Here is a 57,671-nt window from a genome sequence, read left to right as displayed (position 1 = left end):
CTCCCGACCTAGAAAAAGAACTCCTTCAGGCCATACTTGAAACAGCCACTAAGTCCGCCCCTCTGGGCATCAATGGTCGTCACGGACTAGCCCAATACCAAGAATTAGGTTATCTCTCTACCAATCACCACGAAAGCGTCAGTCACACCCTTGATTATGCCTATAGTGACTTTTGTATCGCTAGCTGTGCCGAAAAGCTTGATCAGAATGACATCGCGGAAACTTATAGAATTTCGTCACAAAATTACCGCCATCTATTTGACAATGCGACGGGCTACATGCGTGCGCGAGATAGCCAAGGCAACTTCCGCCCCGACTTCTCTCCTTATAGTTGGGGACGCGACTACGCCGAATGCTCTGCCATTCAAGCGACTTTAGGCATTCTACACGACATCCCTGGCTTAATCCAACTGATGGGTGGAAAAGAAGCCTTCAGCAATTATCTATTGAAAGCCTGTCAGGATGCTCCACTCTTTGAGACGACTGGCTATGGTTACGAGATTCATGAGATGAGCGAGATGGCTACTGCTCCTTTTGGACAAGTCGCCATTTCCAACCAGCCTAGCTTCCACATCCCTTATCTCTTTCGCTACAGCAACTACCCAGACTACACTGCTCTTCTCATAAAGTCGATACGTCAGAAAGCCTTTCACCCAAGTTGGCAAGCCTATCCTGGCGATGAGGACAACGGTAGTCTCTCTGCTTGGTACATCTGGTCGGCTCTTGGATTCTACCCGACCTGTCCAGGCAAACCCAGCTACGACCTCGGAATCCCTCTCTTTGACCATCTGCGTGTCTACCTAGCTAAGGAAAATAAATGGTTAGATATCCATGCCGAGCAAAACTACAGCCATTTTAACTTTGTCAAAGAGTGTCGATTGGACAAGACCTCTGTATCTAGCATCCAACACCAAGACCTCTTAAAAGCTGAACAACTGACCTTCACCCTCAGCTGGCTACCAAATCACTCATAACCAAAAGAACCTTTGCATCGCGCAAAGGTTCTTCTTTTATGAAACTTGGACTTGAAGTTGATCCACAAGCTGACCATCCACCATTAGGTTCAGATAGAAATCCAAGGTTTTATCTCCTGCGAAATACAAGGTTGGAAGCGTCAACCTTTTTTCAGTCTCGCCAGCTTGAAACTCAATAACTTGAATCTCATCCTGATAAGCGACACCATGCACACCCGTCCCTGGTTGAATTGAAATCTTAGCTTCTAAAGGGCCACTACATTCTCTGCGCTTGACTGTAAAATAAGCATTTTCTCCCTTGGTCACAGCGAGACTTTTTTCTGAAAACTCCAGTTGCTGAACAGCTTCTTTTTTTGACAAGCTAGGTGTTTTATAAAGTGAAATCTTAGTTAATACTGGAAAATCCTGTGCCTCTGTGATGATTACACGCACCTTCTGAGCCTCTACCATGGATCCGCGCAAAAGGCGTTTATAGCCTACTGTAAATCCTGTTCCAAACTCCTGCCAGACACCCTCCAACTCTACCTGAACATGGAAAGCAGCGATGCATTGTCCTAGCTCCAAATCTTCCCTCAGCTCGATCACATCAAAAGTTTTAGGTGACTCTAAATCGAGCTCTAACTGAATTGGCAGTTCTGCATCACTTGCCCATGAACTGGTCTTCCGTCCATCTGTCAGGTGAGAACAGGCAAAGTCTGGTGATAGAGCCGGACCAGATATCTTGGCTCCCAGAGCCAAATCTTCTTTATAGAGCTCGTCACGATAGGCAGCAAATTCATAGAGACGCTGGATATCCTTTTCGTCAAAGAGGCCATCTTTATTAGGCGGAATATTGAGCAAGAGAGGGGTTCCCCGCCCCACTGAGTGAAAGTAGATTTCGACCAATTCCTCAAGAGACTTGGAATCCTGATCCTCATGGTAAAACCAACCCGGCCGAAGGGAAACATCTGCCTCACCGATTGAAAACAACGTACCCGAGGGATCACCGTGCTGTAGATAATCTAATTCCGCCTCGGTCCCCAACTGATCGGGCTTGACTTTTTGCCACAAGGGATCCCCTGCATAGCCCCGTTCATTGCCAATCCAGCGAATACTAGTTCCCTCAGTTGAGAAAATCAAACAATCGCCCTGCAAGTCACGAATGGTTTCAAACCAGGTCTCAAACTCATAGTTGACCTTCTGGGCCCCTTCCCCTCGAGCACCATCCATCCACACCTCAGAGAACTTACCGGCATTGCCATAGGCAGAATTTGACAAGATTTCCTTCAACTGAGCCAGATAGTAGCCATTGTAGTCCGCTTCTCGGTCCACATGATAGAGGGGACTGTGAGCATCCCAAGGAGACAAATACACTCCCATGTCCATGTCAAACTCAGTCGCAGCTTTGGAAACCTCAAGGAGCAAGTCCCCCTTTCCACCCCTCCAAGGGCTAGCCTTGACCGAATAGTCTGTATAAGCTGTCGGGTAGAGGACAAAACCATCATGGTGCTTGATCACAAAAATCAGTTTTTTAAAACCTGTTTCTTTGAGTACCAGAACCCATTCACGCGCATCTAACTTGGTCGGGTTAAAACGCATAGGATCCTCTTGCCCACTTCCCCATTCTTGGTCATAAAAGGTATTGGGGCCAAAATGGATAAAGGCAGCTAGTTCATCCTCTAAATAATCCAGCTGGGCCTGACTTGGTAATGGCCTATGTGGTTTTATGTTCGTCATCATCTCATATCTCTTTCTCTTGTTCACAAAGTTATCCACAACTTGTGGATAAGAAAACATACCTAAAAACTAGTCTTTTCAGACTCCAGCTCTTAGACTTGGAAGCTTTCACCCTAAACAGACCTTTATCAAATAGTTTTGTACCAGGGTTTCTGCCAGCTCTCTAGCAAGTCACTAATATACGGAACTATTATCAGGATACTTCAACACCCAGAGTTGTATGTTATTTTCCCCTGGACTTATCCACAGGCTGTGAATAAACTATTGTTCCAGACCGCTCTCTCCTTGACTATAACAAAAAGCGATAGTAGCGTCAATATGACTAAGATTTCTTCCTAAATCCCCTGAAAAGATTCTATAATTTGTACAATCGTAGCTTTTGTATTTGCCAGCTAGTTAGAATCAGCCAAAGTCTACTAAGCAAAAAATGACTGCTTTATCACATTGTGAACAGCACAGCTATGTACTATAATACCTAACAACCTAATCATTTCCAGCAAAAAATCCCGCAGATTTGCGGGATCTTCTCTTGCATCAATGCGCCAACATTTCTTGGGCGATTTCTTGTCCAGATAAGTTATCTGGGTAGTAGGTTGGCCAGTTATCCATCTCTTCAAAGAGGGCTTCTTGGCTGGTACCTCCAAAGAAGATATGGAAATGTTCTGCCTTAACTGGGGCAATATTGTGATCACTAAACTGAACGTACTTGAACTGTCCAGCGTCCGCATCTGTCGCTTCAAAGAGGAAGCGCACACCACGATTGCCTTTCTTATAAGTCAAAATTTTCTTACCGACATACTTGTAGGTGAATTTCTTGCTTTGGCCACCTTGAACAAATTCCATAGTATTATCCGTAATGTTGATCTTAGTCACATCTGTCTGATAACCTTTTTGATAGTAGGCCTTGTACTCATCCTTTGTCATCTTGCCAGTCAACTTAGCCTTGTAGTCAAAAACTTGATCGAAGGTTCCATCCTCAAGGAAAGGATAAACTGACTGCCAGTTGCCAGTATAGTCACTTAAGGTGCGGTCTTTGACATCTGCATCCTCAAAGTAACCATTGTGAACTGTCTTGGTATTTTCTTCCTTCTCTGGCTCGATTTCTGGTCCTTCTTGGTCCGTTGTCTGCTTCAAAGCCTTGAGGTTTTTCTCCATCACGGAGATGTAGTCCTCACCGGCCTTGGTTGCTTCTTCTGTCAGACTTTCTAGCGGATTGAGCACGTCTAATTTGACACCTGTTTCTTTTGAGAGTGTATTGGCGAGGGCTTGTGAGGCATTTTCTTCAAAGTAGATATAAGAAATCTTGTTTTTCTTGATATACTCTGTCAATTCTGCCAAACGTGCTGCCGATGGCTCTGCATCTGGTGAGAGACCTGAGATGGATACTTGCTTAAGGCCGTAGTCCAAGGCAAGGTAGTTAAAGGCAGCGTGCTGGGTCACAAAGCTCTTTTGTTTGGCTTGAGAGAGACCAGCTGTGTAGGCCTTATCCAAGGCTTGCAATTTTTCAATATAGGCAGCCGCATTCTTCTCAAAAGTCTCTTTTTTATCAGGATAATCTGCTGACAAGCTGTCACGGATATGCTCTACCAGTTTGATGGCGCGTGCTGGTGAAAGCCAAACGTGGGGATCGTAGTCGTGATGGTGACCCTCACCGCCATGATCATGCCCTTCCTCTTCTTCCTCACCACCTGGCAAGAGGAGCATATCACCTGTCGCCTTGATGGTTTTCACCTTTTTCTTATCCAAGGATTCTAGCAATTTAGGAACCCAAGTTTCCATGTTTTCATTTTCATAGACAAAGGTATCTGCATCTTGGATTTTAGCAACTGCCTTGGCAGACGGTTCATATTCGTGAGGTTCTGTACCAGCACCGATTAGAAGTTCTACATTAGCAGTATCTCCTGCGACTTGCTTGGTAAATTCGTAGACAGGGTAAAAGGTTGTCACGATATTGAGTTTCCCATCTGCCTGTTTTTGATTGGAACAAGCCACTAAAAACAGAGCACATAGACTAGCCAGTAGTAAGCTAATTTTTTTCATTTCATTCTCCTATTTGATAAAGCGTTTCAGTAGACTGACTAACAAAAAGACAGCTACAAAGATAATGGTGATACTAGCGCTGGCAGGTGTTTCTGCGTAGTAGGAAATGTAGAGTCCTGCCACCATTCCCAAAAAACCAATAGCGCTGGCTAGTAACATAACGGATTTAAAGTTTTTCCCCAAACGAAGGGCAATACTAGCTGGCAAGACCATAATAGTCGACACCAAAAGGGCTCCTGCTGCTGGAATCATAAGGGCAATGGCCACCCCTGTCACCATGTTAAAAAGAATGGACATGGTACGAACTGGAAGTCCATCTACAAAGGCCGTGTCCTCATCAAAAGTAAGGATGTACATTGGTCGCAAAAATAAGAAAGTCAAGAGTAAAACGACTGTAGCAATGGCAAAGAGGAAAATCACCTGCTCCTGGCTAATGGTCACAATCGAACCAAAGAGATATTGGTCCAAACTCATGGAACTCGAACTTTTCCCCTTACTCATCACAATAAGGGAGACTGCAAGCCCTGTTGACATGAGGATGGCAGTTCCTATTTCCATAAAGTTCTTATAGACTGTCCGGAGATACTCCAGAAAGACCGCAGCTATCAAGACAATGACAATAGTCGAAATAGTTGGAGAAATCCCCAAAACCAGACCAAAGGCTACCCCTGATAGAGAAACGTGACTGAGGGTATCGCTCATGAGACTCTGACGACGTAAGATAAGGAAGGTTCCAAGAACTGGAGAAAAGAGACTCATGGCAATGACCGCTAAGAAGGCACGCTGCATGAAGTCATAAGATAACAAACTAAGCATGTTCCACCTCCTGGTCGCTTTCGTGAACGTTGAAACAACGCCATGGCGAGTCTTGGTTACGGACTAGATGAATATTGCGATCCGCATAGTCCTTAACCTCCTCAGGATCATGGGTAATCATCAAAACGGCCTTGCCATGATGATGAGCGCTGTGGTGCATGAGTTCGTAAAATTCATTTTTGCTTCCAGCATCCATCCCTGTCGTCGGCTCATCCAAGACAAAGATATCTGGGTCAGAAGCAAACATCCGTGCAATCACCGCTCGTTGCTTTTGCCCACCAGAGAGGGAGCCAATTCGTTTATCACGGTGTTCCCACATACCAACTGAGTCTAGACTGGCCTTGATATGCTCCTCATCGTGGGCATTCAAACGACGGAACCAGCCCTTTCGCGGATAGCGACCCGACTTGACAAATTCATAAACTGTACTTGGAAAACCAGCATTAAAACTGGCAATCTGCTGAGGAAGATAAGCTATCCTAAGCTTTTTACCATGAGTGTTTGTCTTTGAGATGGTTACCTTGCCAAGTCTCGGCTGCAAGATGCCCAGACTCGCCTTGATAAGCGTCGTCTTGGCAGCCCCATTTTCACCAGTCAGGGTGACAAACTCCCCACTATCAACACTATAGTTGATATGCTCGAGGACAGGTTCCTTGTCATAATAGAAAGACAAGTCCTCTACTGTAATATACCGCATTATTTGATTTCTCCTACTAAAGCAGTTAAAAACCGCTGGATAACTTCTTGTTCATTTGGAGTAAACTGACTTGCCACTTGTTCATAGGCTAAGAGCGTGTGTTCATGATGATGGTGGTGTTCCTCTGCCACTGGTCGAGCCAGCTCTGTCAGTTGATAAAAAATCACACGCGCATCCTTTGGATCTCTCGATGTCTCTAACATGCCTTCTTTGACTAAAGACTTGATAGCCTTGGTCACTGCCGCCTGACTGACATTGAGGCGACGGGCCAACTCCGAGTTGGTTAGGGATTCTTCGGACAAGAGCATGAGGATGTGTTCCTGAGTATTGGTCAAGGCTACGTCACTCGTGCAATGCCCGATCAGAATTTCATGCTGGTTCTCAGATCTCAAGATCACCTCGTTTAAAAAGTTATCGATTTCCTGTGCAAGCTGTCTCATGTGTTACTCCTCCCCTAGCTATCTTTTTCGTAAAAAATAGAGATAGCCACCGATTCTTTACTGGTTAATTATATCATAAACCAAAAAAGAGTCAAGGGAAAAAGGCGTAAAAACGTTTCCCTAGACTCTTCTAGATGTGAAATTTAACCTATTTTAGCTTTGGTTTTCGACTCGATAAGATCCCTGCCAAACCAGCTACCATTCCCATCAAGAGCAAGAAGATGGACTGTTCGCTTCCTGTATTTGGAAGGGCTTTTTCTGAGACAACTGCCTTCTTGCTAAATTGACTTGCCACCTCATAAGTCAATGGCACATTTGTAGTCGCATCGTTAGCAGCCGCATTCGTTTGAGGCGTTTCTACTGGTAGACTAAAGTTTTTAGAATCCACAGAAATCGTCCGTGAGTTCGGATTAATCTTTTCGTACTGGGTCAAATCAGCGGTTTTCAGATACTCTTCAAAGGCAGCATCCATAGAAGGACCTTCTTCTCGCGCGCCACCTAACATAGTGTAACCATCACCACCCGCAGCTAGGAAATCATTGGTTGCAAGATAGTAGGTTTTTGCGAGGTCTAGGAGATCATAACGACCAGTCGTGCGGTTTTTGACCTGGATGGCCAAGACACGTTTTCCTGATGGTAGGTTGGTATCATAGTAGACCTTCACACCTGAAACTTGCAAGAAACCACCACTTGGCTCTAACAATGGTTGCCCGTTCTCATCCAAGACCTTCTTGCCATCCTTATCTACCTGCAAGATAGAGCCGAGTGACTTTTCAAACATATCCAAAACTTGTTGCCCAGTCACTTGGATTTGTGAGATGGTATTTCCAAATGGAAGAACAGCAATGACATTTCCTTTAGTGATTGGTTTGCCTTTTGCAATGGTTTCACGCAAGCCACCACCATTTGTCACAGCGATGTCTGTCGGATGGCTAAATCCTGTTTGACCATACTGATAGAGCGAGTCTGCCACGACGTTTCCGAGGTTGGTTTCACGGACCCGAACATTTTCACGATCACCGTTTAGTTCTACAGGGCTGTTTGAAACAATCTCAATCGCATTTTCAGCATCGTATTTTTGTTTAATGTCTTTGACTAGTTTTTCAACTGTTGGATTGGCTGGTAATTTTTTAGCATCAGCAGCCGGAATCTGAGTTGGATTGCCCAAAAGCTGACGTGATTTATAGGTGATTTTCCCTACATTATGAAGGTAGCTTCCTGTCTGGTTATAGGTAACATTGTCTCCATAAGTCGTTGATTCTACTGTATGAGAGTGACCGTCGATTACTGTTACGCGTTTCCCTTTCAAACGAGGATTTTTAGACAAGGCTTCTGCCAAGGTTGAACCACGCCATTCGACTGGGGTTGTGGTATCCACACCCAAGTGAGCCAGCACAACATAGTGTTTGTAGTCCTTACCTTCTGCACGAGCCTTGGCTTGAACTTCTTCAATAACCTTATTGACTTCAGAGATTGGATCTGTAAAAGTTACCCCCTTGACATTTTTAGGGTGAGTTTTGGTAGCTGTTTCAGGTGTTGTCACGCCGATTACAACAAACTCATCACCTTCCACAGTCTTATCTTTATCAACGATTGTAGAAGCTTCAAAGAGACGAGCACCATTGACGTAGGTATTTGAGCTAAGTAATGGGAATTTCAAGATTTCCTTGTATTTCTTAGCTTCGTCTAAACCAAAGTCAAACTCATGATTTCCTACTGCCATGGCATCATACTGCATCTGATTAAGAATTTCAGCGCGTGCTTCACCCTTTGTAGAGTTGGAAATCGGTAAACCTTGGAAGGCGTCTCCCGCATCTACGACGAGAGTCGTTTGATTTGATTTCGCGCGTTCCTGCTCAATGACAGTCGCTAACTTAGCATCACCAATTACTCCCTTTTCCTCTACAATACGACCATGGACATCATTGGTGTGTAAGATAACAGTGTCCTTTTCTTCGCCTTTAGTAGATTCAGCAGGAGCTGACGGAGCTTCTGCAGGTGCAACGTTTGCAGGAGTCTCTACCTCATTTGTTGGAGTTGCTGGCGCTGAAGGGTTCGACACAGGAGCTGGAGTCGCCGACGGAGCTGGAGTCGCTACAACAGCTGAACTTTCTGCAGGAGTTGTTGCTTCTTCAGCATAGACTTGTCCAGCTAAGAAGGCTGGAGCTAACAGGGCTGTCGACAAGACAGGTAACAAAGAACGTTTATTCATTTTGAAATCCTTTTCTTTTCTTTTTCTCTTTTATATTATACGCTATTTCTAAAAATTTTGAAACTTTTGACCTAATTGCATCTTAAATATTCGCCATTTAAACAAAAAAGCTTGGGTTCAAATCCCAAACTTTTAGCTCATTTTATTGGAAATCTTTGATCTTCCCATCATAGGTCGCCCAGTCCTTGCTAAAGAAGCGGTCATTCATCTTGTAGTCTGGAGCTGGTTTCGGATCCGTCAAGAAAGGATTGACAACCTTATCAAAAGCCAGCCAACCCAACCATCCTAGATGAATGGTATCCTTAACAAAATATGGATCTCCTCCATTTTTTGAAAAATCGGCAATATTGGTAAAACCTTGACTTTCTAATTGGTAACGAATTTTTTCCACAGCATGCTGGTACATCTCTTCGCTGAGCCCTGTGTACTCCATCCACTTCTTGTTAACGGGCTGGATGACAAAGAGTACATTGACATTCGACTTAGCAAATTGATTGAGGACCAGCTGCAAATCATTGTACTCCGTTGACTTAAGGAAGCTATAATTTTTTTGAGACCCCTCCCATTTTTTTAGATCTTTTTTCACCCGAGTATTATAAAACTGATTTTCCATCCCCATATCGTTATTGGTCGTATTTGCTTCTGCATCCTTACGAGCGATTTTCTCCAACTCATCATACGAAAACTGATCTGGAAGATCTTTTAAATAATTCTCCACATGTTCCTTGTATTTGAGTTTTCCTCGAATAGAAAATTGTCCAAAGAGAGCGGATTGTTTTTCGTTGAATCGTGCAAAGATATCAATAGTAGCTTGATCAACCTCTGACAATTCCTCGCCCTTCGATAGCTTTTGAACAATTCCTTTTAATGCAACATTAGGATTCTGCTTTAACAAACGAATAGCTGCATGCTGAGTCGCAGTATCATCAGATTGATTTTCCAAAAAAGCTGTCAACTGATCGCTGTTAAAATAGCTCTGAAAAGCTGAAGAATCAATGTCTGACTGCGTAAACCACTGAGGTGAAATCACAAATACCGCCTGCTTATTCTCTATTTCCGGCAAGATTTGTTGTAATCCAAAATATTGGATAAGAGAGGTTGCTCCTGCCTGACCTAGAAAATAAGGACGATAGGGACGATTGTATTTTTCTGCTAAAACAGCAGGATGCATACTATCAAACCGAACCCATTCACTTGACCCTAGAAAAGGAATAAAACGCATATTGGGTTCCGTAAAGGCCCTCACTTTTTGGCTTCTCTCTTTAAAGCTCTCTGTACTAACAGAAGCCGCCGAGTACTTCTCCTCCGTCAGATTATGGCTTGTTGTACTTGGATAAAAAAAGATGAGTAGAAGAACCAAAAATCCAGCAATGAAGATAGGACCGAAGATCAGCCACAAGCGTTTAAGCATTCTTTAACTCCGTGATACCTGCTACGATTTTATTAGCCGTATTCCAGTCATCACGACCGAACTCCGTCACTGGAACACGAATGTCAAAACGGTTTTCAATCTCAACAATCAATTCAACCGTCCCCATGCTATCCAAGACACCAGCATCAAAAAGATCTTCATCCATCATGTCAGAAACATCTTCCATAAACAACTCATCAATAATTTCAATAACTTCTGATTTGATATCCATTTTTTATATCCTTTTATTTTTTAAACCATAAATCATTCAAAAATCCAGAAAAGATTAAGAATGAAACCATCACGACATGGAAGGTGACAACCATGCCAAGCAACTGAATCCAGTGATTCTCAGGTAAGGAACCCTTTCCAGCTTTTTTTCGTTCTTTATTGAGCGCTTTTTTCTTACGAACCCAAGCATCATTGATGACCAGTCCAATCCCATGAAAAAGTCCGTAGGCGATGTAGTACCAGGTCACACCATGCCAAAATCCCATAATCAGCATATTGACAATATAGGCTACACTTGAAGTGACGTTGCGATTCTTAAAGACCTTCTTTCTAGTCAGAACCATGACCATTCGCATAAAGACAAAGTCACGGAACCAGAAAGACAGACTCATGTGCCAGCGATTCCAAAACTCCTTTAAATCCCTTGACAAAAAGGGCTTGTTAAAGTTTATCGGACTATGAATGCCCATCAAGTTTGAAATGGCTAAGGCAAACATAGAGTAGCCCGCAAAGTCAAAAAACAGTTCTAAACCGAAAGTATACATAACTGCAAGAGCATAATGGTTAAAGAAACCACCTGTCTGCAAGGCCAAATTTTTCAGCGGAGGCAATAATGTCTCTCCTAAAATGTGAGCCAAGATAAACTTGTAGAGGAAGCCAAGCATGATATACTTGACAGCCTCTTCTAGCATATCCATCAGCTCATCCCGCTCAGGAATGCTCTCATAATTTTCATTGAAGCGTTTAAAACGATCAATGGGACCACTCGAGAAAGTCGGCATAAAGAGAAGAAAACGTAAGAATTGCCAGACGGTTAAATCCTTGATGACACCGTCTCTCAGTTCAACGATAACCCCAACAGCACGAAAGGTTAAGTAAGAAATCCCTAAAAATCCAAACAAAGATTGAGGTCCATGAATAGCAGGAGATACTTTCACAAAGACGATTGGCAATAGAGATAAAAAGCTAACTAGGTAAAATATCCATTTACTATCCCGTTGTTTCCTATACCTTTTGTAGAAAAATACAAGCAGTACTTGCCAGATAACATAAAGGATAAGAGCACTTATTTGATCGGTCTTTCCACCGACCAACATGGTGACGATAAAGAAGAAACTAACAAGCACCTCGTACAAGGCAAAACGTTTCTTGAAAAAAAGACCAATAAAGATAGGTAAAGTCGCAGCAATTACGTATAAAAAGTACTGAAGATCACCATAAGGTTCCAAATGAGGTAGCTGTTTATAAAGCTCCATCATCTACTGTTTACCTCGTTAATCAAGCCCTTGATATCAATTTTACCATTAGGCGTTAGCGGCAAACTATCTCGATAGAGAAACTTAGACGGCATCATATAAGACATCATGATATCTGCTAGGTCTTCTTTGATAGCCTTGGTAATATCGATATCACGTTCAAACTGTTCACGAACGCCGTCCTTTAGGATGACATAGGCCAGTAGATTTTGTACCTTGTGGTCCTTGTTATAACGTGGGACAGCAACAGCCGACTCGATATAGCGAGACTTATTGAGGTTTTGAGAGACATCTTCAAGTTCAATGCGATAACCATTAAACTTAATCTGGAAATCCATGCGTCCACCATAGAGAAGCAAGCCCTCATCTGTCATGGTTCCTACATCCCCTGTATGGTAGGCTGGAAGACCTTCGAATTCAAAGAAAGCTTCTGCCGTTTTTTCAGGATTATTCATATAGCCTTTTGAAACAGCTGGCCCAGAAACGATGATTTCTCCCTGCTCACCATTTGGAACTTTCTTACCTTCCTCATCAATGATAAAGGTTGGAGAATCAGCCTTGGTATAGCCGATTGGCAGGCGTTTGAGAGTCGCCAACATCTCATCAGTGACGGCAACTGCTGACAAAGCCACTGTCGCTTCTGTTGGACCGTAGGCATTGATAATACGAGCATTTGGGAATCGCTCGCGCAGTTTTTGAGCCGTTTTAACCGTCAATTCTTCACCATCAAAGTAGAAATGCGTGATTCCTGGCATTTTCTCACTGTTAAAGTCTTCTGACAACATGGCCATATCTGCAAAGGAAGGCGTTGAGGTCCAAATAGCAATTGGGAGTGAAAAGATGGTCGTAAAGAGCTTTTTAAAATCCTGAGTAATGACTGAAGGAAGAGCGAAAAGCGTACCACCTAGTGCCAATGTTGGTGCCCAGTACATGACAGACAGGTCAAATGAATAAGGTGGCTGAGCCAGCATTTGTGGACGACTTGGCGTCGCAAATTCCTTATCTGTAATCATCCAGTTGGTAAAGCTGAGGAGATTATCATGGGAAATCTGCACTCCCTTTGGCTTACCAGTCGTACCAGAAGTAAAGATAATGTAGTAGTTATCATCACCCTTGACTGGATGCGTGATTTCATAGCTAGTCCCTTGAGAAAAGGCTTCTTGAACCTGAGCTAGAGTCATCATTTGCGTAGAGACTTGCTCCAATGGAAAATCTGAGATGGCAATAATCAAACTTGGCTCTGCAACTTCTACGATAGCAGAAACTCGTTCCAAGGCTGAATGGCTGTCAATTGGAATGTAGGCATGACCCGACTTAGTCAGCGCTACAAAGGTAGCCAACATCTCATATTCCTGACCACCAAAAACGACGACTGGAGATTTCTCAGGCAAGTCAAGTCGATCGATAGCTGCAGCTAAACTATCTGAATCAGCCTTCAGATCGCCATAAGTATGCTCTTGACCTAAAACATTGTAGACAGGATATGTTGGCTGTGTTTGAGCAAAGTGCTCAATCGTTTCAATCATATCTTTTATCGGTTTATTAGACACAGTTCTTTTTCTCCTTTAAACTAGAACTCATTATAAATAAAGCCACCTTGTCCCTGCCCAAGGTAACTAAAAAAATAAAGCAAGCCAAGTAAGATTACAAAATATAGGGCCGTCCGGCCTAAAAATACATGTAGGTTTCGTTGTTTTTTCATAAGCTATCCATTAATATATCATTTCTATTGACTACAAATACGCACTATTAGTAACTTATCTTCCTAACATTTTACCACTTTATCAACCTTTTTTTCAACTGTTTACCATAACTTAAAAGTTCGTTTTAGGTTATTTTAAGATAAATTAAAATGTTAACAGTAGATGCAGGCAAAGATTTCCATTTCTATAAATCTCCTATACCAGTCATCAGAAATTAAACAGTTTAAAGAATAACAACAAACACACGGCTCCCTCTTTGGGCATTTTTATGCTAAAATAGTAGCTATGGATAAAATTATTAAAACTATATCAGAAAGCGGAGCCTTTCGTGCTTTTGTCCTTGACAGCACAGAAACCGTCCGCACTGCTCAAGAAAAACATCAAACTCAAGCCAGTTCGACTGTTGCACTTGGTCGTGCCCTTATCGCTAGCCAAATTCTCGCAGCCAATGAAAAAGGAAATACCAAGATTACTGTAAAAGTTCTTGGAACGAGCTCTCTCGGTGCCATCATAACGGTCGCAGATACCAAAGGAAATGTCAAAGGCTACGTTCAAAATCCAGGTGTTGACATCAAAAAGACCGCAACAGGTGAAGTCCTAGTCGGACCTTTTGTCGGCAATGGTCAATTTCTCGTTATCACAGACTATGGTACTGGAAATCCTTACAACTCTATGACTCCCCTCATATCCGGGGAAATCGGTGAAGACTTGGCCTACTACCTGACCGAAAGTCAACAAACTCCTTCAGCCGTCGGCCTCAATGTTCTTTTGGATAAAGACGACAAGGTCAAAGTCGCAGGTGGCTTCCTTCTCCAAGTATTGCCAGGGGCCAAGGAAGAAGAGACTGCTCGCTTTGAGAAACGCATCCAAGAAATGCCAGCCATTTCAACTCTTCTAGAAAGCGACGACCATATCGAAGCCCTTCTCAAGGCTATCTATGGCGACGAATCCTACAAACGCCTTTCCGAAGAAGAAATCCGTTTCCAATGTGACTGCAGCAAAGAACGCTTTATGGATGCTCTTGCCAGCCTTCCAAGCTCAGACTTAGAGGAAATGAAAGAGGAAGACCACGGGGCAGAAATCACTTGTCAATTCTGCCAAACAACTTATAATTTTGATGAAAACGACCTGGAGGAACTCATTCGTGACAAATCTTAATACACCTTTTATGATTGGCAATGTTGAGATTCCCAATCGTACTGTTTTAGCGCCCATGGCTGGTGTCACCAACTCAGCCTTTCGTACCATCGCAAAAGAGCTTGGAGCTGGACTCGTTGTGATGGAAATGGTCTCTGACAAGGGAATCCAATACAACAACGAAAAAACCTTGCATATGCTTCACATCGATGAAGGCGAAAATCCCGTTTCTATCCAACTCTTTGGTAGTGATGAAGACAGCCTCGCACGCGCAGCAGAATTCATCCAAGAAAATACCAAGACTGATATCGTCGATATCAACATGGGATGCCCAGTTAACAAAATCGTGAAAAACGAAGCTGGCGCTATGTGGCTCAAGAATCCAGACAAAATCTACTCTATTATCAACAAGGTCCAATCTGTCCTTGATATCCCCCTTACTGTCAAAATGCGTACCGGCTGGGCTGACCCATCTCTGGCAGTAGAAAATGCTCTCGCCGCTGAGGCTGCTGGTGTCTCTGCCCTTGCTATGCACGGTCGTACCCGTGAGCAAATGTATACTGGTCACGCTGACCTTGAGACCCTTCACAAGGTCGCTCAAGCTTTGACCAAGATTCCATTTATCGCCAACGGTGACATCCGTACGGTTCAAGACGCTAAACAACGCATCGAAGAAGTTGGTGCTGACGCAGTTATGATTGGCCGCGCAGCCATGGGAAATCCCTACCTCTTCAATCAAATCAATCATTACTTTGAAACAGGAGAAATCCTTCCTGATTTGACCTTTGAAGATAAGATGAAAATCTCCTACGAACACTTAAAACGCTTGATTAGCCTCAAAGGAGAAAAAATTGCAGTCCGTGAATTCCGCGGCCTCGCTCCTCACTACCTCCGGGGAACATCTGGCGCTGCTAAACTTCGTGGAGCCATTTCACAAGCTAGCACTCTTGCAGAGATTGAAGCCCTCTTGCAATTAGACAAAGCATAGTCTCACATCTACAACTAACAAAAACGGCAAAGCTCAAAAATGAGTCTTGCCGTTTTTATATATTTTCATCTTGTAAATCTAATTGCTTCACTCTAGCTATATAATAGGACATAATCAAAAACAAATTGAGGCTGACAATCCATATAGACCATTCATGAAGAAAATGCATCAATACAGCCAAGCTGATTGCGCCCACTACAAAACTTCCCACAACAATCCCATAATTTAAGGCCTGACGACGGTATTCTTGGATATTTCCTTCTCTTCTAGCAATGCGATACAAAGCGGTCAGCATCTTTCGATAATTTCCAGACGTCATAAAAATGACATAGGGATGATCTTCAATCAAACTGCCCGTAAATGTTAGCATCATCATTCCTGTTCCAAAAGCGATGAAAGGAACTTCTAATAGAGGAAATCGTGAAAAGAAAGGTAGAATAAGAGTTCCAATAAATAAAGGGAGCAGCATCTTAACCCGCCAGTAGGCCGTTTTGCGGTATTCTTTCATGTGCAATGCAAACAGAAATCCTAGAGAAAAGAAAATAATGGAGCAGAATCGTAGCATCGTATTGATAACATTTGAGTCGTGCCAATCAGATATCAATAGGAGAATATTCCCTGTCTGTGTCGCTACCAAACTATGGTATTGAATATGGCAAAACACATCCAAAGAACCACCTACAAATCCAAGAAATACTCCCATCAATCGTGTGTTTTGAGGTAAGATTAATTTATCCGCCATGTATTATCACTCGTTTTCCTTTGATTTTTTTATTATACCACTTTCTCTTGGAGAAACTAAGTGAAAAACAGTTGACTCACTCTTTTACAGAACGATTTCTAGTAAGAGTTAAAACACCAAATTTTATTATTGAAACAAGGCAACGCTTGAAACTTTACCATCCGCACCTGTTGTAATTTGGATGATTTTTCCTCCACCGATTTTAGCATTATACTTGCCATCATCAAGGGTGTAAGAGTAGCCTCTAATAGAGTAGTTTTCTTTATTTCCTTCTGCAGTTTCTACTGTAAATTGGCCCCCTGATGAAACCGTAATAGTTTCGCCATTTGCTCCCTTCCAGTTGCCTGCAGCTGCTGAGAAATCACCATCGACCATGGTTAAAACACCCTTGTAGCGTTTGTTGTGTTCTGCTTGCTTGTCTTGAAGTTTGCGGTCAGTTGTTGGATCATAGCCTGACTGGTTAGACTGGGCTTGAGAACCTTGCTGAGTTGATGGAGCCTGAGCTGGAGCTTGTTGACTAGGAGCTGCTTGTTCTTGTCTTGATTCAGGCGCTGGTTTCGCTTGTGACTGATCTGCTGTTGTAGAAGACTGACCAGAAGATGCCTGAGCCTTTTCAGATGAAGCTGAGCTTGAAGATTTTTGAGTCTTGCTTTCTTTGCTAGAAGAAGCTGCTTTGGAACTTGATGATTGACTTGTCTTGGCAGAGCTACTGGTTTGAGCGGTTTCGTTTTTATTTCCACAAGCTCCCAGTAGCAAGGTAGAAGCCAATACAGTCGCTGCCATCAATTTGATATAGGTTTTCTTTTTCATTTTTCTACTCCTTTGTAACATTTTTGAAATATTAAGAAATCTTTTTGTAATATAATTGTAACATTAGACCTTGAATCTGTCAATTATTTAGATAAACTATTTTAAAAATTGTTCCCTCCACTATTTCAATTCGTAATCGAAACGAAAAAATAGAAAATTTTTTATATTAGAGTCCTATTTTTTGCATCGCTCTTGTGTAATTCTAAGAAAGATAGCCATTCATAAAAAATGATAATAAATAAAGAGGGCGGGAACTTTGTCCCGACCTCACTTTTATTTCAATCGATAGGTTTTTCTTGGTTTCTTTTTAGGCACTCGTTTGAGCCCAACCTCTTCTACATATTCGCCGTATTTTACGAGAAAGTTATTGCTGACGATGGGCCGACCTGGGTTGATGAGATTGACCAGTTCGGTTCCTTCATAGACAGTAAACTCTTCCTCCAGCAGATAAAGGAAGGTCGGATTCCAGTCGAGACGGCCTTGAATTCGTTTGATGGATTCTTGGATAATGGCATAATGGTCAAAGGCGAAGGCTTGCTCCTCCAACTCTACTCCCTCAAGATAGCATTTGCCTGTCTGAAAATCGACATCTACAAAAACGACATCCTTGGCATCGTCTCCTGCCTGAACGAGGCCTAAGGCGCGACTAGGCAGATACACCAAGTGGGCAATGGTCACGGTCCAGCCCCGTGGATCACGACCAGGGGTCGATACGGTCATCAATTGCTCGATTTTTTCTAAAGGAAGTTCGAGATTGACTTCTTCACTTACTTCGCGCTGACAGGCATGTGCAGCATCTTCTCCCTTGTCCATAAAGCCTCCAACTAAGGCCAAACAGTTTTGATAAGGGTGGGCCTTGCGACGAATCAGCAGGAGCTTGATCTTTTCTTCGACAAAGCAGTAGGCTACCATATCCACTGTCACACTTGGTTTTTCATATTGAGGGAGTTCCTGCTTGTAGTACCAGTCTAAAAACTCCTCCTGCCTAGCATGGATTTCATAATATTCTTTTTCCGTCATCCCGGCTGGAATCATCGTATCTGCCATCTTATGCCTCCTTTCGAACTGCCTTGGTCCATTGGTACCAACCCACTAGACTATTGAGTGTGTAAACCCAGTACATCCCTTGGATGTGAATATTTTCACCCCACCAGAGGTAGATACTAAAGAGATTGGTTGCAATCCAGAAAATCCATTGCTCACGGTAAAGACGTGTCATCAAGAGCTGACCAACACCATTGGTCGCATCGGTAACACTATCACGGAAAGGGCGAGCACTATGGATACTTTGGTAAGCCAAGCCCATGCCAATCCAGATAATAGCAGTCAAAACCAAGTACTTGAGCCAGTCAAGAACAGATAATTTCTTAGCTTCAAAGTGGGATTCTTCTGGTTTTCCTTGGTCGTTGATACGATTGGACAACCAAGCATAGAGACCAATCGGCTGCATGACAAAGAAGTAAACAGTCGTCAAGACTTCGCCATAAAAAGTCGCATTCATTGCCAAAATCAAATAGATAGCTGAGTTAATGGCTCCAAAGAGATAATTGCTTGTACGACCTTCTGCTACCAAGATAACACAGACAATCCCAGTCCAAGATGCAAACAAGCTCAGCCAGTCATAACTTTCCGTATTTTGAGTGAATTCCAAGATCAAGGGGACACTCGACAAGGCGATGAGATACAACCACCGGAAAAGGCTACGGCCGACAAAGAGATCTTTCCATAGCAGGCGCATGATTCCTGCAAAACCGATCTTATGGGCTTCTGCATGGACATTTTTAAAGTTTTCGATAAATTGTGTGATTTTTTCAGTTAGTTTTTTCATAATTTTCTCTTAATCTGCTTGGTAAATGGCATCGATAGCCACTTTTGCTGCTTCATAATTGCCTAGGTAATCCTCCGCTAGATAAACTAAAGGAATATTGGTTAAATATCGCTCTCTCATCTGATCCAAATGCTGGGAAAAACTGTAGCGAATATGGTCTCCCGCCATGGTCATATCTCTAAATCCGTCATTGACATAGGAGCCAACAGGTTGCACAAAGAGAATCAAGTCCCATTTTTCCTTAGCCAAAATCGAAACAAAGAGATTGTCAAAGGTTTCTCCTGATAAGTCCCCTTGGTCTTCAGTCTCCATGTAATAATCATAGTAACCCTTGGTTACCAATGAGTTGGTATCAGCTATCACTAGACCTCGATTGGCATTGCTATCGATTAGCTTTGAGGTCTGGTCATACTGCCCCAACAGGAGATAATAATAATCCTTTGGAGTCAATTCATCGTCACGGACATTGTTTTTAATCTGGTACTCACGCGCGTATTCCAGGCTGACCGGCGCATCGTAATACCTTGCCAAATCCTTGGCCAGAGTGGTCTTCCCATTGCTGGCACTTCCCATAATCAACACTTTCTTTGTAAACTGACGACGGAAGGGCTGAGCGATGTATTTCCAATATTTGCTTGGATTTTCTCGAATCATAGTCGATGAGATACCAAACTTTCTTTCTTGCAAGACAGTGCCAAATCCACGTTTAGATAGCTCTTGCTGGTAGTCTGCTTCTCCTACAAAGAAGATCAGCTCTTGCTGGTTTTCATCGTAGGAAATCTCCGCTAACATCTGGTCCAACCACTCCTGCCAGCCCATAGGGTAACGGGGAAGGTTGGTCTCATCCAGCTTACAGACAGAGGTCAACTCATCGTCACGAAAAGCTTCTCGGATATAGCGAAATCGTTTTTGAAGAGTTAAGCCTATCTGCTCCCCTCGGTCTCCCTCATAGCCTGAAACGACTACCCAGACCTGATCACACTGGCGCTTCGCTCTCTGGATCAGGTCGATATGCCCTTGATGGAGAGGGGCAAAGGTTCCAAATATCACTGCTGTTTTCTTTTTCATAAACGTTTTACCTTTTTATAATTTTTAATATTTTTATTTTCTGTGTTTTTATTATATACTATATTTTTATTTTGTCAATATATTTTTATTATTTTTTATAAAAAAGTGGCAAAAAAGAGAAGGCCATCTTTATACTGCCCCTCAAAAGTTGAACATAAAAACTCTAACTTTTGTGGTTCACTAGCCTTCTCTTTTTATATCTTAGTTTCATCTCTATATGAAATGACTTATCATTATTAGATACCAATTATAAGTAAAATCTTTGGGATCTTCAATGGTTAACCAATCAAATGCTAAATATCGAAAGTGGATATTTTTAAAAAACTGAATCATTATTTTCTTCTTTTCATCGCGATGAATGAAGTTCCAATCAAACCAAGGAGACCAATGATCTCAAGAACTAGATTAGACGCCACTCCTGTAGATGGCAATTTCTTCTCAGTTGCTGATGTAGGATTCCCTTTTGCCACTGTTTCATTTCCAGCAGCCAGTGATTTATGATTAACTTCTTTATTCTGGAATTTTCCAGTTTGTCTCTCTCCTATCTGTTTTTGACTATCTTGGATAGACGGTTTAGTCTGCTTAGGTGTAGTGACATTTTGATTCTTAGAAAGTGTCTTAATCGCAAACAAACTGAAGTGGTTCGTTTTAAAAACAACTTGCCCATTTTCAACTTTAGAAGGAATACGCTCAAGGTCGCCATTTTCCTTTACGTGATAGACATGAACATCTGAGCCAGTCTGCCCAAGCGCGAGCCGAACAGTTCGTTCTCCATTGACATGAGTTTCCTTGCCTCCTTTAGAAAGAGATAAGTCAAACACACGAACTGTTCCTCCTCCTGTTTTACGAGCAATTTTATCAGCCAACTCTTTCGTCGTTACTTCCTTGAGATGTAACTTATCAGCATCTGTAGGTTTATCAAATATTACTGAAACTTTCGTCTTGCCATCTGCTGCTGTAAAGATTTTATGTGTCTTTGGTTGTGCCGGCGTGTGTGGTTTCTTGCCTTCTGGTTGAGGACTTGGTTGCATACCCGGTTTTGGAGCAGATGGCTTCTGATTTTCAGTACCGGGTTGTGCCGGTGTTTGCGGTTTTTTGCCTTCTGGTTGAGGACTTGGTTGCATACCTGGTTTTGGAGCAGATGGCTTCTGATTTTCAGTACCGGGTTGTGCCGGTGTTTGCGGTTTTTTGCCTTCTGGTTGAGGACTTGGTTGCATACCCGGTTTTGGAGCAGATGGCTTTTTATCCTCAGTACCGGGTTGTGCCGGTGTTTGCGGTTTTTTGCCTTCTGGTTGAGGACTTGGTTGCATATCTGGTTTTGGAGCAGATGGCTTCTGATTTTCAGCACCGGGTTGTGCCGGCGTGTGTGGTTTCTTGCCTTCTGGTTTAGGACTTGGTTGCAAATCTGGTTTTGGAATTTCTTTCTTATCTTCTTTCTTTGGCACTAAGTTGGCCTTCGCTACCTTCAATTCAGATAAGCTCTTCTGAAGCTCTCCTATCTGAGTATCTAGCTGCTTTTCTGTAATATTTACTTGTTCTAGAAGCTCTTTCCCTTGTTTAATGATTTCGCTTGCACGATTTCTGACCTTTTCATAAGCAGAACCAGCTTCTCCTGTTAACTTAGCTCCATCTGGGACTGTCTTCATTTCTTCTTCAAGCTGGCTGATAGCCTTCTGAAGTTCCACAATCTGCTGAATCTTATTAAAGGATGGAAGAAATTCATTCTTAAAGTAATCCGCTAGATATTTCCCTTCTAAGGTAGCATAATTCTTATTCCACGTTTGCTTAATGCCTGATTCAAATTCTTTTTCTAGACTAGGAATTTTCGCGTATTTTTCTCGATACAAAGCGACTTGTCTTGTCATCTTTTCGATTTGTGCATGGATTTGATAATAGATAAAGTCATCTATAAACGTTTGGAGAGTTTTGGCAGTGTATGAACCTTTTTCTAACTGTTCTCTAAATGCTTTTATTTTATCAGGAGCAATCTTTTTAGAATCATCCCAAATATCTTTTTTCTGCACCTTATAATCACTGTTATTTTCTGGTAACTCTGGATAGTTATTCACTTCAGCCAAAGCTTGCTCTAGTTTTTTTAGCTCTTCCTTAGCCTTATTCTTCAAAGATTCTATCTCTTTCGTTTCTTCAGTCGGTGTCTGAGATTTCCCATCTTTAGTTGGAGGAATATGACCTTCCATATCAGGCTTTCTTTGAGGCTCAGTTGGTTTCGTTAACCCTTTTTTGAATTCCTCCACAGTAGCATTTAGCTCTGACTTCGCTGTTTCTAGAATCCGATTTAGTTCCTCTTTTGTTTGAGCTTTAGAAAGCTCTGATCTATATTTATTTACAATTCCTAAGGCATTTTTAATTAATTCATCAAATTTAGACTCATCCTCAGATTTCAGATCTTTTTTAGTTCTATCCAACAGCTCACTCATGTGATTAGAAAGCGATAGATTAGCTTCTGAAATTTGTTTAGCCAAATCTTGCTGATCAGTCTCCTTAGCACTTCGTTTGTCTCTCGGTTTCGTTGTCTCTTTATTGCCATTAGATGACTTGAGTTTTGCAATCTCATCAAGAAGACTGTGTTTAGCCTTCAGCACCTCTTCATTTTTCGCGGCCTGATCGAGTTGCTGAAGCGCCTTTTTTTCCGACTCGCGTAACTGTTTGATTGTGGCATCCTCGTTTGCTTCTTCTTTGTTTAGTTTTTTCTCCTTTATGTTTTCGTCCACTTGTTGATTGACGTAGTTTTGAATTTCTTTTTCAACGTAGGCTTTGTAAGATTTGAATAACTTACCTAGATCAGCAATAACTTCTTGTTTAATCGTTTGGAGTGATTTATCCGACTCGTTCTTAAAATCATTTACAACTCGCTCTTTGATTTTATTGATTTCGCCTACTAAAGAACTTTTATCTTCTTCGGTGATACCTTTTGTAGTTGCCATATCGTTAATCAATTTCTTTTGATGGTCGAGTTCTTCATTGATTTTTTTGAAAGTATCTTCCAGCTCTCTATAACTATTCTCCAAAGTTTCTAGGTTATCACGGTCATCTTCTCCCTCAATCTCTTTTATCAAGGAATCTTTCCGCTCGGTTGGTAGGGTACCTTTTCTGATTTCTTCTTTTAAACGTTTTTGAATTTCAGCGACCGCACCTGTGTTCTCTTTTGTAGAAGTATCGTGAGACTGTTCCGAGCTCTCCTTAGTCGGAGGAACTACCTTGTTTTCATCTTTCGATTGATTTTCTTTTTCCTTCCTTTCTTGTTCCATATGCTGCTTTTCATGGTGTTCTAGTAAGTCTAGGTGAAAATCATTATCTATCGAAAGCAAGCTTTCTGTATCATTCGCCTGTTCGATTTTCTGCTGATATGCTGCTTTTTTATCTGTAGGAAGGTCACTTTCCGCTAGCTCCTTTATTAATTTTTCTTTTGCATCTTTCAAAGTTTCTCTAGCTGGTTCTGTTTTTTTATTATTTTCAGAAGAAGTTTCTTTGTTTTCTCCTGCCTTACTCTTAGATGAAGTTTGCTCAGTGACCTTGGCACTATTTGTAGGTGTACTAGAGCTCATCTCACCAGCATGAGCAACACTCCCCATAAAGAAGCTAGCTACTAGTACACTAGCTACTCCTACACTAAATTTACGAATGGAATAACGCATTCTTCGTTCATGATTTGATTTAAACATATCTATATCCTCCATAATTTTAATTAACTACAGTATATCCTGCTAATATGAATTGTATATGAAATTTGCTATATTATTTTCGCTATCCTTTCATTCTTCCATTAGGAATGATAACTTCTTGCAGTAATTTCTCTTCTTCTGCTATTCTTTGATAAAGAATAACCGCATAGACAGGAAAAATAAAGATAAAAGTTACGTAAGCATGACTCACCAAAGCTAAACCAACTAACTCAGGAAGAATATTCAAAAAGTAATTGGGATGTTTCACAATTCGAAAGAGAGGATGATCTACAAATTTGTGATTATTAACAAGCATTAGCTTTACTGTCCAAATATCTCCCAACAAGTGAATCACCAACATCAACATCAGCATAGAAAAAATAAGCAAGACTAAACCAACCATGCTCATGCCATCAAACCTTGTCTTATGTACCATTGCTTCAACGAAGCAAGAGAGATAAAAAACAATATGAGCCATCGTTAATCGTTTTGTATTCTCAACTCCAAATTCTTTCCCGCCATTGCTAAGGATTCGTTTTTCATTCTCCATCGAACGTTTTAAAAAAATCAATCGAACGAGGAAGGTTACTAAAATAATCGCTAATACCATACCAGTATCCTTTCTTTTTTCTATATTTAAAATAATATTCTCATGTTAAACCTATGTGAATTTTAACAAAAAAGAACGGAGAGATTTCCGTTCTTTTGCTTTATACAACTAATCTGCTTGCAAGCAAATTTTAAATTCCATTCCCTGTTCATAAGGGAGAAAACTATAAGACATTTGATAACTTTCTAGGATGTTATTCACGATATAGAGCCCTAAGCCAGACCCTTCAGACTTATCTGTAACAACTTGAGAGTGGTAAAAAATATCAAACAAATGATTCAACTCTTCTTGATTAAGGGGTTGGCAGGTATTCTTGATAGAAAGATAGCCATCTTGCTCGGATAGGATTACGCGCCCATTTTTATCTGAATATTTAATTGCATTACTAATCAGGTTTGTCAAAACCTTATCCAATGCCTTGAGACTCATGATGACCCTAGTAGCATCTGTCAATTGATTTTCAATTTCTATTCCTCTTGAGCGTGCTAATTCCTGATAGCGAGATAAAACATCCGTCAAAATAGTCTGGACTATCAAGGTCTCGCTACACTCTGTCCACTCTTGGAACTTAGAGGACTCCAAAACTTCTTCGAGCAAGTGGCTCATTTGATCAATTTGATCGATACTCTTTGCTATATACTTAGGGTGGTCTTTATAATCCCCAATATTGTACTGCATATTCTCTAGAATAATTCGAAGACTGGCTAAAGGGGTTTTCAACTCATGTGACGCTCCACGAACAAAAGAAACTTTCTGCTTTTGCAACCTGACAATCCGTTCATTTCTTCTCTCAGATTCATCAATGACTGCCAGCAAGTTTTCATACACATCATTGATTTGCTTTCCAACTTCCCCAACTTCATCCTTTCGCGTTTCATCAAAGCGAATATCATGATCCAACTCCTGCATCTTACCTGTAACTTTTGAGATATAAAAGAGAGGCTCCAGTAAACGTTTCGTATAGAAGTAGGAAAAGAGAAAGGCAAATACAAGCGTTGCTAAAAAGGTATACGGGAGATAGAGAAGCATAATCCGTGTTGCCTCTTTATAAATATCCACACCTTGAATAAATTGAATGGTTACCTTTTTACCATCAGCTGTCGTAATCTGACGGTCAATCGTTACGATATAGTTAGTGGGACTGCCTTCCTTTATTTCCAAGTCGTGCACAAGGGAAATTCTCTTATCCAGTACGTCATCTTTCAAATGGGCAGAGATGCGAAGAGATTTCGAATAGGACTCCAGCAAACTAGGCAGTTCATGAAAATTTTTGCCTTCTAAGTGCTTGCTCATAATAGTAGCACTCTCATTAAACTTCTCACCCTCTTGCTGAATGTAATAAAAAGGAAAGGTCAGATAGATGGCAATGTGGATGACCAAAGCAATTGCACCTAAAATCGAAAAACTTCTTAAAAATGATTTGGTTAATAATTTAGGGTTTTTTATCATAAACTAATTTTATATCCGGCATTTTTCACTGTTACAATACAATCCAAATCCAACTTCTTACGAAGATTTCGAATGTAAACATCAACTACTCTATCAAGAGGCAAATCTGCAAAATCATTTGAGATAGACTCGAGTATCTGCTCTCTACTCAAGACCTGGTTCTTATGTTGGATTAAACATTTTAAAACCAACAATTCTTTCGGCTTAATTGCAACCTCCTCGTTCTTGACTCGAGCTTGGTAGGATGTAAAATCCACTGTCACATCTTGATAATGCCAAATATCCTCCACAACATAGTAACGCCTAAGCAAGGCTTGAATCCGTTTGACTAGGAGCACCAGTGAAAATGGTTTCGTCACATGATCATCAGCATAAAGGTCAAATACCTGCATCTGAGTTTCCTCATCTCCGAGCGCACTTAAGACGATTACAGGAATATCATGATTTCCATTAATTTCTTTTAACACCTCAAATCCACTCCGCTTCGGTAACATCAGATCCAAGACCATCAGATGAATAGGGAACTCATGAAATTTCTCCAGAGCTTCCTGTCCATCCTTTGCTAGAATAACATGATAGCCTTCTTCTCTCAAAAAAGCAGCTACTCCCTCTCTAATCATATCCTCATCATCTACAACTAAAATGTTCATCTATTTCCCTTCTTAACCTATCTAAAATTCACTCTTTGGCTAGGTTTACGTTATTTTCATTTCATACGCAAAAAAAGAAACAGGGCTCTATTGAAATGGTGGAAATTTCAGGAAACTCTGCTCTTTTTCATTCTATACAAATCTTAATATCTATTTATTCTTATTATAACCAATATTTACATATTGTCAACTTATTTCCTTTGGTTTTTTAAAAATAAATACAAAAAGAATCAGGACAACTCCTGATTCTCTATTTTTAAGCAATATCAAATTTTAATTGACCAGCTTTGACACCAATCTTGAGGGTCTTTCCTGCCACTAATTCTCCCTTAAGAAGAAGTTCTGCCAACTTGTCCTCCACTTCTGTTTGCAGGGTTCTGCGAAGTGGGCGAGCTCCCATTTCTGGATTGTAACCTTGGCTTGCTAGTAACTTCAACGCTGAAGCTTGCAGTTTCAAGTCGATGCCTTTCTCTGCTAGGCTAGCAATCAATGGTTTCACCATGATCTTAACGATTTCCTGCATGTGGTCGCTATCCAAACTGTGGAAGACCACCTTTTCATCAATACGATTGATAAACTCTGGTCGATAAGCTTTTTTCAACTCTTCAAAGATTCGTTTTTCCATATTTTCCTGGTCAAAACGAATGTCCTTTGCCCCAAATCCGACAGTCTTATCATCACGAAGGGCTGTCGCACCAAGGTTTGACGTCATGATGATAATGGTATTTGAAAAGTCAACCTTGCGCCCCTTGCTATCTGTTAACACACCATCGTCCAAGACTTGCAAGAGGACATTAAAGATGTCTGGGTGGGCCTTCTCGACCTCGTCAAAGAGGAGAACGGAATATGGTTTGTTACGAACCTTCTCGGTCAACTCCCCACCTTCTTCGTAGCCCACATAGCCCGGAGGAGCTCCGTTGAGACGGCTGGCTGCGAATTTCTCCATATACTCACTCATATCAAAACGGATAAGGGCTGATTCGTCGTCAAAGAGAACTTCTGCCAAAGCCTTGGCTAATTCAGTTTTCCCGACACCCGTCGGCCCTAGGAACATAAAGGAACCAATCGGACGCTTGTGACTGCGAATACCTGACTGGTTGCGGCGAATGGCACGGCTAATACTTGAAACAGCTTGATCTTGACCGATGACGCGTTTATGCAATTCCGCTTCCAAGTTCAGGTACTTCTTAGCATCTGTTTGCGTCAGCTTTTGGACTGGGATACCTGACAAACGACTTAAGGTGGTCAAAATATCAGATTCTGTCACCAAGTCTTTATAGACAGGCTCTTCTTGTTCTTTTGCGATTAGCTGGCCTGCTTGTTTCCACTTGCCATCCATCAAGGCCTTGTCAGCTGGACTCAAGTCGGATTCGTCCATTCTCACATGCTTGGATTTGTTTTGCACAGTTGCTGCCGCTTCATCTAAAAGGTCGATAGCAGAATCTGGTAAGTGACGACTAGTCAAGTAACGATGCGCCATCTTGACAGCTGTTTCGACAGCTTCATCTGTGATTTGCACACGGTGGTGTTTCTCATAGGTAGCTTTCAAACCTTGCAAAATGGTCATGCTGTCAGCTAGACTTGGCTCTTCAATCGTCACTTTGGCAAAACGACGAGAAAGAGCTGCATCCTTTTCGATGTGTTTTTGGTATTCTTCCTGAGTGGTGGCCCCAACCGTTCTCAAAGTTCCACGCGCCAAGGCTGGTTTCAAGATATTGGCCGCATCCAGAGTCGAGTCAATACCGCTTCCAGAACCCATGATGGTGTGGAGTTCATCGATAAAGAGGATCACTTTGCCATCTTCCTCGATATCTTTGATGATGTTGTTCATGCGCTCTTCAAAGTCACCACGAAAACGTGTCCCCGCAACGACATTCATCAAATCAAGCTCTAGAACACGCATCTTTGCCATTTCTGCAGGTACATCCCCACTAGCAATACGCTGAGCAAGTCCAAGTGCCAGAGCTGTTTTCCCGACACCCGCATCTCCAACCAAGACAGGATTATTCTTGGTCTTCCGACTCAAAATCTGAATCATACGTGCGATTTCCTTGTCACGACCAATAACTGGTTCTAACTTGCCAGAGCGCGCTTGCTCCGTCAGGTCATGCGTGTAGTCCTCTAGACCACCACTTTGAGCTTGAGGCATGCCCATCATATTGGCCATAGAATTTTGCTTGTCAGTTACTGTGCGATGGCGTTGACGCAAAGCCTTAAGGTCTTCTCTTGTCCAACCTGCACGTTCCTCTAAATTGCGACGAAGAGCAGCAATTCTGACCTGATCTTTCTGGTCTTCATAAGAAAATCCTGCTCTCTCCAAGATGCGAGTTGCCAAGGCATTGCCATCATGCAAGATTGCATATAATACATGCTCTGTCCCTAACACCTTTGCGTGGACCACTGAGGCTACATACTCTGCTTCTGCAAAGAGAACCTCCAAACGATGGGAAAAGGGCAATTCCGTAAAGGTTTCATCTTGGCTATAGTCGGTTTCAGTCAGTTCCAACGCAACCTCTTCTAAACGGTCCATTTCATAAGGATAATCATTTAGAGTCGCACCTGCCACACTGTAACTGTGATTGGACATGGCAATCAATAAATGCCAAGACTCTAGGTAATGAGCTCCAAAATGGCCAGCAACCATGTAGGCACTTTCGATACATTCATTCAATGCTTTTGAATAGTTCATCTTACTTCTCTTTTCTATCTACCTCTTGCAATAGCTGTCGGAGCATATTGGCACGGACAACTGAGGATTCTTCCCCTAGGACACGATCTGTTGCTACTGAAGTCAGTAAGGTCATCTCCTGCTTGGTCATTAAGTCCTGCTCCACCAAAAGCTGGAGAATATCCTCATAAATCTCCTGACTAACTCGCTCACCAATCGAGTAAAGCAAATCGCGGAGCATCTCATGATGACTGGAAAACTCAATCCGCCCAATGCGAATGTAGCCTCCACCACCTCGTTTACTCTCAACTAAGTAACCTCTACTTTCCGTAAAGCGTGTCTTGATGACATAGTTGATCTGACTCGGTACAACCTGAAAGGTATCTGCTAACTGGCTCCGCTGCAATTCCACGATACCAGATCGGTCTAAAATCGCCTTGATATAGGCTTCGATATGATCTGATGTATTTTTAAATCTCATAGTAAATCAAACTCCTTCTTTGAACCTTGACTATCTTTGACTATTATACCGAAATTTTTGATTTTTTTAAAGAAAAAGGGCGCTGGTAAAGGATAATCTTCACCAACTCCCTATTTTTCTACTTATCTAAGCCCAATTCCGCCAAGATTTGACGCTTGTAGGCAATTTTTTGGACTTCCTTGTCCTCGTCTTCAGACCAATCTAGTTTAATTTCTGAAACAATCTGCCCAGGCCGATTTTTTAGGATGTAGATGCGGTCACTGAGATTAAGGGCCTCTTCGATACTATGAGTGATGATGAGGGTCGTCAGCTGCAGCTGCTTGTGAATCTTAAGGTACCAAGCGTGGAGTTCCATCTTGGTCATCTCATCCAAGGCACTAAAAGCCTCGTCAAGAAGAAAGAGCTTGTGCCCGAAAAGGTAGGTCCGAAGCAAGGCTACACGCTGGCGCATCCCTCCGCTGAGTTCGTGAGGATACTTATCCCGTACGGCTGTCAGCTGGAAGGTCGCAAGGATTTCATCCGCTCGGGCAATGGCCTCCGCCTTATCCACCTTTTGAATCAAGAGAGGCAGGATGATATTGCCAAGCACCGTCTTGTGCTCCAAGAGCAAATCCTTTTGTAACATATAACTCACGCGCCCCTTAGGATTTTCCTCGCCATCAAGGACAATTCGCCCAGACTGGACTTCTAAAATCCCAGCGATTAGGTTAAAGAGAGTGGTCTTTCCAACACCACTTGGACCTAGGATAGAAACCACTTCACCCGAAGTCACCTGCAGGTTGATGTCCTCTAAAATCTTTTCATCGCCATAGGCATAGCTTACGTGTTCTAGTCTAATTTCTGTCATTATTTTACAAATTCGTTAGTGAAGCCTTTGTCTGTCAAGTCTTCTTTAAGGATACCATTTTCTTTGTCCCATTTGTAGAAGGCATTCCAGCGGTCAGCGTCAAATTGTCCCCATTTTTCCTTGTCGCTTGCATACTCTTTTGACAAGTATTTTTGAGATTCGATAACAAAGTCACGTTTTTCCTTGAGTTCAGGTGCATTCTTTATGAGGATATCTGCAGCTTCTTCTGGATGTTCCATGGCATATTGGTAGCCTTTTTTGATGGCTTGGATGACTTTACGAGCTTCTTCTTTGTTGTCTTTGAGATAGTCGTTGTTTGCGATGATAACTGGTGAGTAGTAGTCAAACTCCTTGACATAGTCTTTCAAGTACATGAAGTTAGCATCTACGCCTTGAGATTTGGCAAGGATACCATCCCAACCGTAGTAGATCCAAGCAGTGTCAAAGACGCCATTGGCAATCGGTGTGATAGAGTTTGAGTCGTTGTTTGGTACTTTTTCGACATTCTCAAAGTCTCCGCCTTGTGATTCTACCAAGGTTTTCAACATAGCAAGTTCAGTGGGGTCATTCCAAGTACCGTATTTCTTACCAGCCAAGTCTTTTGGACTGCTGACATTGTCAGATTTACGTGAGATGATCCCTGATGTATTGTGCTCAACGATAGCTGCAACGGCAGTAATTCCTGCCCCTTTTTCCAATTTTTTAGCCATGTAGTCTTGGAAATACACTGCAAATGGTGCCTTACCATTGATCACCAAGTCAGATGAGCTTTCTTCTGGTGGTAATTTCAAATCAACATCCACTCCAGCTTCTTTGAAATAACCTTTTTCCTTGGCAACATAAAGCCCTGTGTGGTTAGTATTTGGGGTCCAGTCTAGGATAAAGTCAATCTTCTTAACTTCTGCTTCTTTGTTGTCCTTAGAAGCAGTTCCTTGACCACAAGCCACAAGCACAACAGCTACAAAAGCCGTTACAATCGTTAAAAACACTTTCCATGTTTTTTTCATTTTGATTTCCTCTTTTCTTTTTCTAAAACATCCTTATCTTAGGGACGTTTCCATTTAATCACATATTTTTCGCTAATATCAACCAATTTCATACCCAAAAGGCTGATAATCGACACCAGAATAATAATGGCAAACATGGTATCATACTGAAACAGTTTTTTAGACTGAATCATATAAACACCAAGACCTTCAAAACCTCCCAACCACTCAGACACCACAGTTGTGATAAAGGCGTAGGAGACACTGACCCTCAGACCTGCATAAAAGTAGGGCAGGCTGACAGGGATTTTAAAATGCCAAAGGATTTGCCAAGGGTTTGCTCGCATCAGACTAAACAAGGTCAGCATATCCTTGTCACAGTGCCTAAATCCATCCAAAATACTGACGATGATAGGGAAGGTTGTCGTCAGGATAATCAAGACAATCTTGGGCAAAATCCCATAGCCTAGCCACAAGACCAAGATAGGCGCTATGGCAATGGTCGGAATGGTCTGAACAACCACCATCATAGGATAAATCAAGTCATTGAGCCAAGTCAGACTATCCATGAGCACCGCCATAAGACAGGCAATCAAGACTCCTAAGACTAGACCTAGCAAAGCCACTCTCAAGGTCGCCCAGCTATGGTACCAGAGAAATTCTCTGTCACGAACAAAGGACTGGATAATCTCAAGAGGAGTTGGCAGGATAAACTTGGGTAAAAGTTTGAATACTCCCGCTAATTGCCAGATTGACAAGACTCCTAGAAAACCCAATAGACTAATGTGTCGTCTCAGTATACTTTTCAAGTTTGTCATCAATACTTAAAATCTCTCCTACATTTATTTTGACATTGGCAAAGACATTATCTGCCTCCTGCCCGGCCACTTCAAGCGCTTCTTTGAGAATGCGCATGAGCTCATCCAACTCCCCTTCCAAGACCGTTTCAAAGGGTGTCACCACCATGGTCACGGACTGAGCTTGCAGATAAGCAATCACTTGATCGATAATAGCAATTCGATCAATCCCCTGTGATAGGGGCAAGACTTGCAAGGCAATGCTTGCTTTCATAAAAACCTCCTCTTCTCAGTTTTTCTTTTTGACAAAAAGAAAAACCTTTGCCATATATGGAAAAGGTGCAGAATTCGGTTAAGTATCGTTCCCTACGCTGGCATTACCCAGATCAGGTGCGGTCGAAGTTTAACACTTCCTCTCAGACTGTACACAGACTCCCATATCTTATATGGATATATAGTAACGCAAATACAAGGAAAAGTCAAGGAAACTGCTTACAGAAAATCATGAAAAAGAGCTTGAAGGCACGCGCTTCAAACTCTATCATAGCTTTCTTATTTAGCCTCGTACCAGGTTGCCCCTTCATTCTCATCAGCGATGAGGGGAACACTAAGCTGGATGGCTTCTTCCATGGTTTGTTTCACTAGAGCTTTAACGGCTGCTAGTTCTGATTTCGGAACCTCAAGGACGATTTCATCATGCACTTGCAAGAGCATCTTGGTCTGATAGCCACCTTCAACTAGAGCCTTGTCTAGCTGGATCATAGCAATCTTGAGGATATCTGCTGCCGAACCCTGAATAGGGGAGTTAATGGCAGTTCGCTCTGCAAAACCACGAATGTTAAAGTTGCGCGAATTGATATCTGGTAGCTCTCGACGACGCTTGAAGAGGGTCTCTACATATCCCTTATCACGCGCTTCACGTACCACTTCTTCCATATAGTTTTTAATCCCAGGAAAACGCTCAAAGTAGGTATCAATGTAGGCTTTGGCCTTCTTACGACTAATACCAAGATTGTTCGCCAAACCAAAATCTGAAATCCCGTAAACCACTCCAAAGTTGACAGCCTTGGCATTGCGACGGTCGTTTGGCGTCACATCCTCAGGACGTTCAATTTCAAAGACACGCATAGCTGTCGAAGTATGGATATCTGCTCCCTCTTGGAAGGCCTTGATTAAGTGCTCATCCTTAGAGATATGCGCCAAAACGCGCAACTCAATCTGTGAATAGTCGGAGCTAAGAAGGACACTATCCTCCCACTCTGGCACAAAAGCCTTACGAATGAGGCGACCTTGTTCCAAGCGAACAGGGATATTTTGCAAGTTTGGATCTACACTAGACAAACGCCCAGTCTGAGTCAAATCTTGCACATAGCGCGTGTGGATCTTGCCATCATCTAAAATCCAATCCTGCAAGCCAACCACGTAAGTCGATTGAATCTTAGCAATCTGACGGTAGTCTAGAATTTTTTTGACAATCGGTGCAATAGGAGCCAGACGCTCCAGCACATCCACTGCTGTCGAGTAACCTGTCTTGGTTTTCTTGGTGTATTCTAGAGGAAGTCCCAGTTTTTCAAAGAGAAGGACGCCCAACTGTTTAGGTGAATTTATATTAAACTCTTCACCAGCTAACTCGTAGATTTCTTGAGTGAGTTGCTCAATGACGACCTCATTTTCAGCCTGCATCTCAAGTAGGGCTTCTTTTTTGACCTTGATCCCAGCAATTTCCATCTTGGCAAGGACAAAAGCCAGAGGTTGCTCCATGTCATAGAGAAGGTCTAACTGCCCGTGTTCACTGAGTTTTTCAAGCAAAACAGGCTCCGTCTCAACCAATACAGCAACCTTGCGAGCCAAATGCTCCAAGAATTTCTCTCTCTCAGGAATGGCTTTCTTGACCCCCTTACCGTAGAAAATCTCATCATCAGCCAAATAAGTTTGGCCATAGAGATTCGCAATGGTTGAAATTTCATTGTTCTCGACAGTAGAGAGGAGGTATTTGGCCAAACGGCTGTCAAAAGCAGGGGCCTGCAGGTTCAAGCCCAAGCGATTTAAAAGAACCTTAGCTTTCTTAAAGTCATACACTTTCAGAGGTGTTTTTTCTAAAAATTCCTTGAAAATCGGCGCCTGCAAGAGCTCAAGTTTGTCTGTAGCGTAAAGTTTATCCCCACAAGACCAGGCAAAACCAACCAAGTCATCTGTATGGTAGTTTTCACCAAAAAGTTCAAAGTGGAAGATGGAGTCTGCGCTCAGCATATCTTGACTCACTTTGTCCACCATGGTGAAATTCAAAGTCTCAGATTGATTCGCCTGAGAAGCATTCAAAGCTTGTTTGAGCTGTTTAAAACCCATTTCATCGTAGAATTTCCCGAGATTTTCCACATCTGGGCCATTATATACCAAGTCATCTAGTCCAATCTCAATTGGTGCCTGAGTCTCAATGGTCGCCAAGGTTTTAGACAAAAAGGCTTGTTCCTTGTCATTAATGAGATTTTCCTTCATCTTAGAAGCCTTCATCCCATCAATATTTTCATAAATACCCTCTAGCGAACCGTGCTCCAGCAATAGCTTGATACCCGTCTTTTCACCGATTTTCGTGACACCAGGGATATTATCAGACTTATCCCCCATAAGAGCCTTAAGATCGATAAACTGAGCTGGTGTGAGGCCCATTTTTTCCATAAGATAGTCTGGCGTAAAGGCCTCAAACTCAGCCACACCTTTCTTGGAAATCTCAACCACTGTATGCTCATCCGTCAACTGGATCAAGTCCTTGTCTCCGCTAACGATAGTCACATCGAAGGAATCCTTCTCAGCCAAACGACCTAGGGTCCCGATGATATCATCAGCTTCATACTGGGCCAACTCATAATGGCGAATCCCAAGATGGTCTAACAACTCACGAATGAAGGGAAATTGCTCACGAAACTCATCTGGAGTTTTAGCACGGCCACCCTTGTAGTCTGCATACATCTCTGTTCGGAAAGTCGTCTTACCTGCATCAAAAGCTACCAAAACATGGCTGGGGTCAACCCGCTCCAAGACGTGATTCAACATAAGTTGAAAGCCATAGATTGCATTGGTATGAAGACCATTAGCATTTTTAAATCGATCCAACTGCTGATAGAGCGCAAAAAAAGCTCGAAAAGCAACAGAAGATCCATCAATTAATAATAATTTTTTCTTGTCCATACACCCATTATAAAGGAAAGCAAGGAAAAATACCATCGGAAAGAATAGGCAAATGGTAGTGAAGCTCTCTTTTTTATATTCTTTCTAGATTCTAGCTCCATTACTATCCACTCGATAGCCATCTACAGTAGTATTCACTGCTAAAGCCCCTGAAGCACTGACGTAATAAGACTTTCCTCCTACCTGGAACCACTGGCTAGACTTCATAGCCCCTGAACTCTCCAAATAATACCATGTTCCATTTTCCTTGAGCCATCCTGTCTGCATCTCCCCTGATGCCTTTAGATAGTACCAATGCGAACCATCCTTCACCCAACCTGTTGACATGGTTCCATTGTCTTTAAAGTTATACCAACTGCCATTTATTTTCTTCCAACCAGTTGCGAGTTTCCCGTTCTCACGGTAATTCCAACTCCCTCCTTCTTTTTTCCAGCCTTTTTCTGTATTGCTTAGCTCTGCATACTGCACATATCTTCTAGAACCGCTATAAGACAAATAACCGAGCCACTTATAACCATCCTTTTCAAGAACTTGATCATAACTCACACTCTCACCAGCATAATAGTAGTCAATAACTTGTCCTGTGCTTGCTGGTTGGTCCATAATCGGCAATTTCCCCGTGAACACTATTGTCCCACTGGACGGAAGCTCTGAGCTACGAGCACCCTCACTCGCACCATGGCTAGCGGATAAATCCCTGAAATGAATAAAACCAGTCATCGAACTAGCCTTGACTTTTCGACGGTTATACTTTTCTCGAACCCCATAGTTATACTCTTCAATCTCAATCGTATCCCCTGATACATTTGATACCCAAGCCACGTGCCCATAATAACCTTCTGTCGACCAAGCAATAGCTCCAACTTCTGGCTTAGTATCCACACGATAGCCTTCTCGCCTTGCACGATGCCCCCATTCATTCGCATTTCCGTAGGCAGGAGGAATCTCAAAGCCATTTACACTACTCAAACGAAAGGCCGCAAAAGAGGTACACTGGCGAGAATACATCCGCCATTGATCGATTTCAACACTACCATTTTTGTAGTGAAGCGGATAGTCATCACCACGCGCTACACTATCGGCCTGAACCGATTCCCCACCAAACAAAAAGGTACTCGTAACGAACAAAGTAGCCAACCCTACACTCAACTGAGTACATCTACTCTTCTTAACTCCTGATTTAAAAAACGTCATTCATTCTCCTTAGTGATATAAATTTCCGAGGTTACCCTCGTTTATACTATTCGGGAGAAAAAGAAAAAAGTGAGCAAAGCTCACTTCATTTTATGATTCTTGGTCTAGATAGCGAATCAAGTTCTTTTCTGTCAAGATGTCTGAGTAGGTGAAGGATTCGACATAGACATTGGCTTGTTTGTCTCCCTCAACATCCCCAAATTCAACGATAAATAGGGATGGATAAACCTCAATTAGCTTACCCAATCGATTTTTTTGGCGCTTACGGCCATTCTCCAAAGTCATTTCAACGACTTGTCCCTCATGCGCCTTGATCTCTTCTTTGATTTTTTTCATCTTGGCTACATCTGAAAATGCATCTGACATCTTATGCCTCCCTCTTTGAGATACTTGAAAATTTATTGTATTCTTTTTGGAAAATCAATTCCACTGTTCCACGAGCTCCACTACGGTTTTTCTCGATGATAACCTCAACCTTATTATTTGGAATTCCTTCCTCTTCTTCACCCGCACGATCGTAGTAGTCGTCACGGTATAGAAAGGCTACGATATCTGCATCCTGCTCGATAGAACCCGATTCACGAATATCAGACAAGACTGGTCTCTTATCCTGCCGCTGTTCCACTCCACGAGATAACTGACTAAGAGCAATGACTGGAACTTTCAATTCCTTAGCAAGAATTTTCAACTGCCGAGAAATTTCAGAAACTTCTTGTTGGCGGTTCTCGCGACCAGTCCCTGTGATAAGCTGTAGGTAGTCAATCAAAATCAAACCAAGATTTCCAGTTTCTTGAGCTAGTTTGCGTGAGCGCGAACGAATTTCTGTGATCCGAATCCCTGGCGTATCATCAATATAGATACTCGCGTTGGCTAGATTCCCTTGAGCAATGGTATATTTTTGCCACTCCTCATCAGTCAATTGACCAGTACGGATAGAATGAGACTCCACCAAACCTTCTGCTGCCAACATACGGTCTACTAGGCTTTCTGCACCCATTTCCAGTGAAAAGATAGCTACCGTCTTATCCAACTTGGTACCAATGTTCTGAGCAATATTTAAGGCAAAGGCTGTCTTACCAACCGCTGGACGCGCCGCTAGGATAATCAACTCCTCCTCGTGGAGACCTGTCGTCATATGGTCCAAATCACGATAGCCTGTGGCAATACCTGTGATATCCGTTGTCTGTTGTGACCGAACTTCTAGGTTTCCAAAGTTGATATTTAGAATATCACGGATATTTTTAAACCCACTACGATTGGCGTTTTCGCTAACATCAATGAGTCCCTTTTCAGCCTGAGCGATGATTTCATCTGCAGGCTTAGAAGCTTCATAGGCCTGGTTGACAGACTCTGTCAACTTGGAAATCAAGCGACGTAGCATAGCCTTTTCTGCAACGATTTTAGCATAATACTCCGCATTAGCTGAAGTTGGTACAGAGTTGACAATTTCAACAAGATAGGACAGGCCACCAATATTTTGGAGATCCCCTTGGCTATCCAAAATCGTCCGAACTGTCGTCGCATCAATCGCTTCCCCACGATCCGACAAATCTACCATCGCTTGGAAGATCAACCGATGAGCATATTTAAAGAAGTCACGAGAATCAATGTATTCTCGGACAAAAACGAGCTTACTCTCATCTATAAAAATAGCCCCCAAAACAGATTGTTCTGCCAAAATATCCTGAGGTTGAACTCGTAGTTCTTCTACTTCTGCCATCCGACTTTCCTTCCTTTTACAATCTTGTCAAGAAGTTGTAAACTTACCCTTCCTTTACACGAAGATTGATGACACTTGTAACATCTTGATAGATTTTCACTGGTACATCAATCAAACCTACTGCTCGAATTGGTGCTTGCACTTGAATATTGCGTTTGTCAATCTTGATACCAAATTGCTTTTGCAATTCTTCTGCAATTTTCTTGTTAGTGATGGAGCCAAATGTACGGCCATCTGGTCCAACCTTTTCAACAAACTCTACAACCGTTTCTTCTGCTTCAAGCTTAGCCTTGATGGCTTTTGCTTCAGCAATCATTTCAGCATGAGCCTTTTCTTCTGATTTTTGTTTACCACGCAACTCGCCCACTGCTTGAGCAGTCGCTTCCTTGGCCAAATTCTTTTTAATCAGGAAGTTTTGAGCATAGCCAGTTGGCATTTCCTTGATTTCGCCCTTTTTTCCTTTTCCTTTAACATCTGCTAAAAAGATTACTTTCATTCTTCTTTCTCCTTTTCCTTTAGTTCATCCAAGATTAGTTTAGTCAATTTTTCTCCTGCTTCTGACAGATTCATATTCTCGATTTGCGCAGCCGCTAGATTAAAATGGCCTCCGCCACCTAGCTCTTCCATAACGCGTTGCACATTGATTTTACTACGGCTTCGAGCCGAGATGGAGATAAATCCTTGTGTATTTTTTGCCAGAACAAAACTAGCCTCAATACCGGACATGGCCAGCATAGCATCGGCAGCCTTACTGATAACAACTGTGTCATAAGTGGTTGAGTCCTTAGCTTGGGCAATCAAGATATCTGAAGCTAGCTTACGACCTTGTAAAATGAGTTCATTTACCTCACGATACTCCTCAAAATCTGTCGCAGCAATCTCCTGGATAGCAATACTATCGCTTCCACGTGTTCTCAGGTAGCTAGCCACATCAAAGGTCCGACTCGTTACGCGAGATGTAAAGTTCTTGGTATCCAGCATCATTCCAGCCATCAGTACGCTAGCCTGCATACGACTCAAACGATTTTTCTTAGAATTTTGGAACTGAATCAATTCTGTGACCAGCTCACTCGCACTACTTGCTCCACTTTCAATATAGGTGATGACTGCATTCTCAGGGAAATCCTGATCACGTCTATGATGATCAATAACAATGGTTTGAGTAAACAAATCATAAAAATCTTTCGATAAGGTCAAAGCCGTCTTTGAGTGATCCACTAAAATCAATAACGAACGGCTTGTAACTAGCTTCATCGCATCTGTAAGAGATAAGAGTTTCGTAGTATCTTCCTTCTTTAAGAACTGGATAGCACGCTCGATATCTGCTGACATTTTATCTGCATCATAGACAGCATAACTGTTTTCAATAATATTACTTGCAAACAACTGCATACCGACAGCAGAGCCCAAGGCATCCATATCTAGATTTTTATGACCGACTACAAAAACCTGGTCAACACTTCGAATCTTATCAGAAATGGCTGTCATCATGGCTCTCGTACGTGTACGAGTACGTTTGATAGACGCAGCAGTTCCTCCACCGAAGTAGACTGGATTCTTGGTCTCATCATTTTCCTTGACCACCACCTGGTCACCACCGCGAACTTCTGCTAAGTTCAAGTTGAGCAAGGCAATTTTCCCTATCTCTTCATGATTTCCATCACCATAAGAAAATCCCATACTTAAAGTTAGGGCTAGTTGCCTCTGTTTTGATTCTTCTCGGAAAGTATCAATAACAGAGAATTTATCATTCATCAATTCCTCGAGTACTGTATAATCTGTGAATAAATAAAAACGATCCATCCCCACACGGCGAGAAAACATAGCATACTTACTAGCAAATTCTGAAACAAAATTAGCTACAAAGCTATTGATATGGCTGATATCAGAGTCAGACGTCGCATCCTCCAAATCATCGTAATTATCCACTGAGATGACCCCAATGACTGGACGGCTAGTTACCAATTCGACAGTCGCTTCGTACTCCCCAGAAACATCAAAAAAATACAAAACGCCTGAAGCCTTGTCCATATGGACAGCATATCGTGTTTCGCCCAAGGTAGCATACGAACCAGGATTCCCAACAGAAGCCTTGATGATGGCTTGAATTAACTCAACATCAATTTCCCCTTCTTCATTTGTCAAAATTAACTCAGCATAAGGATTAAACCATTCTACTTCTCCACTTAATAAGTCTAATTTCAGGACTCCCACCGGCATTTGATCAAGCAAAGTACTCAAGCTATTTTCGGCTTGGTGATTTACATATTGGATTTGTTCAATTTCGCTCTTTTCGTACTGTTTTTTTTGCCATACAAATAAAAGCAGATAAAGCAGTACAAATAAAAATAAAACAGTGATTGTTACAGCAAGATTATGTGAAAAAATAATCAGCAAAGTTAAGATTCCGAAAGTTGCAAGTCCTAGCAAGACTGCAGAAAACGGGATTAAATTATTTTTTTTCATTCTAAACCTCTTGCGCATTATTATATCACAAAAGCCCTTAAAAAGCGACCTTTAAAGAGAAAGCACTGCTTTTATTATAGCAAGATGCTCTTAAAGAAACCATATATAAAAAAGGATAGCAAATGCCTCGCTCTCCTTTTTCCACATCAGTGCAGAATCTTCTGCCTAGATTACATTATTCACCTAATTCTAGTCGAATGTCTTGTAGGCACTCTTGCGCCTGTTTCACAATTGATTCTAAAATAGTCTTACATGGTTTGATGTCTTTCACCAAACCCGCAATTTGTCCACTCATCATTGAACCATGAACTGTATCACCTTCATAGACAGCCTTAGATAGGGAACCGATCGTAATTTCTTCCAGTTCCTCTCGGTTTGTACCTTTCTGCTCTAATTCAATGTAGTGATCCGTCATCTCATTGCGAATACAACGAACTGGCGCTCCCGCAATGCGGCCTGTAACCGCAGTCGCTGTATCACTTGCCGCCAAAATAGCTTCTTTATAGGCTGGAGAAATTGGACATTCTTCTGAAGCAAGAAAAACTGTTCCCATTTGAACTCCTTGTGCACCTAGGGCAATCGCAGCAGCAAGTCCACGACCATCTGCCACACCTCCTGCAGCAATGACTGGAATCGTTACGGCATCAACGATTTGTGGGATAAGAGCCATTGTATTGGTCTCTCCAATATGGCCACCAGCTTCTGAACCTTCAGCGATTACAGCATCAACTCCCAATTCTTGCATTTTTTGAGCATGCTTGACACTGGCAATAACTGGAATAACCTTGATTCCTGCTTCTTTCAAGTAAGGCATGATATGCTTAGGAGTTCCTGCACCTGTAGTTACAACTGGAACCTTTTCTTCGATGATAACGGTCACAATATCCTTGATATTTTTCATCATCAACATGATGTTGACACCAAAAGGCTTATCTGTCAACTTTCTCAGTTCACGAATTTCTTCTCGCAACTGCTCTCCGGTCATACCACCCGAAGCGATAATTCCCAGACCTCCAGCCTCAGAAACAGCTGCTGCTAGTTGATAGTGCGAGATTTGAGCCATAGCCCCTTGGAAAATTGGATATTGAATCTGTAAAAGTTTTGTAATTGACATATGAGTCCTCCTTTTATTTTCTGTTGATTCTTGTTGGCAAATGGATGCATAATGCACCAATATCCCCGTCAACAAGAAAATGTTATATTTGTCTCCTCATATTCTGCTATCCTAAAAAATCTGGCTTACGATCCTGCTGATCTGTAAAAGGAATAAGTGGGGGGCGAGAACGTAGAACATAATCTACAAATTCCTTCCCATCCTTGTCAAACTCTACCACCGCGAAAAATTGATCATGGTAAAAGAAAAACTTATAATGATTCTCAAAAGCCTGACGCAACCACTTCTTTTTGGCTAAAATTGATTTCATAGGATAATCATCAACTGCTGGAACCCAGAGAGGATTTCGATGAACATGTGTTAACATCAAGTCCCCCATATGGATCATCGTATCTTTCCCCTGTTTGAGCAAGATAATACTGTGGCCATTGCTGTGACCACTTGTGTGAATCATTTGGATTTCTGGAACGACATTGATATACTCTGAGAAAGTCGTCACCTGATCTTGAATCGGTTCCCAATTTTCTCTCAGATAAGTTCCCCGCGTTCGATCATTAGGGTTTCTCATCTCATACCATTCGACATCATTCACAATAATCTTGGCGTTTGGATACTTGGAAACCAGCTTCCCTTGATCATTCACATACGTCAAGCCACCAGAATGATCGTGGTGCATATGTGTCATCAGCACGATGTCAATGTCTTCAGGCGATAGTCCTAAAAGAGCTAAACTTTCTTCTACCCGACTTTCAGACAAGATTCCTAAGTTACGCCTTTGTTTATCGGATAATTTTGCTGTATCAAAACTTGCATCTATCAAGTAATTTTTACCCTTGTACTGGATCAAAATAGGATCCGTCAATTCTGCCATCATATTAGCATCATTTGTTGGGTAGTAACGAGACCACACAACTTTCGGAACCGGACCAAAAAGAGTCCCTGCATCCGTCAATTTATCGGCTCCACGTAGCCATGTCAGTTTCATATCATGAAATTGATATTCCTGTAAGGTGAGTTCTGCCATGCTTTACTCCTTTATCCATTGGGCTGCTATTCTTTTACGAATCGAATCCCCAGATTTTCCATAGATTTCAATCGTTTTGGCATCCTTTAGATAACGGTCTATGGGGATGTCATCCAAGGTTTGAAGAGGTCCAATTAATCTAATAATTTCCTCAGAAATCTCAATTGCTACTTTTGTCGTATAAAGTTTTATCTGAGATACAAAGAGAGAATCCGCCTTCATCCTGTCCTTGTAGGAGGCAAAGTAAGATTCAGCCGCACACAGCTTAGTATACAAGTCTGCAAATTGATGTTGATAGACTGTCGCATCGATTAATCGTTTCCCAAATCCTCTTTTGACCTTTACAAAAGCCAGACCTTTTTCAAAAGCTCCCTCAGAGATACCAATAGAGATTGCGCTTAATCCTAGCTGTAATTTTTTGATAATATCATTTAACTGAGTTTCCCCATTTAAGGTCAATCCTAGCAGACTATCTTCTGGCAATATGACCTGGTCAAAAGTTACCGAATTCACAGGTAAACCCTGTAAACCAGGTTTTGCTATATCATCTCCAAAAGCAACCCCCGGTCGAGTCGTATCAACAATGAAAAATCCATATCCATCTTCTCCGTTAGTTTCCTGAACCTTGGCTAAGATTAACAAAATATCTGTATAGCGGCAATTTGATACAATTGACTTCTTCCCAGTTAAAGACCAACCTGCCTCTGTTTTCCTTGCTGTTGTTGCAATAACCTCCAAGCTTTCCATCAATTTTCCTTCGGAAAATCCCAAGCCAGCTAAGATTTCTCCCCTTACTAATGGTTCTACATAACGCGATTTTTGTTCCTGACTTCCATATCGTAAAATAGGATAGATACCATAACATGCCTGAGTTAGCAGAACAGCAGAAAAAGCAGGGAAATCTTTTGAAATCAAGCGAATAAAGGTCAAAAACTCGGTTCTCAAAACAGAATCTTGACTATCTAAAAGCAAGGAAAAGATATCAAATCGCTCAATAAACTGATAAAGCAATTCTCTAGGGAACTGTTGTTCATCCTCACGAGACTTGAAATAGTCCCGAATCAACACTTTCACGTCTGCCTTCAATTCTCGCGCCAGCACGTCATTATAGGTCATCGCATTCACCTCAGCTTAGTTGTCAGAAAACGGTTGGTAATAATCTTTCAACAATTCTTCATATATATAAGACTCTACTTCATTGTAGGAGTTTTTATAGGGTCTACAAAACCAAATATTAAATGGAATAGGATCCTTGAATCTAACTGCCTTAAAACGACTCTTGTCCACAAAATATTCAACCGGCCTTGGTAAAAGAGCAATCAAATCTGTCTGATGAGTTGATTCAACTAGGAAGTCCCAAGTAGAGGAAAGATAAGCAAATTTAGCCTCAATTCGTTGTGAACGAAGTTTTTCTGTCACTAAATCATAAGTCGTAAATGTTTTGTTGAAGGTTGCCAATTCATAACTAGCAATATCAGACCATTCCAACAAGCTTTTCTGAGCCAGCGGATGATCCTTATCCATATAAGCAACGTATTCATCCAATTGAATGATATGTTGTTCATATTTTTTAGCATCCAGGCTCGTAGGCTCTATCAGAATAGAGAGATTCAAATCTCCATCAACCATTTTTTGACGAATTTCCTTCCCTCCACCTTCCGTAACCTGGATATGGATATGAGGATTATTTTTCAGAAAATGAGGCAAGGCACTAGCAAAATAAACTCGTAAAATCAAGGACGGAATACCAAGATTAATGGTGCCCTTTTGCTTTTGAGCTTCTATATGGATCATGGAAAGCATTTCTTCATGTCGATTCACAATCTCGGTCGCATAACGATAAATTTTGCGTCCCGAATCTGTTAAACTTTCTAATCTTCCATTCTTGCGATTGAATAATTGAATCCCTTCAGCTGCTTCAAAATTTGTCACAAATTGACTCAAGGCTGATTGACTAATGTGAATCTTCTTTGCAGCAATGGAAAGGTTGCATCCGCATTCTATGATATTGATGAAATAGTTCATTTGGATAATATCCACTTACCCATCACCTAGCTTTCCTTCACTATTTTAGTAAGTCAATTAGACAACTATTCTAGTGTTTGATAGTTGTCTACTGACTTTTTATCGAAATAACATTTCGAATACTTCATTTTAACGTTGTATATAAAGCGCTTACAATACTATCTAGTTTATATCATAACACAATAAGTAGAAAATAGCTCTTTTTTTGCTTAAATCGGCATTGTTTTTAGGTCTTCTGAGACAATGACTTCCCCAGCTGTTTTTTCAAGAACTTCTTCTAATGTCACACCAGGAGCCAACTCTTTCAATAAGAACTTACCATCTTTGAATCCAAAAACAGCTAATTCTGTGATGACAAGATCCAATACTCCTTTAGCTGAAAGTGGCAAGGTACATTTTTTCAACAACTTGGATTCCCCATCAGCAGTTGTGTGTTGAATAGCCCCGATTACACGCTTAGCACCAACCAATAAGTCCATCGCTCCACCCATACCAGGTGCAAATTTTCCTGGGATAATCCAGTTAGCAATGCTTCCATCTTGGCTTACTTCAAGAGCTCCAAGAACAGTCGCATCAACGTGACCACCACGAATAATTGCAAATGATGTTTGCAAATCAAACAAAGCAGCTCCTGGAAGAAGAGTGATTGGCGCACCACCTGAGTTTGCTAGGTTTGGATTGTAGTTATCTTTAGTTGGTGTTTCCCCAAATCGAAGGGCACCATTTTCAGCTTGAAGAATTACGTTAACACCTTCTGGGATGAAGTCTGCAGAGGCATTTGGAATCCCAAAACCAAGATTGACCACATCTCCATCTTTAAATTCAAGTGCTACACGTCTTGCGATAATCTCTTTTGCTTTCATTTTACTTCACCCCCGCCAGTTTCTTTGTCTCTGTCCACAGATCTCCCATCATCTGATGATGCTCTTGTGGTGTCAATCCTTGAACGACATAGTCAACTAGGATACCAGGGATGTAAATATCATTTGGATCAATTTCTCCGACTTCAACCAATTCGTTTGTCTCAACAATAACTGTGTCAGCTGCTAGAGCGAGTTGAAGGGAGATATTTTTAGTAGTCCCATCCAGATAAAGGTTGCCATACTTATCCGCCTTTGTAGCTTTAATCAAGGCAACATCGATTTTCAATGGATCATAAATCAAATATTCTTTTCCGTTTCGAGTCACTTTTTCGTGCTCATCTTCAAGAATTGTTCCCACACCGGTTGGCGTTAAGACTGCTCCAAGACCCGCTCCCGCAGCATGCAAGCGTTCTACAACAGTTCCCATCGGAGTGAACTCCACTTTCATGAATCCTGAGAAATAATCATGCTGAGCAGCAGCAGATGTCCCTACATGGGCTGCAATGTACTTTGTAACCTGATGGTTTTCACAAAGACGACCAACTCCAACTTCCTTACCGGGTTGAGAGGTTACAACAGACACCAAGGTCAAATCTTGCTGGTTTTGACGAACCAGTTCCTCAATTAACTCAAGTGGCTCTCCCACTCCGAGAAAACCAGAAATACCAACTTTATCTCCTGAATGAATCAAGGAAATAGCTTCAGACAATGTTACAACTTTCATAACCTATCGCCTCTCTTATTTACGTTGAAATACAGCCTTGCGTTTTTCAACAAAAGCACGCATTCCTTCTACCTTATCTTCTGTAGAGAAGAGTAGAGCTTCCGCTTCTGTTTCCAAACGAATAGCATTTTTCAGAGGGAGTTCTGAGCCAACTTGGATAATATGTTTAGCCTTTTCAACTGCTAGCGGTGCATTTTTCATAATCGCTCCTGCCAGCTCTTCTGCCGCAGGCAATAGTTCTTCTGCTGCTACCAACTTGTTAAGAATTCCAAGATCATATGCTTCTTGTCCGTTAACCATTCTAGCAGTAAAGATTAATTCCTTTGTTTTGCTAGTACCAATCAAACGAGACATTCTTTGAGTACCTGCAAAACCAGGAATGATTCCCAAGCCAACTTCAGGGAAACCAACCATTGTCTTGTCATAGCCGATTCGGATATCAGTTGAAAGAGCTAATTCTAGACCGCCTCCCAAAGCATACCCATTCAATACTGAAATAGTTGGTTGAGTCAATTCAGATAAACGGGTAAAGGTGTCGTTCGCATAGGTCATGTATTCATGAGCCTGAATTGGAGACATTTGGTCCATCTCTTTAATGTCTGCTCCAGCGACAAATGCTTTTTCCCCTTGACCAGTCACGATGACAACACGAATGTCCTCGCTATCCTCAATTTGGTCTAAAACGAGATTCAAATCCTTTAAGACTTCTGAACTTAAAGCGTTCAAAGCCGATGGACGGTTAATTGTTAGATAGCCAAGACCATTCTTAACCTCTAATAAAACAGTTTTACTCATTGTTTTGCTCCTACTTGATTTATTTTGAGTACAGAGTACAGCGTCAACAAATACCAACACAAAATGTAAGAGCTTACATTTTCATCATAAACTTTTTTTTTTCATCCGTCTACTTAATCTTTATTTATAGACCTATAAGTTCAGCTTATAGGATATGGTCGTCCAATCCATCCTTAAAGTTTTGGGAAAAATAAAAATACCTTATCAAGCCCTTTTAGAGAAAGACACTTGATAAGGTATGTAACTATGAGATCGGATCAAAATCTCATTTTGTAATCGTAATATTGAAAAAGAGGAAATGACGTTCAGTTTTCTAATAACTAACGTTCAACGATGAGGGCTGTTCCCATCCCTCCTCCGATACAGAGAGTTGCTAAACCAGTTTTAGCATCACGTTTCATCATCTCATGTACCAGAGTCACTAGGATACGGCAACCTGAAGCCCCAATTGGGTGACCAAGAGCAATCGCGCCACCATTGACATTGACAATATCGGTATTGAAACCAAGTGTTTTCCCGACCGCACAAGCCTGAGCAGCAAAGGCTTCATTTGACTCGATCAAGTCAAGATCATCAACTGTCAAATTACCTTTTTCAAGAGCTTTACGGGTCGCATAAATCGGTCCACATCCCATAATCTTAGGATCCAAACCTGCACTTGCATACGAACGAATGCGCGCAATGACTGGAAGTCCTAATTCTTCAGCTTTTTCAGCACTCATGACCAAGACAGCCGCCGCCCCGTCATTGATACCTGAGGCATTTCCCGCTGTAACAGAACCGTCTTTTTTGAAAACAGGACGCAGCTTAGACAGACTCTCCAAGCTAGCATCTTTTCTAGGAAATTCATCTGTATCAAAGACGATAGGATCGCCTTTACGTTGAGGAATGACCACCGGAACAATCTCTTCCTTAAAGCGTCCAGATTCTATAGCCGCCACTGCTCGTTTTTGTGATTCCAAAGCAAGCGCATCTTGATCATCCCGGCTAATACCATATTCTTCTGCCACATTCTCAGCTGTAATCCCCATATGGTATTCGTTAAAGGCATCAGACAAACCGTCCTTAATCATGGTATCTACCACTTTCGAATCTCCCATACGGCCACCCCAACGGAAGCTTGGCAAAACATATGGAGCTTGGCTCATGTTTTCTGCACCACCAGCCACGACAATATCTGCATCTCCGCACTGAATCGCTTGAGCAGCTAACTGCACTGCCTTCAAACCGGAACCACAAACCTTATTAATGGTAAAGGCTGGTGTAAATTCAGGAAGCCCAGCATGAATACTCATTTGGCGAGCCACGTTTTGGCCTAAACCTGCGCCTAGGACATTCCCCATAATCACTTCATCTACCTGCTCTGGTTTAATATTCGCTTTTTCCAAAGCACTCTTAATTACCAAAGATCCCAAATCAACAGCAGAAACATTCTTCAAGCTCCCGCCAAAGGAACCTAAAGGTGTTCGCACTGCCGAAACAATAACTACGTCTTTCATGACTACCTCCATCAGTGTCTAGTAAGTAAAGAAGCCTTCTTTTGTCTTCCGTCCCAATTTTCCTGCTTCGACCATTTTCTTAAGAAGAGGGGCAGGACGGTATTTTTGATCACCAAACCCTTGGTTTAGGACGCCCATAATAGCCAAACAAACATCCAATCCAATCAAGTCTGCAAGAGCCAAAGGTCCAATAGGATGATTTGCACCAAGTTTCATCGCTTCATCGATTTCCTCGGCACTAGCCACTCCTTCACCTAGAATGTAAATGGCTTCATTAATCATAGGAATCAAAATTCTGTTCACAACAAAACCATAAGAATCTTTAACATCAACTGGTGTTTTACCAATTTTCACTGTCAGTTCACGAACCACCTGAACCACTTCTTCTGAAGTCTGCAAGGCCTTAATAACCTCTACAAGTTTCATGATTGGTGCAGGATTAAAGAAGTGCATTCCAATCACGCGCTCCTGATGTTTGGTAGCAGCAGCTATATCCGTGATTGACAAAGAGGATGTGTTTGATGCTAAGATAGTTTTAGAATCTGTCAATTCATCCAATTGTTTGAAAATATTCAACTTAATCTCACGGTTCTCAGTTGCAGCTTCAATCACCAATTGGACTTGTTTCGCATCTTCATATGAAACAGATGGAAGCAAATTGGCCAATACCTGATCCTTCTCATCCGCAGACATCCGTCCTTTTTCAACTGAACGTTCCAATTGTTTTGTGATATTATTCAAGCCTCTTTGAACAAATTCTTCTTTAATATCGTTTAAGTAAACTGTAAAACCAGCCTGAGCAAATACTTGAGCAATTCCGCTTCCCATTTGACCAGAACCAATAATCATCACCTTAGATATCATTATTTTCTCCTTCTTATTTTACAAAAATCCATTGCATGAAGCAAGAACGATTGAACAGAAATCCTTCAATCGCCCTTCTGACATTAAACAAAGGCACCTAGTCCAGTAATCTCACGACCAACAATTAAGGCATTCACTTCGTGTGAACCTTCATAGGTATAGATTGATTCAGCATCTGCAAAGAAACGAGCAACGTCTGTCTCAAGTGTAATACCATTACCTCCGCAAGTTTCACGAGCAAGGGCAACTGTTTCACGCATCACCAAGGAATTGTGCATCTTAGCAAGAGCAGAGTTAAGCATCAATTCATTCCCTTTCTCTTGCATCTCAGCAATACGAGTTGAATAAGCAATAACTGCTACAGCATTTGCTTGCATGCGAGCCAATTTTTCTTGAACAATTTGGAATTTGGCAATTGGACGTTTGAACTGTTCGCGATCTTTAGCATATTTAAGTGCTGAAACATATGATCCACAAGTTACTCCCATAGCAATGTGAGCAACGTCCGCACGAGTGAAGGTCAAGATACGGGCTACATCACCAAAACCATTGATATTTACCAAGCGGTCTGAATCTGGAACCTCTACATTCTTCATGGTGATATGGCCATTGCGGACACAACGAAGAGCGATTTTATGTGGGATTGGTTCTGCATGATATCCCGGTGCTCCCTTACGAACGATAAAGCATTTCACCTTGCCATCCGCAACATCACGAGCAAATACAGGAACAACGTCTGCAGTGTCTGAACCACCAATCCAGCGTTTTTCACCATTTAGAATCCACTTGTCTCCAACACGTTCTGCAGTAGTTGCAAGTCCTCCAGCAATATCAGAACCTGAAAGAGGTTCAGTTAAAGCGAAGCAACCTTGCCAATCAAATGCAGCTAGTTTTGGAAGAAATTCTTTTTGTTGACGCTCATCACCACCCAAGAGAATTGTGTTGTAGCAAAGTCCGCCATGAACAGTGTAGAATGTTGCCATAGAAGCATCGAAGCGAGCAAGTTCAAGATACAAGAAGGCAATATAAAGTTCAGATGGTTTCCAGCTACCTTCACGTCCCTCAAACAATTTTGGATTGTTCATAATTTGAGCGCCCTTAGCCACAGCATAGAATTCTTCAAAAGGAAAATCAGGTTTTTCCCAGTATTCATTAATAACCGGACGGAGATGTTTCTCAATCAAACGGCGAGTTTCTTGTAAAACCTCTGCTTCTCCCAAAGTTAGACCATCCGCATAGTGAAAAAGGTCCTCAGGATATAGTTCGCGTAAAATTTCTTCTTTTGTTGCCATAGTCATGACTCCTTTAATTGTTATAAGAGCGCTTACATTTTTGTATTCGCTATTTGTTGACAACTCCATTCTATCCCTTAGGGTATTATTTTGTCTACTTAATAAATATAAACACCCCTATAAGTTCAGATTATAGGGGCCGATTCTGACTGTTTTATCAAGGATTTCCTCGTTTTTCTACTTACTTATAGGCACAAGAAAAAGTGGTTTACAAATCAGTAAACCACTCTTATTAGTTATTTCAATTTTATGATTCTTTTACTTCGAGCAAACCAACTTCACCATCTTCACGACGATACAAAACATTTGTTGTTTGATCTTCTACGTCTACATAGATAAAGAAATCATGTCCCAACAAATCCATTTGAAGAAGCGCTTCTTCTAAATCCATTGGTTTTAAATCAATTTGTTTTGAACGAACGACTTTGGGTTGCACAACATCTGCATCTTCAACTAGAGCATCTGTAAAGAGTTGACTTGTCGCAACTTTATTTTTATTCTTACGTTCGATTTTAGTTTTATTTTTACGAATTTGACGTTCAATTTTATCTGTTACAAGATCGATAGAACCATACATATCTTGAGAAACATCTTCTGCACGAAGAGTAATAGATCCAAGTGGAATCGTTACTTCAACTTTTGCTGTTTTTTCACGATAAACTTTCAAATTCACACGTGCATCCAACTCTTGCTCAGGTTGAAAATACTTTTCGATCTTTTCGAGTTTAGAAACTACATAATCACGAATCGCTTCTGTTACTTCTAGGTTTTCACCACGGATACTATATTTAATCATATAAGTACCTTCTTTCTAAACATTTTTGTTTTTCTAACTATATTATAGCGCTTTCATTTTCATTTTGCAAATTTTTTCCTCATCTTACAAGGGAAAAAGTTTTAACATCCAAAGCTCCTGCTTCTTCAAAAAGACGCTTCACACGATTGACAGTAGCCCCTGTCGTATAGATGTCATCAATAACCAAAATTCTCTTAGGAAGAGGGGCTTCAGTTTTTATAAAAAATGGAATTTCAGTAGCTAATCGCTCTGAGCGATTCTTAGAAGAACTTGCTTTCTCTTCTCTTTTCCCTAGTAAATCTTGAAAGGAAAATCCTGCTACCTCAACTAAACCTTCAACTTGGTTAAACCCCCTCTCAAGCAATCTTTCAGGACTTAGGGGAATTACAACAAGTTGATAGCCTCTATACTTTTTCAACTCCTCAGCAAGAACAGGAGCAAAAATCTTTCTAAGCAGAAAATCCCCATCAAACTTATATCGACTAAAGAAGTCTTTCATAGCTTGATTATAGATAAAAATCGCTCTATGATCAACTTGAATCCCTTCTTTACACCAAAATTGACAATCTTTACACTTTGTTGACACGTATGTTTTCATACAGTTTGGACAATGATTCTCACCAATCTTCTCAAAACTAGAAGCACAAGCTAAGCAAAGATAACTGCAGTCATCCTTCAAAAGGAAGAGACTACTAAAAGTCAGCTCACACTTGGTAGTCTGTCCACATAATAAACAGTTCATAAACCTGCCTCCATGTTCATCTGCTTGATTTCCTTGATTGCCTTTTTGATGGAAGTATTTAATCCATCATGAAAGAAGAGCAACTCACCAGTTGGTCTGTCCATACTACGCCCAACTCGCCCACCAATCTGAATCAAGCTAGACTTGGTAAAGAGACGATGATTAGCTTCTACAACGAAAACATCCACACAAGGGAAGGTAACCCCACGTTCCAAGATTGTCGTACTGATCAGTATTGTTAGTTCTCCATCTCGAAAAGCTTGCACTTGCTCTAATCGGTCTTCTGTCACAGAAGATACAAAACCGATATTCTCATTCGGGAACTGCTCCTGCAAGATTTCTTTTAGTTTCTCTCCTTTTTTAATCTCTGATGCAAAAATCAGCAAAGGATAACTTGTTCTTCTCTGTTTCTCAATATAGGTTTTTAACTTGGGTGACAACTGATTTTTCTCTAAACAACGATTAAAATCAGATAACCAGACTGGTTTAGGGATAATCAAAGGATTTCCATGAAACCGTCTTGGCAAGCTCAATCGTTTTAATTCTCCTGTGCGAACTTTCTTATCTAACTCATCTGTAGAAGTTGCTGTAAGAAATATCCTTAACCCTTCCTCCTTTACACATTGATTTACAGCATAGTAAAGCACAGAGTTATCAACATAAGGAAATGCATCTACCTCATCCACTATCAGCAAGTCAAAAGCATGATGAAATTTTAATAGCTGGTGAGTTGTTGCAACTACTAGGGGAGTTCGAAAATAGGGCTCTGATTCGCCATGGAGTAGTGCTATGTCGCAAGCAAAGTCATTCTGAAGTCGCTTATACAGTTCCAAACACACATCAATTCGAGGACTGGCCAAACAAACTGCACCACCATCATCAATCACTTTGGCCACAACCTGATAAATCATCTCCGTCTTTCCAGCTCCTGTTACAGCATGAACTAAAGTCGGTTCCTTCTTTTCAACTGCTCGAATCAACCCCTCTGATACCTTCTCCTGAAAAGGGGTTAACTGACCACACCATTTGAGAACATCTTGCTTAGGAAAATCTTCCTGCGGAAAATGGTATAATGCTTGATCACTCCTGACTCGCTTCATCAGTAAACACTCCCTGCAATAGTAGGCACCGATAGGCAAATACCATTCCTCTAGAATCCTACTATTACAACGTTGACAAAGTAATTTTCCCTTCTCTTTTCTCATTGCCGGCAGTTTCACCGCCATCTGTCGTTCCTCTTCAGTTAATTCTTTCTCAGTAAACAAGCGACCGAGGTAATTTGGATTTACTTTCATACTTTAATATTCGTAAAAATCTCGCACTTTAGGTATTTTTTTAGTACAATTAAATCATGGAATTTAGAACAATTAAAGAGGATGGGCAGGTCCAAGAAGAAATCAAAAAATCCCGTTTTATCTGCCATGTCAAGCGTATTTATAGCGAAGAAGAGGCCCGTGATTTTATCACTACCATCAAAAAAGAACACTATAAAGCCACCCATAACTGCTCTGCTTTTATTGTAGGGGAACGCAGTGAAATCAAGCGTACGAGTGATGATGGGGAGCCTAGTGGTACTGCTGGAGTCCCTATGCTCGGAGTCTTAGAAAATCATAATCTTACCAATGTCTGTGTAGTAGTTACCCGCTATTTTGGTGGCATCAAACTAGGTGCTGGTGGTTTGATTCGTGCTTATGCAGGTAGTGTGGCCTTGGCTGTCAAAGAAATTGGCATTATTGAAATCAAAGAACAGGCTGGCATAACCATTCAGATGTCTTACGCTCAGTATCAAGAATATGGCAATTTCCTTAGAGAGCATAAACTCATAGAACTCGAGACAAATTTTACAGATCAAGTTGATACAATGATCTATGTTAATAAGGAAGAGAAAGAAAATATCAAAGCTGCTCTCGTTGAGTTCTTTAATGGAAAAATCACTTTAACTGATCAAGGTTTACGAGAGGTTGAAGTTCCTGTAAACTTAGTGTAAAAAAGGAGAAATTATGGTTTTTGGAAAATTTATTCAAGGACTTGCTGGAAACTTTAGCGAGGAAAAGAAAGAGACTCTTATCAAAGAATATGGTCAATACCTACTAGAAAACGAAGAAATTCAAAGCGGGTATAAACTTATTCGTGATTCAATTATCTTTACAAATATCCGTATTATTTTTACTGATAAGCAAGGTGCCACTGGTCGCAAGGTGTCTGCTAAGTCACTCTTTTTGATGAACATTGTAAACGTTGAAATGGAAACTGCTGGAGCAGGTATAGATGATAGTGAGATTACGATTACTTATTTAGAAAATGTCTTTCTAAAAGCACATAATGAGCATTTGAGTTTCCATAAATTTGAATTCCCTAAAAAAACAGACATCCTCCCTCTTTACACCTATTTATTAGAATTGGTTTATCACAATCGATTAAAAATTAATGGCTTAGACCTTTGATATAAAAAAATCCTATCACTTTGATAGGATTTCTATATTTTACAAATAGCCTTAAGCGCGTTATACTAGTATCATCTTATACAAAGAGGTATATCTATGACTATTTATAATAATATTACTGAACTAATCGGTCAAACTCCAATTGTTAAACTTAACAACATTGTTCCAGAGGGTGCTGCAGACGTCTATGTTAAACTAGAAGCCTTTAACCCTGGATCGTCAGTAAAAGACCGTATTGCCCTTAGCATGATTGAAAAAGCGGAACAAGATGGTATTCTAAAACCGGGTGCTACCATTGTTGAAGCAACGAGTGGAAACACTGGTATCGGTCTTTCATGGGTTGGTGCCGCTAAAGGATATAAAGTTGTTATCGTCATGCCTGAAACGATGAGTGTGGAACGACGCAAGATTATCCAAGCCTATGGTGCTGAACTCGTCCTTACTCCTGGTAGCGAAGGAATGAAAGGGGCTATTGCCAAAGCTCAGGAAATCGCCGCTGAACGTGACGGCTTCCTTCCACTCCAATTTAATAATCCAGCTAATCCAGAAGTACACGAAAGAACAACAGGAGCTGAAATACTGGCTGCTTTCGGTTCTGATGGACTAGATGCTTTTGTGGGTGGTGTTGGTACTGGTGGAACAATCTCAGGTGTTTCTCACGCTCTTAAAGCAGCAAATCCAAACATTCAAGTTTATGCAGTTGAGGCAGACGAGTCAGCTATCTTGTCTGGTGAAAAACCAGGACCTCACAAAATTCAAGGCATCTCAGCTGGATTTATTCCTGAAACACTTGATACAAAAGCCTATGATGGTATCGTCCGCGTAACGTCAGATGATGCTCTAGCGCTTGGCCGTGAAATTGGTGGAAAAGAAGGCTTCCTTGTTGGGATTTCTTCAGCTGCAGCGATTTACGGGGCAATTGAGGTTGCCAAGAAATTAGGTACAGGTAAGAAAGTCCTTGCTTTAGCACCAGATAACGGCGAACGTTATTTGTCTACAGCACTCTATGAATTTGAAGTGTAGTCTCCTAAATGCACTTAGCCCTTATTAAAGGGCTTTTTATATACTCATATAGAGCCTATTCTTAAAATAAAGTTTTGGGGCAGATAAAGGCTTGTTGGAGTTACAAGAGATGTGATCTGAGAGGTAAGCGTCAAGTGAGAATTAACATGGGATTCATACTCATGGCCAATAACCTCTTAAAATACAATAAGAAAAGGGGGCAAAATTAAAAAGCTAGAGTTTGTACTGACCCCAAAAAGTTAGACAAATAATTATTGAAAGGATTTAGTTCTGTATTGCACAGGACTAAGTCCTTTTAGTTTTACCTTAATTCGTTTGTTGTTGTAATAATCAATATAGTCTACAATGGCTTATTCAAGGTCCTCTAAAGACCTAAAGTGCTTCTCATAGCCATAAAACATTTCCGATTTCAAGATGCCAAAGAACGACTCCATCATGCCGTTGTCTGGGCTGTTGCCCTTGCGTGACATGGAGGCTTGAATTCCCTTACTCTCTAGGAACCGATGATAAGAATCATGTTGGTATTGCCAGCCCTGGTCGCTGTGTAAAATGGTATTTTCATAGTATTTCTCTGTGAATGCCTGTTCTAACATACTCTTCACTTGTTCTAAGTTGGGCGAAGTAGAAAGATGATAAGCAATAATTTCACTGTTAAAGCCATCTAAAACAGGGGATAAATAGAGTTTCTGTGTGCTATTTGGAATGGCAAACTCCGTTACATCTGTATAGCACTTTTCCATTGGTTTGGTTGCTTCAAATTTGCGTTGAATGAGATTATCTGCTTTCTTGCCAATCTCTCCTCGGTAGGAAGAATACTTCCGTTTACGACGAATTCGAGCCGTTAGACCAAGGACCGTCATCAGACGTTGAACTTTCTTATGATTCACTACAAAACCACGATTTCTGAGTTCGAGAGTAACTCGGCAATAGCCATAATTTCCTTTATGGTCATTATAAATAGTCTGAATTTCGGTTTTAAGCTCTTTATCTTTATCAAGCCCATCTAGTTCCTTCAACTGATAGTAGTAAGTTGAGCGAGCTAAACGAGCCACTTCAAGAAGTAAATCTAGTCGAAATCCTCCTGAAACCATTTCTCTAACTGTCTCTGCCTTTCTCGCTCTAGGGCTTCGTCCCTTTCCTCTAACTCTTTTAACTTTTTTAGGTAGGCCACCTCGGTACGTAAAAGTTCATTCTCCTCCTGGAGTCGTTCTAATTCTGTCATTTCTTCCCAAGTTTTCTTTCGTTTACGTCCCATTTTAGCTGATCTCCCTCTTGTTTTCTCAATAATAGTATACCCGTTTTTCTTGTATTGCGCCAGCCAATTTGGAAGCATACCACGATTTGGGAGAGCATATTTGAGAGAAACTCTATCTTGAGACCAGTTTTCATGTAAAACTTTATCAATCATTTCTTGTTTTAATTCTGGGGAATAGTATCGATTTTTTCCTTTTTTGACGAATTCTATTCCGTAACAATCAATCAATTTAATCATGTACCTAAGATTAGAATTGTTTATCCCAAATTTATTTGAAAGCTTCTCTAAGCTATATCCTTGTTTTCTAAGTTCATAGATCTGAACTTTATCATCATAAGTTAATTTCATAGTAAAAACACCCCAAAAGTTAGATTTTTTCTGTCTAACTTTTGGGGTGCAGTTCAG

The 57,671-nt window shown here is 41.3% G+C and carries 51 protein-coding genes and 1 pseudogene (1 of these 52 running past the window's edge); 6 read left to right on the top strand and 46 right to left on the bottom strand.

Annotated features, from left to right (window positions below; genetic code table 11):
- Nucleotides 1–974, top strand: partial view of a GH92 family glycosyl hydrolase gene (locus ATE34_RS04275; RefSeq protein WP_084911164.1) — the 3' portion only. 1,114 nt of this gene lie to the left of the window's left edge; 974 of the gene's 2,088 nt are visible here — the last part of the coding sequence; its start codon lies beyond the left edge, outside the window; its stop codon occupies nt 972–974.
- A gap of 36 nt (nt 975–1,010) precedes the next feature.
- Here the strand turns inward: ATE34_RS04275 and ATE34_RS04270 are convergent, their stop codons facing one another.
- From ATE34_RS04270 to ATE34_RS04220, 11 genes are all read right to left on the bottom strand, one after another.
- A complete protein-coding gene (locus ATE34_RS04270) occupies nt 1,011–2,690 on the bottom strand; it encodes an alpha-L-fucosidase (protein ID WP_180382673.1) in 1,680 nt (559 codons plus the stop codon).
- Nucleotides 2,691–3,224: 534 nt separating this feature from the next.
- Nucleotides 3,225–4,730 carry a zinc ABC transporter substrate-binding lipoprotein AdcA gene (adcA, locus tag ATE34_RS04265; protein WP_084911162.1) on the bottom strand — a complete coding sequence of 502 codons (1,506 nt, stop codon included), beginning with the start codon at nt 4,728–4,730 and terminating at the stop codon, nt 3,225–3,227.
- Nucleotides 4,731–4,739: 9 nt separating this feature from the next.
- On the bottom strand, nt 4,740–5,546 hold the full coding sequence (locus ATE34_RS04260) for a metal ABC transporter permease (protein ID WP_084911161.1): 807 nt from the start codon (nt 5,544–5,546) through the stop codon (nt 4,740–4,742).
- On the bottom strand, nt 5,539–6,243 hold the full coding sequence (locus ATE34_RS04255; protein WP_084911160.1) for a metal ABC transporter ATP-binding protein: 705 nt from the start codon (nt 6,241–6,243) through the stop codon (nt 5,539–5,541). Before ATE34_RS04255 ends, ATE34_RS04260 begins: the two co-directional genes overlap by 8 nt.
- On the bottom strand, nt 6,243–6,683 hold the full coding sequence (adcR, locus tag ATE34_RS04250) for a zinc-dependent transcriptional regulator AdcR (protein ID WP_001249328.1): 441 nt from the start codon (nt 6,681–6,683) through the stop codon (nt 6,243–6,245). The genes ATE34_RS04255 and adcR overlap by 1 nt, the downstream gene beginning before the upstream one ends.
- Nucleotides 6,684–6,831: 148 nt before the next feature.
- Nucleotides 6,832–8,895 carry a cell surface ecto-5'-nucleotidase Nt5e gene (gene nt5e / locus ATE34_RS04245; RefSeq protein WP_084911159.1) on the bottom strand — a complete coding sequence of 688 codons (2,064 nt, stop codon included), beginning with the start codon at nt 8,893–8,895 and terminating at the stop codon, nt 6,832–6,834.
- A 142-nt stretch (nt 8,896–9,037) separates the two neighbouring features.
- Nucleotides 9,038–10,306 carry a D-alanyl-lipoteichoic acid biosynthesis protein DltD gene (gene dltD, locus ATE34_RS04240; RefSeq protein WP_084911158.1) on the bottom strand — a complete coding sequence of 423 codons (1,269 nt, stop codon included), beginning with the start codon at nt 10,304–10,306 and terminating at the stop codon, nt 9,038–9,040.
- Nucleotides 10,299–10,538 (bottom strand): D-alanine--poly(phosphoribitol) ligase subunit DltC, encoded by a 240-nt coding sequence (dltC, locus tag ATE34_RS04235; protein WP_000351968.1) that lies wholly within the window; start codon nt 10,536–10,538, stop codon nt 10,299–10,301. The genes dltD and dltC overlap by 8 nt, the downstream gene beginning before the upstream one ends.
- Nucleotides 10,539–10,551: 13 nt before the next feature.
- Nucleotides 10,552–11,796, bottom strand: coding sequence for a D-alanyl-lipoteichoic acid biosynthesis protein DltB (gene dltB / locus ATE34_RS04230; RefSeq protein WP_084911157.1), 1,245 nt, complete (start codon nt 11,794–11,796; stop codon nt 10,552–10,554).
- Nucleotides 11,793–13,343, bottom strand: coding sequence for a D-alanine--poly(phosphoribitol) ligase subunit DltA (dltA, locus tag ATE34_RS04225; RefSeq protein ID WP_084911156.1), 1,551 nt, complete (start codon nt 13,341–13,343; stop codon nt 11,793–11,795). The genes dltB and dltA overlap by 4 nt, the downstream gene beginning before the upstream one ends.
- Before the next feature lie 20 nt (nt 13,344–13,363).
- Nucleotides 13,364–13,495, bottom strand: a complete 132-nt coding sequence (locus ATE34_RS04220; protein ID WP_007518064.1) for a teichoic acid D-Ala incorporation-associated protein DltX — start codon at nt 13,493–13,495, stop codon at nt 13,364–13,366.
- 286 nt (nt 13,496–13,781) lie between these two features.
- Here ATE34_RS04220 and hslO point away from each other — a divergent pair, with 286 nt between their 5' ends.
- Together hslO and dusB are read left to right on the top strand one after the other, a co-directional pair.
- Nucleotides 13,782–14,654: an Hsp33 family molecular chaperone HslO gene (hslO, locus tag ATE34_RS04215; RefSeq protein ID WP_061598239.1), complete on the top strand. Its 873-nt coding sequence runs from the start codon at nt 13,782–13,784 to the stop codon at nt 14,652–14,654.
- A complete protein-coding gene (gene dusB, locus ATE34_RS04210) occupies nt 14,641–15,621 on the top strand; it encodes a tRNA dihydrouridine synthase DusB (RefSeq protein WP_061598240.1) in 981 nt (326 codons plus the stop codon). The genes hslO and dusB overlap by 14 nt, the downstream gene beginning before the upstream one ends.
- A 55-nt stretch (nt 15,622–15,676) precedes the next feature.
- Here the strand turns inward: dusB and ATE34_RS04205 are convergent, their stop codons facing one another.
- The 34 genes from ATE34_RS04205 to ATE34_RS04040 all read right to left on the bottom strand — a co-directional run bounded on the left by ATE34_RS04205 (nt 15,677) and on the right by ATE34_RS04040 (nt 53,839).
- Nucleotides 15,677–16,363, bottom strand: coding sequence for a YoaK family protein (locus ATE34_RS04205; RefSeq protein ID WP_000764009.1), 687 nt, complete (start codon nt 16,361–16,363; stop codon nt 15,677–15,679).
- Nucleotides 16,364–16,489: 126 nt separating this feature from the next.
- The gene (locus tag ATE34_RS04200) at nt 16,490–17,173 is read right to left on the bottom strand and encodes a hypothetical protein (RefSeq protein WP_061598241.1); all 684 of its coding nucleotides are present in this window, start codon (nt 17,171–17,173) and stop codon (nt 16,490–16,492) included.
- A 273-nt stretch (nt 17,174–17,446) separates the two neighbouring features.
- Nucleotides 17,447–18,220, bottom strand: coding sequence for an NUDIX domain-containing protein (locus ATE34_RS04195; protein WP_061598242.1), 774 nt, complete (start codon nt 18,218–18,220; stop codon nt 17,447–17,449).
- Between the two features lies 1 nt (nt 18,221).
- Nucleotides 18,222–19,001 (bottom strand): nicotinamide riboside transporter PnuC, encoded by a 780-nt coding sequence (pnuC, locus tag ATE34_RS04190; RefSeq protein ID WP_084911155.1) that lies wholly within the window; start codon nt 18,999–19,001, stop codon nt 18,222–18,224.
- A gap of 9 nt (nt 19,002–19,010) precedes the next feature.
- Nucleotides 19,011–20,069 carry an AAA family ATPase gene (locus ATE34_RS04185; RefSeq protein ID WP_061598244.1) on the bottom strand — a complete coding sequence of 353 codons (1,059 nt, stop codon included), beginning with the start codon at nt 20,067–20,069 and terminating at the stop codon, nt 19,011–19,013.
- Between the two features lie 332 nt (nt 20,070–20,401).
- Complete coding sequence (locus ATE34_RS04180) at nt 20,402–23,752, bottom strand: GAG-binding domain-containing protein (RefSeq protein WP_084911154.1); 3,351 nt, start codon at nt 23,750–23,752, stop codon at nt 20,402–20,404.
- An 82-nt stretch (nt 23,753–23,834) separates the two neighbouring features.
- Nucleotides 23,835–24,362: an isoprenylcysteine carboxyl methyltransferase family protein gene (locus ATE34_RS04175; RefSeq protein ID WP_000241945.1), complete on the bottom strand. Its 528-nt coding sequence runs from the start codon at nt 24,360–24,362 to the stop codon at nt 23,835–23,837.
- A 108-nt stretch (nt 24,363–24,470) separates the two neighbouring features.
- Nucleotides 24,471–25,811, bottom strand: a complete 1,341-nt coding sequence (gene bgrS / locus ATE34_RS04170; protein ID WP_084911153.1) for a sensor histidine kinase BgrS — start codon at nt 25,809–25,811, stop codon at nt 24,471–24,473.
- Nucleotides 25,808–26,461: a response regulator transcription factor BgrR gene (gene bgrR / locus ATE34_RS04165; RefSeq protein WP_001024193.1), complete on the bottom strand. Its 654-nt coding sequence runs from the start codon at nt 26,459–26,461 to the stop codon at nt 25,808–25,810. Before bgrR ends, bgrS begins: the two co-directional genes overlap by 4 nt.
- Before the next feature lie 256 nt (nt 26,462–26,717).
- Nucleotides 26,718–29,150: an ATP-dependent Clp protease ATP-binding subunit gene (locus ATE34_RS04160; protein ID WP_084911152.1), complete on the bottom strand. Its 2,433-nt coding sequence runs from the start codon at nt 29,148–29,150 to the stop codon at nt 26,718–26,720.
- A 1-nt stretch (nt 29,151) separates the two neighbouring features.
- On the bottom strand, nt 29,152–29,610 hold the full coding sequence (locus ATE34_RS04155; RefSeq protein WP_061598248.1) for a CtsR family transcriptional regulator: 459 nt from the start codon (nt 29,608–29,610) through the stop codon (nt 29,152–29,154).
- A 118-nt stretch (nt 29,611–29,728) separates the two neighbouring features.
- Nucleotides 29,729–30,457 (bottom strand): ABC transporter ATP-binding protein, encoded by a 729-nt coding sequence (locus ATE34_RS04150; RefSeq protein WP_061598249.1) that lies wholly within the window; start codon nt 30,455–30,457, stop codon nt 29,729–29,731.
- The gene (locus ATE34_RS04145) at nt 30,457–31,464 is read right to left on the bottom strand and encodes an ABC transporter substrate-binding protein (protein ID WP_061598250.1); all 1,008 of its coding nucleotides are present in this window, start codon (nt 31,462–31,464) and stop codon (nt 30,457–30,459) included. The genes ATE34_RS04150 and ATE34_RS04145 overlap by 1 nt, the downstream gene beginning before the upstream one ends.
- 38 nt (nt 31,465–31,502) lie before the next feature.
- Complete coding sequence (locus ATE34_RS04140) at nt 31,503–32,261, bottom strand: ABC transporter permease (protein WP_180382671.1); 759 nt, start codon at nt 32,259–32,261, stop codon at nt 31,503–31,505.
- Nucleotides 32,224–32,514, bottom strand: coding sequence for a thiamine-binding protein (locus ATE34_RS04135; protein ID WP_002880743.1), 291 nt, complete (start codon nt 32,512–32,514; stop codon nt 32,224–32,226). Before ATE34_RS04135 ends, ATE34_RS04140 begins: the two co-directional genes overlap by 38 nt.
- Before the next feature lie 278 nt (nt 32,515–32,792).
- Nucleotides 32,793–35,426 (bottom strand): DNA polymerase I, encoded by a 2,634-nt coding sequence (gene polA / locus ATE34_RS04130; RefSeq protein WP_061598260.1) that lies wholly within the window; start codon nt 35,424–35,426, stop codon nt 32,793–32,795.
- An 84-nt stretch (nt 35,427–35,510) separates the two neighbouring features.
- On the bottom strand, nt 35,511–36,620 hold the full coding sequence (locus tag ATE34_RS04125; RefSeq protein ID WP_061598251.1) for a CHAP domain-containing protein: 1,110 nt from the start codon (nt 36,618–36,620) through the stop codon (nt 35,511–35,513).
- 90 nt (nt 36,621–36,710) lie between these two features.
- Entirely contained in the window at nt 36,711–36,986 is a 276-nt protein-coding gene (locus tag ATE34_RS04120) for a Veg family protein (RefSeq protein ID WP_001278157.1), read from the bottom strand.
- A 1-nt stretch (nt 36,987) separates the two neighbouring features.
- Complete coding sequence (dnaB, locus tag ATE34_RS04115; RefSeq protein WP_000852476.1) at nt 36,988–38,340, bottom strand: replicative DNA helicase; 1,353 nt, start codon at nt 38,338–38,340, stop codon at nt 36,988–36,990.
- Between the two features lie 43 nt (nt 38,341–38,383).
- Nucleotides 38,384–38,836, bottom strand: a complete 453-nt coding sequence (rplI, locus tag ATE34_RS04110; protein WP_000864201.1) for a 50S ribosomal protein L9 — start codon at nt 38,834–38,836, stop codon at nt 38,384–38,386.
- Nucleotides 38,833–40,806, bottom strand: coding sequence for a DHH family phosphoesterase (locus tag ATE34_RS04105; protein ID WP_084911151.1), 1,974 nt, complete (start codon nt 40,804–40,806; stop codon nt 38,833–38,835). The genes rplI and ATE34_RS04105 overlap by 4 nt, the downstream gene beginning before the upstream one ends.
- Nucleotides 40,807–40,981: 175 nt before the next feature.
- A complete protein-coding gene (locus tag ATE34_RS04100; RefSeq protein ID WP_268700433.1) occupies nt 40,982–41,962 on the bottom strand; it encodes a nitronate monooxygenase in 981 nt (326 codons plus the stop codon).
- Nucleotides 41,963–42,026: 64 nt separating this feature from the next.
- Nucleotides 42,027–42,944: an MBL fold metallo-hydrolase gene (locus tag ATE34_RS04095; RefSeq protein WP_000829420.1), complete on the bottom strand. Its 918-nt coding sequence runs from the start codon at nt 42,942–42,944 to the stop codon at nt 42,027–42,029.
- 3 nt (nt 42,945–42,947) lie between these two features.
- Nucleotides 42,948–44,060 (bottom strand): acyl-CoA dehydrogenase family protein, encoded by a 1,113-nt coding sequence (locus tag ATE34_RS04090; protein ID WP_000221882.1) that lies wholly within the window; start codon nt 44,058–44,060, stop codon nt 42,948–42,950.
- A 15-nt stretch (nt 44,061–44,075) separates the two neighbouring features.
- The gene (locus ATE34_RS04085; protein ID WP_180382670.1) at nt 44,076–44,984 is read right to left on the bottom strand and encodes a LysR family transcriptional regulator; all 909 of its coding nucleotides are present in this window, start codon (nt 44,982–44,984) and stop codon (nt 44,076–44,078) included.
- Nucleotides 44,985–45,178: 194 nt separating this feature from the next.
- On the bottom strand, nt 45,179–45,832 hold the full coding sequence (locus tag ATE34_RS04080) for a 3-oxoacid CoA-transferase subunit B (RefSeq protein ID WP_084911150.1): 654 nt from the start codon (nt 45,830–45,832) through the stop codon (nt 45,179–45,181).
- Between the two features lies 1 nt (nt 45,833).
- Complete coding sequence (locus ATE34_RS04075) at nt 45,834–46,556, bottom strand: CoA transferase subunit A (RefSeq protein WP_084911149.1); 723 nt, start codon at nt 46,554–46,556, stop codon at nt 45,834–45,836.
- 15 nt (nt 46,557–46,571) lie between these two features.
- Nucleotides 46,572–47,351, bottom strand: coding sequence for an enoyl-CoA hydratase/isomerase family protein (locus ATE34_RS04070; protein WP_084911148.1), 780 nt, complete (start codon nt 47,349–47,351; stop codon nt 46,572–46,574).
- 320 nt (nt 47,352–47,671) lie between these two features.
- Nucleotides 47,672–48,850 (bottom strand): acetyl-CoA C-acetyltransferase, encoded by a 1,179-nt coding sequence (locus ATE34_RS04065; RefSeq protein WP_000656061.1) that lies wholly within the window; start codon nt 48,848–48,850, stop codon nt 47,672–47,674.
- A gap of 18 nt (nt 48,851–48,868) precedes the next feature.
- Complete coding sequence (locus ATE34_RS04060; RefSeq protein ID WP_025171731.1) at nt 48,869–49,717, bottom strand: 3-hydroxybutyryl-CoA dehydrogenase; 849 nt, start codon at nt 49,715–49,717, stop codon at nt 48,869–48,871.
- A gap of 80 nt (nt 49,718–49,797) precedes the next feature.
- Complete coding sequence (gene fadE / locus ATE34_RS04055) at nt 49,798–51,006, bottom strand: acyl-CoA dehydrogenase FadE (protein ID WP_084911147.1); 1,209 nt, start codon at nt 51,004–51,006, stop codon at nt 49,798–49,800.
- Nucleotides 51,007–51,253: 247 nt separating this feature from the next.
- Nucleotides 51,254–51,802: a ribosome hibernation-promoting factor, HPF/YfiA family gene (gene hpf / locus ATE34_RS04050; protein WP_000599116.1), complete on the bottom strand. Its 549-nt coding sequence runs from the start codon at nt 51,800–51,802 to the stop codon at nt 51,254–51,256.
- Nucleotides 51,803–51,881: 79 nt separating this feature from the next.
- Nucleotides 51,882–52,544 (bottom strand): ComF family protein, encoded by a 663-nt coding sequence (locus ATE34_RS04045; RefSeq protein ID WP_084911146.1) that lies wholly within the window; start codon nt 52,542–52,544, stop codon nt 51,882–51,884.
- The gene (locus tag ATE34_RS04040; protein WP_084911145.1) at nt 52,541–53,839 is read right to left on the bottom strand and encodes an ATP-dependent helicase ComFA; all 1,299 of its coding nucleotides are present in this window, start codon (nt 53,837–53,839) and stop codon (nt 52,541–52,543) included. Before ATE34_RS04040 ends, ATE34_RS04045 begins: the two co-directional genes overlap by 4 nt.
- A 56-nt stretch (nt 53,840–53,895) precedes the next feature.
- Here ATE34_RS04040 and ATE34_RS04035 point away from each other — a divergent pair, with 56 nt between their 5' ends.
- The 3 genes from ATE34_RS04035 (at nt 53,896) to cysK (ending at nt 56,011) form a co-directional block, all read left to right on the top strand.
- Nucleotides 53,896–54,531, top strand: coding sequence for a YigZ family protein (locus ATE34_RS04035; RefSeq protein WP_000395759.1), 636 nt, complete (start codon nt 53,896–53,898; stop codon nt 54,529–54,531).
- A gap of 13 nt (nt 54,532–54,544) precedes the next feature.
- Nucleotides 54,545–54,988 (top strand): PH domain-containing protein, encoded by a 444-nt coding sequence (locus tag ATE34_RS04030; protein WP_009729576.1) that lies wholly within the window; start codon nt 54,545–54,547, stop codon nt 54,986–54,988.
- A gap of 96 nt (nt 54,989–55,084) precedes the next feature.
- A complete protein-coding gene (gene cysK / locus ATE34_RS04025) occupies nt 55,085–56,011 on the top strand; it encodes a cysteine synthase A (protein WP_000158478.1) in 927 nt (308 codons plus the stop codon).
- 251 nt (nt 56,012–56,262) lie between these two features.
- Here the strand turns inward: cysK and ATE34_RS10950 are convergent.
- Nucleotides 56,263–57,614: pseudogene (locus ATE34_RS10950) on the bottom strand (IS3 family transposase).
- Between the last annotated feature and the right edge of the window lie 57 nt (nt 57,615–57,671).

It is taken from the genome of Streptococcus oralis subsp. tigurinus, from assembly GCF_002093545.1.
Classification (GTDB): Bacteria; Bacillota; Bacilli; order Lactobacillales; family Streptococcaceae; genus Streptococcus; species Streptococcus oralis_C.
Note: the sequence above shows the minus strand (reverse complement) of the source record. Positions and strands in the feature narration are given on the sequence as shown.

Coding starts and splice junctions, on each gene's coding strand:
- ATE34_RS04270 (WP_180382673.1), bottom strand. CDS start 2,690: ATGACGAACATAAAACCACATAGGCCATTACCAAGTCAGGCCCAGCTG.
- adcA (WP_084911162.1), bottom strand. CDS start 4,730: ATGAAAAAAATTAGCTTACTACTGGCTAGTCTATGTGCTCTGTTTTTA.
- ATE34_RS04260 (WP_084911161.1), bottom strand. CDS start 5,546: ATGCTTAGTTTGTTATCTTATGACTTCATGCAGCGTGCCTTCTTAGCG.
- ATE34_RS04255 (WP_084911160.1), bottom strand. CDS start 6,243: ATGCGGTATATTACAGTAGAGGACTTGTCTTTCTATTATGACAAGGAA.
- adcR (WP_001249328.1), bottom strand. CDS start 6,683: ATGAGACAGCTTGCACAGGAAATCGATAACTTTTTAAACGAGGTGATC.
- nt5e (WP_084911159.1), bottom strand. CDS start 8,895: ATGAATAAACGTTCTTTGTTACCTGTCTTGTCGACAGCCCTGTTAGCT.
- dltD (WP_084911158.1), bottom strand. CDS start 10,306: ATGCTTAAACGCTTGTGGCTGATCTTCGGTCCTATCTTCATTGCTGGA.
- dltC (WP_000351968.1), bottom strand. CDS start 10,538: ATGGATATCAAATCAGAAGTTATTGAAATTATTGATGAGTTGTTTATG.
- dltB (WP_084911157.1), bottom strand. CDS start 11,796: ATGATGGAGCTTTATAAACAGCTACCTCATTTGGAACCTTATGGTGAT.
- ATE34_RS04220 (WP_007518064.1), bottom strand. CDS start 13,495: ATGAAAAAACAACGAAACCTACATGTATTTTTAGGCCGGACGGCCCTA.
- hslO (WP_061598239.1), top strand. CDS start 13,782: ATGGATAAAATTATTAAAACTATATCAGAAAGCGGAGCCTTTCGTGCT.
- ATE34_RS04205 (WP_000764009.1), bottom strand. CDS start 16,363: ATGGCGGATAAATTAATCTTACCTCAAAACACACGATTGATGGGAGTA.
- ATE34_RS04200 (WP_061598241.1), bottom strand. CDS start 17,173: ATGAAAAAGAAAACCTATATCAAATTGATGGCAGCGACTGTATTGGCT.
- ATE34_RS04195 (WP_061598242.1), bottom strand. CDS start 18,220: ATGGCAGATACGATGATTCCAGCCGGGATGACGGAAAAAGAATATTAT.
- pnuC (WP_084911155.1), bottom strand. CDS start 19,001: ATGAAAAAACTAACTGAAAAAATCACACAATTTATCGAAAACTTTAAA.
- ATE34_RS04185 (WP_061598244.1), bottom strand. CDS start 20,069: ATGAAAAAGAAAACAGCAGTGATATTTGGAACCTTTGCCCCTCTCCAT.
- ATE34_RS04180 (WP_084911154.1), bottom strand. CDS start 23,752: ATGTTTAAATCAAATCATGAACGAAGAATGCGTTATTCCATTCGTAAA.
- ATE34_RS04175 (WP_000241945.1), bottom strand. CDS start 24,362: ATGGTATTAGCGATTATTTTAGTAACCTTCCTCGTTCGATTGATTTTT.
- bgrS (WP_084911153.1), bottom strand. CDS start 25,811: ATGATAAAAAACCCTAAATTATTAACCAAATCATTTTTAAGAAGTTTT.
- bgrR (WP_001024193.1), bottom strand. CDS start 26,461: ATGAACATTTTAGTTGTAGATGATGAGGATATGATTAGAGAGGGAGTA.
- ATE34_RS04160 (WP_084911152.1), bottom strand. CDS start 29,150: ATGAACTATTCAAAAGCATTGAATGAATGTATCGAAAGTGCCTACATG.
- ATE34_RS04155 (WP_061598248.1), bottom strand. CDS start 29,610: ATGAGATTTAAAAATACATCAGATCATATCGAAGCCTATATCAAGGCG.
- ATE34_RS04150 (WP_061598249.1), bottom strand. CDS start 30,457: ATGACAGAAATTAGACTAGAACACGTAAGCTATGCCTATGGCGATGAA.
- ATE34_RS04145 (WP_061598250.1), bottom strand. CDS start 31,464: ATGAAAAAAACATGGAAAGTGTTTTTAACGATTGTAACGGCTTTTGTA.
- ATE34_RS04140 (WP_180382671.1), bottom strand. CDS start 32,261: ATGACAAACTTGAAAAGTATACTGAGACGACACATTAGTCTATTGGGT.
- ATE34_RS04135 (WP_002880743.1), bottom strand. CDS start 32,514: ATGAAAGCAAGCATTGCCTTGCAAGTCTTGCCCCTATCACAGGGGATT.
- polA (WP_061598260.1), bottom strand. CDS start 35,426: ATGGACAAGAAAAAATTATTATTAATTGATGGATCTTCTGTTGCTTTT.
- ATE34_RS04125 (WP_061598251.1), bottom strand. CDS start 36,620: ATGACGTTTTTTAAATCAGGAGTTAAGAAGAGTAGATGTACTCAGTTG.
- ATE34_RS04120 (WP_001278157.1), bottom strand. CDS start 36,986: ATGTCAGATGCATTTTCAGATGTAGCCAAGATGAAAAAAATCAAAGAA.
- dnaB (WP_000852476.1), bottom strand. CDS start 38,340: ATGGCAGAAGTAGAAGAACTACGAGTTCAACCTCAGGATATTTTGGCA.
- rplI (WP_000864201.1), bottom strand. CDS start 38,836: ATGAAAGTAATCTTTTTAGCAGATGTTAAAGGAAAAGGAAAAAAGGGC.
- ATE34_RS04105 (WP_084911151.1), bottom strand. CDS start 40,806: ATGAAAAAAAATAATTTAATCCCGTTTTCTGCAGTCTTGCTAGGACTT.
- ATE34_RS04095 (WP_000829420.1), bottom strand. CDS start 42,944: ATGGCAGAACTCACCTTACAGGAATATCAATTTCATGATATGAAACTG.
- ATE34_RS04090 (WP_000221882.1), bottom strand. CDS start 44,060: ATGACCTATAATGACGTGCTGGCGCGAGAATTGAAGGCAGACGTGAAA.
- ATE34_RS04080 (WP_084911150.1), bottom strand. CDS start 45,832: ATGAAAGCAAAAGAGATTATCGCAAGACGTGTAGCACTTGAATTTAAA.
- ATE34_RS04075 (WP_084911149.1), bottom strand. CDS start 46,556: ATGAAAGTTGTAACATTGTCTGAAGCTATTTCCTTGATTCATTCAGGA.
- ATE34_RS04070 (WP_084911148.1), bottom strand. CDS start 47,351: ATGAGTAAAACTGTTTTATTAGAGGTTAAGAATGGTCTTGGCTATCTA.
- ATE34_RS04065 (WP_000656061.1), bottom strand. CDS start 48,850: ATGAAAGACGTAGTTATTGTTTCGGCAGTGCGAACACCTTTAGGTTCC.
- fadE (WP_084911147.1), bottom strand. CDS start 51,006: ATGGCAACAAAAGAAGAAATTTTACGCGAACTATATCCTGAGGACCTT.
- hpf (WP_000599116.1), bottom strand. CDS start 51,802: ATGATTAAATATAGTATCCGTGGTGAAAACCTAGAAGTAACAGAAGCG.
- ATE34_RS04045 (WP_084911146.1), bottom strand. CDS start 52,544: ATGAACTGTTTATTATGTGGACAGACTACCAAGTGTGAGCTGACTTTT.
- ATE34_RS04040 (WP_084911145.1), bottom strand. CDS start 53,839: ATGAAAGTAAATCCAAATTACCTCGGTCGCTTGTTTACTGAGAAAGAA.
- ATE34_RS04035 (WP_000395759.1), top strand. CDS start 53,896: ATGGAATTTAGAACAATTAAAGAGGATGGGCAGGTCCAAGAAGAAATC.
- ATE34_RS04030 (WP_009729576.1), top strand. CDS start 54,545: ATGGTTTTTGGAAAATTTATTCAAGGACTTGCTGGAAACTTTAGCGAG.
- cysK (WP_000158478.1), top strand. CDS start 55,085: ATGACTATTTATAATAATATTACTGAACTAATCGGTCAAACTCCAATT.